This window comes from Agrobacterium sp. NPDC058088 (assembly GCF_042885035.1).
Classification (GTDB): Bacteria; Pseudomonadota; Alphaproteobacteria; order Rhizobiales; family Rhizobiaceae; genus Agrobacterium.
Window position 1 is genome coordinate 572,813 of the sequence record NZ_JBHVSU010000003.1, and the last position, 56,775, is coordinate 629,587.

The 56,775-nt window shown below is 59.3% G+C and carries 50 protein-coding genes (2 of these 50 only partly in view); 26 read left to right on the forward strand and 24 right to left on the reverse strand.

The features are described from left to right. Both ACFVTJ_RS12600 and ACFVTJ_RS12605 read left to right on the forward strand, forming a co-directional pair. Nucleotides 1-16: the end of an autotransporter domain-containing protein gene (locus ACFVTJ_RS12600; RefSeq protein WP_386907801.1), read on the forward strand. It extends 3,848 nt beyond the left edge of the window; the window shows 16 of its 3,864 coding nt (coding positions 3,849-3,864); its start codon lies beyond the left edge, outside the window; its stop codon occupies nt 14-16. Next, a complete protein-coding gene (locus tag ACFVTJ_RS12605; RefSeq protein ID WP_386907803.1) occupies nt 16-597 on the forward strand; it encodes an invasion associated locus B family protein in 582 nt (193 codons plus the stop codon). The genes ACFVTJ_RS12600 and ACFVTJ_RS12605 overlap by 1 nt, the downstream gene beginning before the upstream one ends. On the opposite strand, the gene ACFVTJ_RS12610 is transcribed toward ACFVTJ_RS12605, so the two are convergent. The 5 genes from ACFVTJ_RS12610 to ACFVTJ_RS12630 form a co-directional block, all read right to left on the reverse strand. Continuing rightward, nucleotides 594-3,734 carry an efflux RND transporter permease subunit gene (locus tag ACFVTJ_RS12610; RefSeq protein WP_386907805.1) on the reverse strand — a complete coding sequence of 1,047 codons (3,141 nt, stop codon included), beginning with the start codon at nt 3,732-3,734 and terminating at the stop codon, nt 594-596. The genes ACFVTJ_RS12605 and ACFVTJ_RS12610 overlap by 4 nt on opposite strands. Then, the gene (locus tag ACFVTJ_RS12615) at nt 3,731-5,008 is read right to left on the reverse strand and encodes an efflux RND transporter periplasmic adaptor subunit (protein ID WP_386907807.1); all 1,278 of its coding nucleotides are present in this window, start codon (nt 5,006-5,008) and stop codon (nt 3,731-3,733) included. The genes ACFVTJ_RS12610 and ACFVTJ_RS12615 overlap by 4 nt, the downstream gene beginning before the upstream one ends. A 295-nt stretch (nt 5,009-5,303) precedes the next feature. Beyond that, entirely contained in the window at nt 5,304-6,500 is a 1,197-nt protein-coding gene (locus tag ACFVTJ_RS12620; RefSeq protein ID WP_386907809.1) for a polysaccharide biosynthesis/export family protein, read from the reverse strand. 496 nt (nt 6,501-6,996) lie between these two features. Continuing rightward, the gene (locus tag ACFVTJ_RS12625; protein WP_386907811.1) at nt 6,997-8,028 is read right to left on the reverse strand and encodes an acyltransferase family protein; all 1,032 of its coding nucleotides are present in this window, start codon (nt 8,026-8,028) and stop codon (nt 6,997-6,999) included. A gap of 54 nt (nt 8,029-8,082) precedes the next feature. After that, nucleotides 8,083-9,207 (reverse strand): glycosyltransferase family 4 protein, encoded by a 1,125-nt coding sequence (locus ACFVTJ_RS12630; protein WP_386907813.1) that lies wholly within the window; start codon nt 9,205-9,207, stop codon nt 8,083-8,085. 388 nt (nt 9,208-9,595) lie between these two features. On the opposite strand from ACFVTJ_RS12630, the gene ACFVTJ_RS12635 reads away from it, so the two are divergent. From ACFVTJ_RS12635 to ACFVTJ_RS12655, 5 genes are all read left to right on the forward strand, one after another. Beyond that, nucleotides 9,596-11,122, forward strand: a complete 1,527-nt coding sequence (locus ACFVTJ_RS12635; protein ID WP_386907815.1) for an ABC transporter substrate-binding protein — start codon at nt 9,596-9,598, stop codon at nt 11,120-11,122. 326 nt (nt 11,123-11,448) lie between these two features. Continuing rightward, entirely contained in the window at nt 11,449-12,390 is a 942-nt protein-coding gene (locus tag ACFVTJ_RS12640) for an ABC transporter permease (protein ID WP_386907817.1), read from the forward strand. Continuing rightward, nucleotides 12,390-13,265, forward strand: coding sequence for an ABC transporter permease (locus ACFVTJ_RS12645; protein WP_386907819.1), 876 nt, complete (start codon nt 12,390-12,392; stop codon nt 13,263-13,265). Before ACFVTJ_RS12640 ends, ACFVTJ_RS12645 begins: the two co-directional genes overlap by 1 nt. 1 nt (nt 13,266) lies before the next feature. Continuing rightward, nucleotides 13,267-14,490, forward strand: coding sequence for an amidohydrolase/deacetylase family metallohydrolase (locus ACFVTJ_RS12650; protein ID WP_386907821.1), 1,224 nt, complete (start codon nt 13,267-13,269; stop codon nt 14,488-14,490). A gap of 82 nt (nt 14,491-14,572) precedes the next feature. Beyond that, complete coding sequence (locus ACFVTJ_RS12655) at nt 14,573-15,067, forward strand: RidA family protein (RefSeq protein ID WP_386907823.1); 495 nt, start codon at nt 14,573-14,575, stop codon at nt 15,065-15,067. A 6-nt stretch (nt 15,068-15,073) separates the two neighbouring features. Here the strand turns inward: ACFVTJ_RS12655 and ACFVTJ_RS12660 are convergent, their stop codons facing one another. Then, the gene (locus ACFVTJ_RS12660) at nt 15,074-15,910 is read right to left on the reverse strand and encodes an IclR family transcriptional regulator (RefSeq protein ID WP_386907825.1); all 837 of its coding nucleotides are present in this window, start codon (nt 15,908-15,910) and stop codon (nt 15,074-15,076) included. Between the two features lie 88 nt (nt 15,911-15,998). Here ACFVTJ_RS12660 and ACFVTJ_RS12665 point away from each other — a divergent pair, with 88 nt between their 5' ends. Both ACFVTJ_RS12665 and ACFVTJ_RS12670 read left to right on the forward strand, forming a co-directional pair. Continuing rightward, the gene (locus ACFVTJ_RS12665; RefSeq protein ID WP_386907827.1) at nt 15,999-17,195 is read left to right on the forward strand and encodes an aminotransferase class V-fold PLP-dependent enzyme; all 1,197 of its coding nucleotides are present in this window, start codon (nt 15,999-16,001) and stop codon (nt 17,193-17,195) included. 203 nt (nt 17,196-17,398) lie between these two features. Further along, the gene (locus ACFVTJ_RS12670; protein ID WP_386907829.1) at nt 17,399-19,234 is read left to right on the forward strand and encodes a dipeptide ABC transporter ATP-binding protein; all 1,836 of its coding nucleotides are present in this window, start codon (nt 17,399-17,401) and stop codon (nt 19,232-19,234) included. A 6-nt stretch (nt 19,235-19,240) separates the two neighbouring features. Here the strand turns inward: ACFVTJ_RS12670 and ACFVTJ_RS12675 are convergent, their stop codons facing one another. Both ACFVTJ_RS12675 and ACFVTJ_RS12680 read right to left on the reverse strand, forming a co-directional pair. Next, entirely contained in the window at nt 19,241-19,870 is a 630-nt protein-coding gene (locus tag ACFVTJ_RS12675; RefSeq protein WP_386907830.1) for a glutathione S-transferase family protein, read from the reverse strand. A gap of 1 nt (nt 19,871) precedes the next feature. Continuing rightward, the gene (locus ACFVTJ_RS12680) at nt 19,872-20,237 is read right to left on the reverse strand and encodes an ArsR/SmtB family transcription factor (protein ID WP_386907832.1); all 366 of its coding nucleotides are present in this window, start codon (nt 20,235-20,237) and stop codon (nt 19,872-19,874) included. 210 nt (nt 20,238-20,447) lie between these two features. Between ACFVTJ_RS12680 and ACFVTJ_RS12685 the strand changes: the two genes are divergently transcribed. The 4 genes from ACFVTJ_RS12685 to ACFVTJ_RS12700 are packed head-to-tail and all read left to right on the forward strand — an operon-like array spanning nt 20,448 to nt 25,314. Next, on the forward strand, nt 20,448-21,314 hold the full coding sequence (locus tag ACFVTJ_RS12685; RefSeq protein WP_386907834.1) for an ABC transporter substrate-binding protein: 867 nt from the start codon (nt 20,448-20,450) through the stop codon (nt 21,312-21,314). Continuing rightward, nucleotides 21,311-22,438: an LLM class flavin-dependent oxidoreductase gene (locus tag ACFVTJ_RS12690; RefSeq protein ID WP_386907836.1), complete on the forward strand. Its 1,128-nt coding sequence runs from the start codon at nt 21,311-21,313 to the stop codon at nt 22,436-22,438. The genes ACFVTJ_RS12685 and ACFVTJ_RS12690 overlap by 4 nt, the downstream gene beginning before the upstream one ends. Before the next feature lie 28 nt (nt 22,439-22,466). Then, entirely contained in the window at nt 22,467-24,299 is a 1,833-nt protein-coding gene (locus ACFVTJ_RS12695; RefSeq protein ID WP_386907837.1) for a TRAP transporter large permease subunit, read from the forward strand. A 16-nt stretch (nt 24,300-24,315) separates the two neighbouring features. Continuing rightward, nucleotides 24,316-25,314 carry a TRAP transporter substrate-binding protein gene (locus ACFVTJ_RS12700; RefSeq protein WP_386907839.1) on the forward strand — a complete coding sequence of 333 codons (999 nt, stop codon included), beginning with the start codon at nt 24,316-24,318 and terminating at the stop codon, nt 25,312-25,314. A 55-nt stretch (nt 25,315-25,369) separates the two neighbouring features. Here ACFVTJ_RS12700 and ACFVTJ_RS12705 read toward each other — a convergent pair whose 3' ends face one another. Beyond that, nucleotides 25,370-26,881 carry an aldehyde dehydrogenase (NADP(+)) gene (locus tag ACFVTJ_RS12705; RefSeq protein WP_386907841.1) on the reverse strand — a complete coding sequence of 504 codons (1,512 nt, stop codon included), beginning with the start codon at nt 26,879-26,881 and terminating at the stop codon, nt 25,370-25,372. Between the two features lie 243 nt (nt 26,882-27,124). On the opposite strand from ACFVTJ_RS12705, the gene ACFVTJ_RS12710 reads away from it, so the two are divergent. Next, on the forward strand, nt 27,125-27,478 hold the full coding sequence (locus tag ACFVTJ_RS12710; protein ID WP_386907843.1) for an antibiotic resistance protein VanZ: 354 nt from the start codon (nt 27,125-27,127) through the stop codon (nt 27,476-27,478). Nucleotides 27,479-27,504: 26 nt separating this feature from the next. Here ACFVTJ_RS12710 and uxuA read toward each other — a convergent pair whose 3' ends face one another. The 7 genes from uxuA to ACFVTJ_RS12745 all read right to left on the reverse strand — a co-directional run bounded on the left by uxuA (nt 27,505) and on the right by ACFVTJ_RS12745 (nt 34,749). Then, a complete protein-coding gene (gene uxuA, locus ACFVTJ_RS12715; protein WP_386907845.1) occupies nt 27,505-28,713 on the reverse strand; it encodes a mannonate dehydratase in 1,209 nt (402 codons plus the stop codon). A gap of 16 nt (nt 28,714-28,729) precedes the next feature. After that, the gene (locus tag ACFVTJ_RS12720; protein ID WP_386907847.1) at nt 28,730-29,776 is read right to left on the reverse strand and encodes an L-idonate 5-dehydrogenase; all 1,047 of its coding nucleotides are present in this window, start codon (nt 29,774-29,776) and stop codon (nt 28,730-28,732) included. 322 nt (nt 29,777-30,098) lie between these two features. Next, nucleotides 30,099-31,505: a TRAP transporter large permease gene (locus ACFVTJ_RS12725; RefSeq protein ID WP_386907849.1), complete on the reverse strand. Its 1,407-nt coding sequence runs from the start codon at nt 31,503-31,505 to the stop codon at nt 30,099-30,101. Nucleotides 31,506-31,509: 4 nt separating this feature from the next. Next, nucleotides 31,510-32,082, reverse strand: coding sequence for a TRAP transporter small permease (locus tag ACFVTJ_RS12730; RefSeq protein WP_386907851.1), 573 nt, complete (start codon nt 32,080-32,082; stop codon nt 31,510-31,512). 60 nt (nt 32,083-32,142) lie between these two features. After that, on the reverse strand, nt 32,143-33,117 hold the full coding sequence (locus tag ACFVTJ_RS12735; protein ID WP_386907853.1) for a sialic acid TRAP transporter substrate-binding protein SiaP: 975 nt from the start codon (nt 33,115-33,117) through the stop codon (nt 32,143-32,145). A 61-nt stretch (nt 33,118-33,178) separates the two neighbouring features. Further along, the gene (locus tag ACFVTJ_RS12740; RefSeq protein ID WP_386907855.1) at nt 33,179-33,895 is read right to left on the reverse strand and encodes a FadR/GntR family transcriptional regulator; all 717 of its coding nucleotides are present in this window, start codon (nt 33,893-33,895) and stop codon (nt 33,179-33,181) included. A 167-nt stretch (nt 33,896-34,062) separates the two neighbouring features. Continuing rightward, on the reverse strand, nt 34,063-34,749 hold the full coding sequence (locus tag ACFVTJ_RS12745; RefSeq protein WP_386907857.1) for an HAD family hydrolase: 687 nt from the start codon (nt 34,747-34,749) through the stop codon (nt 34,063-34,065). A gap of 410 nt (nt 34,750-35,159) precedes the next feature. On the opposite strand from ACFVTJ_RS12745, the gene minC reads away from it, so the two are divergent. Genes minC through minE form a run of 3 tightly spaced genes read left to right on the forward strand, consistent with a single transcriptional unit; the run spans nt 35,160 to nt 36,996 of the window. Continuing rightward, entirely contained in the window at nt 35,160-35,888 is a 729-nt protein-coding gene (minC, locus tag ACFVTJ_RS12750) for a septum site-determining protein MinC (protein WP_386907859.1), read from the forward strand. A gap of 35 nt (nt 35,889-35,923) precedes the next feature. Then, nucleotides 35,924-36,739 (forward strand): septum site-determining protein MinD, encoded by an 816-nt coding sequence (gene minD / locus ACFVTJ_RS12755; RefSeq protein ID WP_386907861.1) that lies wholly within the window; start codon nt 35,924-35,926, stop codon nt 36,737-36,739. Continuing rightward, on the forward strand, nt 36,736-36,996 hold the full coding sequence (gene minE, locus ACFVTJ_RS12760) for a cell division topological specificity factor MinE (protein WP_386907863.1): 261 nt from the start codon (nt 36,736-36,738) through the stop codon (nt 36,994-36,996). The genes minD and minE overlap by 4 nt, the downstream gene beginning before the upstream one ends. A 47-nt stretch (nt 36,997-37,043) precedes the next feature. Here the strand turns inward: minE and ACFVTJ_RS12765 are convergent, their stop codons facing one another. The 3 genes from ACFVTJ_RS12765 to ACFVTJ_RS12775 form a co-directional block, all read right to left on the reverse strand. Beyond that, nucleotides 37,044-37,946 (reverse strand): amino acid ABC transporter substrate-binding protein, encoded by a 903-nt coding sequence (locus ACFVTJ_RS12765; protein WP_386907865.1) that lies wholly within the window; start codon nt 37,944-37,946, stop codon nt 37,044-37,046. 72 nt (nt 37,947-38,018) lie between these two features. After that, a complete protein-coding gene (locus tag ACFVTJ_RS12770) occupies nt 38,019-38,912 on the reverse strand; it encodes an amino acid ABC transporter substrate-binding protein (RefSeq protein WP_386907867.1) in 894 nt (297 codons plus the stop codon). 29 nt (nt 38,913-38,941) lie between these two features. Then, on the reverse strand, nt 38,942-41,260 hold the full coding sequence (locus tag ACFVTJ_RS12775) for an EAL domain-containing protein (protein ID WP_386907869.1): 2,319 nt from the start codon (nt 41,258-41,260) through the stop codon (nt 38,942-38,944). A 342-nt stretch (nt 41,261-41,602) separates the two neighbouring features. Here ACFVTJ_RS12775 and ACFVTJ_RS12780 point away from each other — a divergent pair, with 342 nt between their 5' ends. Further along, on the forward strand, nt 41,603-42,961 hold the full coding sequence (locus ACFVTJ_RS12780) for an amidase (protein ID WP_386907871.1): 1,359 nt from the start codon (nt 41,603-41,605) through the stop codon (nt 42,959-42,961). Nucleotides 42,962-43,118: 157 nt separating this feature from the next. On the opposite strand, the gene ACFVTJ_RS12785 is transcribed toward ACFVTJ_RS12780, so the two are convergent. Genes ACFVTJ_RS12785 through ACFVTJ_RS12795 form a run of 3 tightly spaced genes read right to left on the reverse strand, consistent with a single transcriptional unit; the run spans nt 43,119 to nt 46,130 of the window. Next, on the reverse strand, nt 43,119-43,760 hold the full coding sequence (locus ACFVTJ_RS12785; RefSeq protein WP_386907873.1) for a ThuA domain-containing protein: 642 nt from the start codon (nt 43,758-43,760) through the stop codon (nt 43,119-43,121). 17 nt (nt 43,761-43,777) lie between these two features. Continuing rightward, complete coding sequence (locus tag ACFVTJ_RS12790; protein ID WP_386907875.1) at nt 43,778-44,878, reverse strand: Gfo/Idh/MocA family protein; 1,101 nt, start codon at nt 44,876-44,878, stop codon at nt 43,778-43,780. Between the two features lie 52 nt (nt 44,879-44,930). After that, nucleotides 44,931-46,130 carry an ROK family protein gene (locus ACFVTJ_RS12795; RefSeq protein ID WP_386907877.1) on the reverse strand — a complete coding sequence of 400 codons (1,200 nt, stop codon included), beginning with the start codon at nt 46,128-46,130 and terminating at the stop codon, nt 44,931-44,933. Nucleotides 46,131-46,319: 189 nt separating this feature from the next. Here ACFVTJ_RS12795 and ACFVTJ_RS12800 point away from each other — a divergent pair, with 189 nt between their 5' ends. From ACFVTJ_RS12800 to ACFVTJ_RS12825, 6 genes are all read left to right on the forward strand, one after another. Further along, a complete protein-coding gene (locus tag ACFVTJ_RS12800) occupies nt 46,320-47,621 on the forward strand; it encodes an extracellular solute-binding protein (protein WP_386907879.1) in 1,302 nt (433 codons plus the stop codon). A 69-nt stretch (nt 47,622-47,690) separates the two neighbouring features. Continuing rightward, a complete protein-coding gene (locus ACFVTJ_RS12805) occupies nt 47,691-48,629 on the forward strand; it encodes a carbohydrate ABC transporter permease (RefSeq protein ID WP_386907881.1) in 939 nt (312 codons plus the stop codon). Next, nucleotides 48,622-49,470, forward strand: coding sequence for a carbohydrate ABC transporter permease (locus ACFVTJ_RS12810; protein WP_004438848.1), 849 nt, complete (start codon nt 48,622-48,624; stop codon nt 49,468-49,470). Before ACFVTJ_RS12805 ends, ACFVTJ_RS12810 begins: the two co-directional genes overlap by 8 nt. A gap of 17 nt (nt 49,471-49,487) precedes the next feature. Then, nucleotides 49,488-50,561: an ABC transporter ATP-binding protein gene (locus tag ACFVTJ_RS12815; RefSeq protein WP_386907884.1), complete on the forward strand. Its 1,074-nt coding sequence runs from the start codon at nt 49,488-49,490 to the stop codon at nt 50,559-50,561. A 144-nt stretch (nt 50,562-50,705) separates the two neighbouring features. Continuing rightward, nucleotides 50,706-51,758: a sugar phosphate isomerase/epimerase family protein gene (locus ACFVTJ_RS12820; protein WP_386907886.1), complete on the forward strand. Its 1,053-nt coding sequence runs from the start codon at nt 50,706-50,708 to the stop codon at nt 51,756-51,758. 21 nt (nt 51,759-51,779) lie between these two features. Continuing rightward, nucleotides 51,780-52,967 carry a Gfo/Idh/MocA family protein gene (locus ACFVTJ_RS12825; RefSeq protein WP_386907888.1) on the forward strand — a complete coding sequence of 396 codons (1,188 nt, stop codon included), beginning with the start codon at nt 51,780-51,782 and terminating at the stop codon, nt 52,965-52,967. Nucleotides 52,968-53,046: 79 nt separating this feature from the next. On the opposite strand, the gene ACFVTJ_RS12830 is transcribed toward ACFVTJ_RS12825, so the two are convergent. Next, the gene (locus ACFVTJ_RS12830; protein ID WP_386907890.1) at nt 53,047-54,333 is read right to left on the reverse strand and encodes a glycerate kinase; all 1,287 of its coding nucleotides are present in this window, start codon (nt 54,331-54,333) and stop codon (nt 53,047-53,049) included. Nucleotides 54,334-54,337: 4 nt separating this feature from the next. Then, the gene (locus tag ACFVTJ_RS12835) at nt 54,338-54,694 is read right to left on the reverse strand and encodes a DUF1304 domain-containing protein (protein ID WP_386907892.1); all 357 of its coding nucleotides are present in this window, start codon (nt 54,692-54,694) and stop codon (nt 54,338-54,340) included. A 230-nt stretch (nt 54,695-54,924) separates the two neighbouring features. On the opposite strand from ACFVTJ_RS12835, the gene ACFVTJ_RS12840 reads away from it, so the two are divergent. Further along, the gene (locus ACFVTJ_RS12840; RefSeq protein WP_386907894.1) at nt 54,925-55,689 is read left to right on the forward strand and encodes an ImuA family protein; all 765 of its coding nucleotides are present in this window, start codon (nt 54,925-54,927) and stop codon (nt 55,687-55,689) included. Next, on the forward strand, nt 55,604-56,775 hold the 5' portion of the coding sequence (locus ACFVTJ_RS12845) for a Y-family DNA polymerase (RefSeq protein WP_386907896.1). Its footprint extends 346 nt past the window's final position; 1,172 of the gene's 1,518 nt are visible here — the first part of the coding sequence; it begins with the start codon at nt 55,604-55,606; its stop codon lies beyond the right edge, outside the window. Before ACFVTJ_RS12840 ends, ACFVTJ_RS12845 begins: the two co-directional genes overlap by 86 nt.

Consider the following 56,775-nt stretch of genomic DNA (forward strand, 5'->3'; position numbering starts at 1 on the left):
TGGAGTGCGTTTCTGATGAGACTTGGTCAAAGCTGCATCGTGAAAGCGGCTCTCGCGCTTTTCCTTTGCGCCGGCGCCACGGGAGGTGAGGCGTTTGCGCAGGCGACGGGGAAAACCGCACCATCCCTCCATGAGATTCACGGAAGCTGGCAGCTTGCCTGTGCGGCCGTCGCAAAAAAAGACGGCACCGATGCTGCCCCTTCTACAGGAGAAGACGCTAAGCCGGCTTGCGCCATCGCCCAGGTTCAGCTGGAGGAAAAAACCCGCAAGCTTGTCGTTTCCGTCGAGTTCCGGCTGGATAATGCCGCAACGACTGACAGACTTACCGGCACTATGGTGCTGCCTTTCGGCCTGGCCGTTACCAAGCTGTTTTCGGTGAAATCGGGAAACATGCGCTTGCAGGAAGTGCAGGTCAGCACCTGTCTGCCGGTGGGCTGCATCGTGTCCTTCACGCCCTTCATTGAGCTAGTCTCGGCACTGAAGGCGGAACAGACACTGACCATCGAGGCACCTGATCTGCAGGGTCGCATAGTGTCGTTCCAGCTGCAGGGTAAGGGGTTTCCCGAGGCGTTGAAACGCCTCGGGGAAGTACGCTAGGCCGCCACGGAGTCCGGTTCGGTCTTGCCTTGCGGTTTTTGCTGTTCGCCATGAGGCTCGACTTTTTTCCGGCGGGAGAATAGCCCGGTGAGGAACTGGCCGAAGCGGTCCATCTCCACGAAGATCACAGGGGTAATGAACAGCGTCAGCAGTTGCGATACGATGAGCCCACCGACTACGGCGATGCCGAGCGGCTGACGCAGTTCCGAACTCGCGCCGGAGCCGAGCGCGATGGGCAATGCGCCCAGCAATGCGCAAAAGGTCGTCATCATGATCGGCCGGAACCGGCGCACGCAGGCTTCGTGAATGGCGATTGCGGGTGGTTCCGCCTTTTCGCGCATTAACTCCACCGCCACGTCGATCATCATGATCGCGTTTTTCTTCACGATACCGATCAGCATCAACAGGCCGATGAGCGCGATGATCGAGAAATCCATGCCCATCACTTTCAGCGCCACAAGAGCGCCAAAGGCGGCAGCCGGCAGGCCGGACAGGATAGTCAGCGGGTGGATAAAGCTTTCATAGAGCACGCCCAGCACCACATAGATGGTCAGCACCGCCGCCAGAATGAGGATGCCGGTATTGCCCTGGCTCTGCTGGAAGATCGCCGCCGTGCCGCCGTAGCTGGTGAACACATCCTGCGGCAGGCCGATCGTGGTCTTCAGCTGATCAATCCGGCTTGTGGCATCGGAAAGCGCCACCCCGTCCGGCAGGTTGAACGAGATGGTGGTGGAGACGAGCTGGCCCGTCTGGTTGATGGTAACGGGCGCCTGCGTGCGGGTCAGCGAGGCGAAGTTGGAAAGCGGAACCAGAACCCCTGATTTCGCGGACAAAATATTGATATCACTGAGGAAATCATCATTCCAGGGTTTGGAACTGTCGAATTCGACAATGACGTCGTAGCTATCGCCGGTCGACTGGATCTGTGCTGCGGTATAGCCACCGAAGGACATTTCCAGTGTCTTGCGCAGCTGGTCATTGGTGATGCCGAAGGCAGCCGCTTTTTCCGGATCAACGGATATCGTGGCGGCGATCGCGCCATTCTGGGCGTCGGAGGTGACGGAGGTGAATGCATGGTCGCGACGCATCGCGTCCATCAGCTTGTTCGACCATTCAGTGGTCGTATCGGCATTCAGGCCCTGAACGACAAGTTGGTATTGGCTGGCGGAACTGCGTCCGCCGAAACGCAGGCTCTGCTGCGGGTTGATATAGGTGCGGATGCCCGCCACTTTCGAGGTGGCCTGACCCAACTCCGCCAGCACCTGGCTGAGCGGCGCGCGCTCTTCCTTGGGTTTGAGTTCCACGAACATCGAACCGTTGTTCAGCGGATTGCGTGAATTGCCGCCGACGGTGGAGGTGACATGCACGACGGCGGGGTTCTTGCGGATCTGGTCGGAAACCTGTGCCTGGAGATCGCGCATCGCCGTGTAGGAAATATCCTCACGCGCCTGTGTCGAAACCGAAAGACGGCCGATATCTTCCTGTGGGAAGAAGCTCGATGGCAGGGTTTCGAAAAGGTAGACCGAGGCGGCGACCGAGGCGAGAAACGAGGCAAGCACAATGCGACGATGGGAAAGACACCAGCCGACGGCATTGCCGTAAAGGCGAAGCGTGCGCTCGAAGCCAGCATCGAACCAGCGGATGATGGCCGGCGGTCGGGAGGAATGGCCCGACAGGCGCGAAGCGAGCATGGGCGTAACCGTCAGTGAAACCAGCGCCGAGGCCATGATTGCCAGCGTGACGACCATGCCGAACTCGTTGAAGAGCCTGCCGATAACACCACCCATCAACAGAATGGGAATGAAGACGGCCACCAGTGAGATGGACATGGACAGGATGGTGCCGCTGACTTCCGCCGCGCCTTGCAAGGCCGCCTCGCGCATGGGCAGGCCTTTTTCATGCAGGCGCAGGATGTTTTCGAGCATGACGATGGCGTCATCCACCACCAGACCCACCGATAGCGTCAGTCCGAGCAGCGAGATGTTGTCGATGCTGTAGCCCAGAACATACATCATGCCGAAAGCGGTGATGAGCGACAAAGGCACGGCAAGGCCCGGAATGATGGTCGCCGTCAGGTGCCCGGTGAAAAGATAGATGACCGCAACCACCAGCCCGATGGTGAGAAACAGGGTGAACTGGACGTCTGAGATCGCATCCTTGATTGCGGTCGACGCGTCATTCATGACGTTGATATTGACCGAGGGCGGCAATTGCTGGTGAAGCGCCGGCAGCTTGGCCTTGATGGCGTCCACGACGTCGACGGTATTGGCGTCCGGCTGGCGCTGCACGGCGAGAACGATGGCTTGCTCACCGTCGAACCAGCTGCCGGCATTGGTATTGTCGATGCTGTCAGTGACATTGGCGATGTCGCCGAGATGGATCGGTGCGCCATTATTCGTTGAGACGACCAGCGAGCGGAAGGCGGCTGCATTGGTGCGCTGGGTATCGGCCTCGATCGTCAGGCGCTGATCGTCGGTCTGTAAGGCGCCAACGGGCACCTGATTATTCGCCTGAGCGATGGCTGTTGTGACGGTATCGACGCCAAGTCCTCTTGCCTGAAGCTGCGTCGGATCGAGGCCGATACGCACGGCATAGGTTTGCGCACCATAGATGCTCACCTGCGCGACGCCTGAAATGGTGGAGAGAAGCGGCGAGATGATGTTCTCCGCGATCTCATCGACCTTGCTTGTCGGCATTTCCTTGCTGTTGACCGCAAGCAGCAGCACCGGCGCATCGGCCGGATTGGTCTTGCGATAGCTCGGCGTCGTTGTCATGTTGCTCGGCAATTGCCGCTGCGCGCGCGAAATGGCGGCCTGAACATCGGCCGCCGCGGCGTCGATATCGCGGTTGAGATCAAACTGCAGCACGATCGAGCTGTTGCCGAGCGTGTTGGTGGCGCTGATTTCGCTGACGCCGGGAATGGTTTCGAACTGCTTGACCAGCGGTGTCGTGACCGATGTCGCCATGGTTTGCGGCGAGGCGCCTGATAGCGACGAGGAGACGTTGATCGTCGGAAAATCCACCTTCGGCAGGGCGGCGACGGGCAGCAGGCGAAAACCGGCAAGCCCCGCGAGCACAAGACCGATGGCAAGAAGGGTGGTGGCGACGGGCCGGTTGATACAGAAATTTGGGATCATTGGCCGCCAACCTGTTCCTGCGGAATATTGGCGGCCAGATTGGCAGCCGCACCGCCCTTGTCGGAAAATTGCTCGACCACGAACTGTCCGTCGGCAAGTCCGGATTGCCCCTCGACTATGACGTGTTCGCCGCCATTGAGGCCGCTTGCAATGGCGGTGAGATCGCCATTCGAGCGGGCGACCTCCACCGGCGTCATGTGTGCATGGCGGTCGTTATCGACGGTATAGACGAAGTTGCCCTTCGGTCCTGGTCGCACGGCGACCGTGGGCACCACGATCATCTCATCATCCGAGACGAAATGGGCCGTCACGTTGACCGATTGGCCGGGCCACAAAAGACCCCGGTCGTTCTTGAATTCCGCTTTTGCCAAGACGGTGCCCGAGGTCTGGTCCACCGTATTGTCGTAAAAACGCAGAAGGCCAGACATGGCCTCTCCTCCGGTCGCCGCCGGATCGACATCAACGGCGGTGTCCTTTGCCACGCCTTCACGCAGTTGCGGCAGATAGCGCTGGGAAAGCCGGAAACTAACCGAGATCGGATCATATTTGGTGATCGTCACAATATTGACGCCTGCGCTGAGATAAGCACCGGGGCTGACCGTGATGTCGCCGAGCCGTCCGTCGAACGGGGCACGGATTTCCATATGTTCCAGCGCCACCTGATCTGAGGCAAGTGTGGCCTTGTCGGCGTCGACCTTGGCGCTGGCGCTGTCGCGCGCTGCCCGGGCCTGATCCAGCACCTGTTGCGATTCCGCGCTTTGCTTGACCAGATTGGCGGCGCGCTGGAAGGCGACTTCCGTCTGCTCGAGCGTTGCCTGGTCGGCGGCGATGTTGGCTTTGTCCTTGTCTACGGCGGCGCGGGCGATGCGGTCGTCCAGCTTGAGGATCAGATCCCCCGCCTTGATGTGCTGACCGTCCTTTGCGCTGATTTCCGTGACAAGGCCGGCCTGAAGCGGTGCGATGTTGGTGATATCGGCTGCAACCGCCCATCCCGTCGCCTTTGCATCCATCGGCAGCGTCGCCTTGGAGACGGCGATGGTGCTCACCGTGGGGGGCCCGCCATTGCGTCGTCCGCCGCCCTGTCTTTGTCCGGGCTGCCGGGCAGGCTGGCCGTTCTGGGAGGACTGCGTTGCAGTTTCGGTGCCGGGCTGGGGAGACGTGCTGGCAAATTGTTTGAGATAGGGGATCTGATCAAGCGGCAGGTGATCCCTGTAATACCAGGTACCGGCGGCTGCAATGGCAAGAACGCTAATAGCGGTCCAGAAACGTTTCATCGGACGATTCCGCGTAATGAGAGTACATGTTTCCCGAACATGTGCGGCAAGCCTTGGGAGCAGCTTTCTCCCACAAGACACCCAATGCGCTGCAAAATCACCTTAAACTTTTGTAATGGCGGCGACAACGCCAGCACCCGCATTGCCTTGCCACGCAGGGGCTGAAGCATTTTCCGAAAAGGCTGTCGCGTCTGAAGCCCCGTACCGGGTCATCGCCACTTTTGCCGCGGAGACCACCAATAAAAAAGCCGCCTCGTTTCCGGGCGGCTTTGATGGGTCGGTGGGATGCCGAGCCTCAGAAGGCGCGGATGGCGTTGCGTGTCCTAAGCACGTCCTCTCCAACGTTGCCCGTCGTTGCCGGAACGGACCCGACGAGATCCAGGAACTTGTAAAGCTCCGTCGCCTGCGAATTGGTGACATAGATGATGTCGCGATCCTGCATCGGGAACTTCGTGGTGGCGAAGAATGTCGACGGATCGCGCAGATTGGCGCGGAAAATGACCGGAATATCCTGTCCAGGGAATTTCGATGTATCGATACCGAGCTTTACGAGAAGATCGCGTCTCACGGTACGATAGATATAGACCTGGGCAGGGTCTGCACGGGAATCGAGCAGGCCGCCGGCTTTGCCGAGCGCATCCGAAAGCTTGAGATTGGCATCCTCGAACTCGAACCGTCCGTTCAGGCCGGAAGCGCCGAAGGCGAGATAGGTGCGGCGCTCGCGCTCGACCATGATCGTATCACCCGGAACCACATAAATGTTTTCCGAGGGCGTGCTCACGAGGTGGTTGTAGTTGACGCGGGCGGTCTTGCCGCGGCGGATCAATGTGACGTAGGATTCGATATTAGGCGCGCTCAGGCCCTTGGCGTAGGAGATGACGTCGAGAACGCGATCGCCCGCTTCCGAAAGCTGAACCTTTGTCGGCTCCTTCACGTCGCCAAGCACGGAAGCCTGTGCGGAACGGCTGGAAATCTTGGTGATGAGGACCTGCGGTTCGATGGCGCGGTTGGCGAGCCGTTCCTCGATTTCGGTCTGCACATCCTCGACATTGCGTCCGGTGGCGCGGATCTTGCCGGCATAGGGCACGCTGATGTTGCCCTCGCGGTCCACCGTCTGGTTTGGCAGGCTGATGAAGTTGCCGGGACGGCTGCCGGCATCATTGGGAATGAAAAGGCCACCCGCCTGGCTTTCAAAGATGGCTACCTGCACAACGTCGCCGACACCCATCGGCAATGCCGGCACGCCACCCTTGCCGCCGCCGAAGCTACCGAGCAGGGTGGTATTGGTGGTGTCCCCGACGTAATTGAGAACGGCGCTGTTGACATCGATCAGGGCGTAATCGACGCCTGCGGTCTTGTGTTTGTCCTTGGACGCAAATTTTACGGAAGCGTTGGATTCGATCGTCGCCGCATCCGGCCCGGAAGCCGCAGTAACCGTGCAACCCGACAGTGCTGCAAACGCGAGCAAAATCGAAACATTCAATAAACGCATTTGGTCCTCAAAATGAATTCCGTCCGAAAAAGTGGAAATGATCCGGACACCGTATAAGTTTATAAAAATAAGCACTTCATATATGATACCGGTAAAGGAAACCCCAACCGGCGTTACATCCCTTCAGCGGAATCGCTTTCCGAGATGTTTACATTCCCCAATCAGGCATATGCCTAACTTAAGGTGATGCTTCAAGTTCCTCATCGCTCAGCCGCACCGGAAAAATCCAGATCAGACGCGATATTCGAATTGCCTGACGGTGTCAGTATTGTCGTTCGCTAATATTCACTTGTCGTCATAATCTCTTTGATTGCCGCATTGCGCTAGTGCAGTTTTGTCACGCTTGCACGGTTTCTTTTGCGGTTGACTTTAGTGGTATCTAATTAATTGTTATATAAAATTATTTTTCCCTTTGTCCGGGGTAGACGCTTCTGAAAGAAGTTGCTTCAGGAAGCTGTCCGATTATCTTTTAATTCCGGAATCAAAAGTGTCGCGTCTATGCTAAGCGGTTCTCCCGCTGCTCTGAAGGGCCAACTTTGTATCGCCGATATGCCGAGGCAGGAAGGGCCACCCATTCGTATATCCCGACACGTATAGCGGCAATCTGAACTATGGCGGGCAGGGCAATGCCAATAATGGTCGTGGTCGCCAACAGGCTAGCCATGTCTGTAACGTGAAACAACTTCACTGCGACAGCCCGTCCAAAGCCGATTGCAATGATATGCATCACATAAATGCCGACGGATAACTGCCCCAGTGTCTTGAGCATCAATGAAATCGCGTTTTCGCGAATAACCAATCCCTGTGAAATTGCGATAATCAGTAATATGCCGAGGATTGCCGATAAGAACGGAAGACGTTCCGGGATTTCAATTTGCCACGAGAGACCTGTCGAAATCGCAAAGACGGCCATAAGCGTGAGAGACGTGCCCATTGTGTATCGCTGTTGCTGAAAGCCATATTGTTTGGCGACAATACCGAGCGTGAAATAGACGAATCCATAGGCGACGTCCCATGGAACTGGCTGGCTGTATAGATAAAAGAAGACGAAGAGGGTAAGCGCGAATGCCATGCGGACAAGGGCGGGTATCCAAACGAACATATAGGTTGCGATTTGGCAAAAAAAGAGTGCGTAGAGAAACCAGAAGGGGCTGATCGGGCTCCATAGAATTCCCAGCACTCTAGTAAAGTCAATGGTCGTGTTTGTGAGACCCAAATGCCCCATCATCACCATCAGGCTGCCATGCAGGACCGACCAAAACAGATAGGGATAAGCGATATTTTTTCCGAGCTTGGCGAAAAAATCGGTGGGGGCGGCATTTTGTCCGGAGAAGAACAGTCCCGAAACGAAGAAAAAGAACGGCATATGGAACGTGTAAATTGCATAGTCGGCAAAGCCCATGAGGCTGAAGTGCGGGGGCGCCCCAGAACCGTTCAGGCCTCTTTCCGCATGACCGAAAACAACGAGGACAATACATAGGCCTTTGGCAACATCATAACTGTCGTCGCGCTGTTTTTTAGGTTCCATGAAAGCCCTCAGTCGGAGTTTTATGGACGAATCTAGAGTGAAGGCGTTGTGTCATCACGCCCGTTCAGCCAGCGCGAAATTCACCGTGTCTGCGAATTCCCGGAGGAAACGCTCGCGCGAGAAGCGGGCGGCATTGTCGATGCAGGCGGTTTTGTCGAAACGGTCGGAATTGTCGACGAATTCCTGGACCGCAGCGCAGATCGCCTCCGGTGTCTGTTCGCCGAAATATAGGCCGGTAGGCTGGTTTGAGGCGCCGAGCGGAACGACGGTTTCCAGCACGCCGCCCTTGCCATAGGCGATCACCGGGGTGCCGAGCGCCTGGGACTCGACGGGAACGATGCCGAAATCATCTTCCGCGGCAAAGACGAAAGCCTTGGCTTCCGCCATGTATTTGTGAAGCTCTTCATTGCCGACAAAACCGAGGATTTCGACATTCGGTGCGGCGATTTCGCGGATGCGCTTCATGTCCGGCCCGTCGCCTATGACGACAAGCCGCTTGTCAGGCATCTTCGCAAAGGCTTCCACGATCAGGTGCACTTTTTTATAGGGCACCAGCCGCGAGGCCGTGACGAAATAGTCGCCTTTTCTGTCGGAAGGGGAAAGATGCGCGGTATCGACAGGCGGGTAGATCACCGTGGAGTCACGCCCATAACATTTGCGCACGCGGTTGCGGATGAATTTGGAGTTTACCGTCATGAGATCGACACCATGGGTGGTGCGGATATCCCACATGCGGATGTAGTGGAGAATGGCGCGCGCGATCCACGACGCGAAGCCGCGATTGAGCCGGGTTTCCTTGAGATATTGATGCTGGAGATCCCAGGCATAACGAATGGGGCTGTGAATATAGGAGACGTGAAACTGGCCGGGACCGGTGATGACGCCCTTGGCGACCGCATAGCTGGATGAGATGACGAGATCATAGCTGCTGAGGTCAAACTGCTCTATGGCGAGCGGCATCAGCGGCAGATAGGAGCGATATTTTTTTCGGGCGAAAGGCAGTTTCTGGATGAAGGAGGTGTTGACGAGACGCCCGCCGAGGAACCCCCGGTCCCGCTCGCTCATGAAGTCGACGAGGCAATAGAGGTCCGCGTGAGGATAAATTTCGAGAAGGTTGTGAAGCACTTTTTCGGCCCCACCTCGGTCGGTGAGCCAGTCATGCACGATTGCCGTCTTCATAATTTCCTCAATAATATCAGCGTAATAAAAATTTGTTGTCCGCTTTCGAATAAGCGCGGCGGTATCGAATATCAGGTCTGTCTACAGCCTTGAAAACACGGCTGCTTGAAGGCGAATAAGGTAACGATAAATAAGGGTGGGCGATTATGTCTATCTTAGTTTCATCTTCAATAGCACTTTGTTCGCAAATGCGAAACATCCAACCTACGTAATTCTCTGCGCTCTTTCCGCCTCCTTAAAAAATCGGTTTCCAGTTCGCCGATCCCGAAAATCCGTCATCGGACCGCATTGTCATTGACAAGGCGTCTTATCGAGATATTCTCTTATAAAGATGCATATAACATAATAATGGAACATCAGGTTGGAACAATGAGCTGGGAGCATAACCATGAGACGTAAACTTGCATTTCTCGCCACCGCCGCACTGCTGCTCGCGCCCGATATGATGATGGCCGCGGAGAAGGGTGGCGTCATCAACGTCGCGACGATCGGCGAGCCGCCGACACTCGATCCCATGGCCTCGACCGCCGATCTGGTCGGCATCGTCACGCAGCATATTTTCGAAACGCTTTACACCTTCGACAAGGGCTGGAAGGTGACGCCGCTTCTGGCCGAAAGCCTGCCTGAGATCAGTGCGGACGGCAAAACCTACACGATCAAGCTGCGCCAGGGCATCAAGTTCCATGATGGCAGCGACATGACCTCGGAGGATGTCGTCGCCTCGCTCGGCCGCTGGATGAAGATCGCCTCGCGCGGCAAGCAGGCTGCCGGTTTCATCGAGAATATTTCCGCGCCGGATGCCGGAACGGTGACGATCACCCTCAAGCAGCCTTATGCGCCGCTGACCTCGCTGCTTGCGTTCAATAATTCGGCGGCGATCATCCTGCCGGCTGAAAAGCAGGCGGAGCCAATGGCCGAATTTGTCGGCACCGGCCCCTATATGCTGAAGGAACGCAAGGCGGACCAATATATCCAGCTCGTGCGATTTGATGGCTACAAATCCCGTGATGGCGAAAGCGACGGTTATGGCGGCGCTCGCCACCAGTACCTCGATGAAATCCGCTTCGTTCCGGTGCCCGATCCGAATACCCGCGTCGAGGCCGCCGTTTCCGGACAATATGACTATGTCGATTCCATTCCGGTGGAGTCTTTCCAAAAGGTGAAGTCTTCGTCGGCCTCGCAGCCGATGATGCTGAAGCCGTTCGGTTTCCCGGTCTTCGTTTTCAACACCAAAGAGGGGCTGTCTTCCAAGCTTGAGGTCCGCAAGGCCGTGGTCGAAGCGCTGAACATGGAAGACATGCTGGCCGCCGCTTTCGGCAGCACGGATTTCTACGCGCTGGACGGTGCCTATTACCCCGACAATTTCTCCTGGCACACGCAAGAGGGTGTCGAGGGCAATTATAATGTCGGCAACCCGGAAGCCGCTGCCGAAAAACTCAAAGCCGCCGGTTATAATGGCGAGCCGTTGCGCATCCTCACCAGCCGCCAATATGAGTTCCATTACAAGATGGCGCAGGTGGCGGCGGAATATCTGAAGCTTGCCGGTTTCAAGGTGGATATGCAGGTGGTGGACTGGGCAACGCTGACGCAGCGCCGCGCAGACCCGAAGCTCTGGGACATTTACATCAGCCACAGCCCATTCCTGCCGGAACCGGCGCTGATGGGAGCGCTGTCCACCAGCTCGCCGGGCTGGTGGGATACGCCGGCACGCAAGGCGGCCGTTGACGCCTTCACGTCGGAAGCCGATCCGGAAAAACGCCTCGCGCTTTGGGCCAATGTTCAAAAGACGATCTATGCCGAGCTGCCGCTCATCAAGATCGGTGACTTCAATGCGGCAGCGGCCAAGTCCAACAAGCTTGATGGTGTCGACCCGGCTCCATGGCCGTATTTCTGGAATGCTTCGGTTACGAAATAAGACCGGGCTGGCAATCGGGCGCCGGGCTTTGCTTCCGGCGCTCCGACGACACGGCCTCTTTTCCTCGTCGCATCTCCACCCTCATCCCTGTGCTTGTCACAGGGACCCAGTCAGCCCAAGTCCTTGGGCTGAGAGGAGTCTTTCCGCCGCGCAGACGCGCGTCGGCTGGATTCCTGTGACAAGCACAGGAATGAGGGGAAGTATAAAGCAGACGCGGAAGGTCCGATTTTTTACGACTGCGAGTGCCGGAATTGCCGGCACCCATCTTTAACTCAGTTCAACCGTCGCCTGGTCGCGGCCTATCACCCGCTTCGGAGCCTTGATACGTGATACGGTATATTTTCCAAAGACTTGCAGGAATGATCGTGGTGATGTTCCTCGTCGTCACCATCGTTTTCGTCATCCTGCGCGTCACCCCCGGAGACCCGGCCGCCGTGATGCTGGGGCCGGATGCCTCGGCGCAGGATATTGCGGACCTGCGCACAAGGCTCGGCCTCGATCAGTCGCTTGGCGTACAATATGTCTATTATATCGGCCAATTGCTGAAGGGTGATCTCGGCCAGTCGATCTTTCTCAACATGCCTGTAGGATCAGCCCTGCTGGACCGGGCGGAACCGACATTCTTCCTAACGATCTTTTCGCTGCTGATTGCCAGCGTCATCGCGCTGCCCATCGGCATCTACGCCGCTTACCGGCGTGGTTCCTTCGTGGATCAGGCCGCGACCACCATTGCGATGCTGGCGGCGAGCATTCCGAGCTTCTGGCTCGGCCTCATCCTCATGCAGGTCTTTGCCGTGCGGCTCGATTTGTTTCCGGTCTCGGGGTATGGCGGGCCGGGTGCTAGCTTCCTTGAGCGCATGTATCACCTGACCTTGCCGGCGATTGCGCTCGGCCTCGTTTCCTCCGCGCTCATTCTGCGCTTCACCCGCGCCTCGATGCTGGATGTTCTCGGTGACGATTATGTCCGCACCGCCAGAGCCAAGGGCGTGAAGGAGCGCCGGGTGGTGATGAAACATGCGCTGAAGAATGCGCTCATTCCCATCCTCACCGTGCTTGGCCTCACCGCCGCCGTGCTGATTTCCGGTGCAGTCGTAACGGAAACCGTCTTCGGCCTGCCGGGCGTCGGCAATCTTGTCGTCTCGGCCGTGCTCCGGCGGGATTATCCGGTCATTCAGGGCGCGCTTCTCATCATCGCCGGGCTTTACGTGCTCATCAATTTTGCAATCGACATGCTTTATCTGCTGGTCGATCCGAGGGTTCGCTACTGATGGCCGATATTGTTTCCACCGCCCCGCCGGCCCGCAGCCCGACCATATTGTTCATTCGGCGTCTCCTGAAGCGCAAGACGGTCGCTGCCGGTCTCATCGTGCTGCTCGTCTTTGTGCTGCTCGCGGTTTTCGCACCGATGATTGCGCCCTATTCGCCATCGAAACTGTCGATCGTTAACCGCCTGAAGCCGCCAAGCGAGCTTTACTGGTTCGGCACCGACGAGTTCGGTCGTGACGTCTTCTCGCGCACCATTTATGCCGGAAGGCTGTCGCTTCTGGTCGGTGCCGCTGTGGTGGCGCTTTCGGCGCTGATAGGTATCACGCTCGGCCTGCTCGCTGGTTTCTTCCAGAAGCTGGATACGCCGATTGCGCGGCTGATTGATGCGATGATGGCCTTTCCGGATATTCTGCTGGCCATCGCGCTAGTGGCGGCCCTCGGCCCGTCGCTGACGACTGTCATCATCGCACTTGCTGTCGTTTATTCGCCGCGCCTTGCCCGCATCGTGCGCGCCTCGACGCTGGTGATCCGCGAATTGCCCTATGTGGAGGCGGCGAAGGCGCTCGGCATTTCCACCTTCCACATCATGACGCGGCATGTGCTGCGCAATCTGGTCTCGCCCATCCTCGTGCAATGCACCTTCCTTTTCGCCAGCGCCATGCTGGCAGAGGCGGGCCTTTCCTTTCTGGGTCTCGGTGTCAGCCCCGAGATACCTACCTGGGGAACCATGATCTCCGCTGGCCGCCAATATATCGGTCAGGCCGACTGGATGACCTATTTCCCCGGCTTTGCCATCATTCTTTCCGTGCTGTCGCTGCAAATGGTCGGCGACGGGCTGCGGGACATGCTCGACCCAAGACTGCGAAGGGATTTGTAATATGACATCCGGTGAACAGGCCAAAACGCCTCTTCAATCACCCATTCTTCTTTCCAATGTCAAACCGGTCGGTTTCGGCAAAGGCGCATCACAGGCCTCGACCGATATTCTGATCGGCGGCGACGGCAAGATCGCCGCGGTAGGCTCTGCCCTGCAGGCGCCCGCGGATGCGCAGCGAATTGATGCCAAAGGTGCCTTCATTTCGCCCGGCTGGGTCGATCTGCACGTGCATATCTGGCACGGCGGCACCGATATCTCCATCCGCCCCTCCGAATGCGGGGCCGAGCGCGGCGTAACCACACTGGTGGATGCCGGTTCGGCGGGCGAGGCGAATTTCCACGGCTTCCGGGAATATATCATCGAGCCCTCGAGAGAGCGCATCAAGGCCTTTCTCAATCTCGGTTCCATCGGCCTTGTTGCCTGCAACCGGGTGCCGGAACTGCGCGACATCAAGGATATCGACCTTGATCGTATCCTCGAATGTTATGCCGAAAACAGCGAGCATATTGTCGGCCTGAAGGTGCGGGCGAGCCATGTCATCACCGGTTCCTGGGGTGTGACGCCGGTGAAACTCGGCAAAAAGATCGCCAAGATCCTGAAAGTGCCGATGATGGTCCATGTGGGCGAACCGCCCGCACTTTATGATGAGGTGCTGGAAATTCTCGGCCCCGGCGATGTCGTGACCCATTGCTTCAACGGCAAATCGGGCTCCAGCATCATGGAAGACGAGGACCTGTTCAACCTTGCCGAACGCTGCGCGGGCGAAGGCATCCGGCTGGATATCGGCCATGGCGGCGCATCCTTCTCCTTCAAGGTGGCGGAAGCGGCGATTGCACGCGGCCTGCTGCCCTTCTCGATTTCCACGGATTTGCATGGCCATTCGATGAATTTCCCGGTGTGGGATTTGGCGACGACCATGTCGAAGCTGCTGTCGGTCGATATGCCCTTCGAAAATGTCGTCGAGGCCGTTACCCGCAATCCGGCCTCCGTCATTCAGCTCGATATGGAAAACCGTCTCGATGTCGGCCAGCGCGCCGATTTCACGGTTTTCGATCTCGTGGATTCCGATCTGGAAGCGACCGATTCCAATGGGGATGTGGCGCGTCTGACGCGCTTATTCGAGCCGCGTTACGCTGTGATCGGCGCGGAAGCGATTGCTGCCAGCCGTTATATTCCAAGGGCGCGCAAGCTGGTGCGCCACAGCCATGGTTATTCCTGGCGCTGAACCCGACTGGAATGGCGGGGGTATGCCCTCCGCCTTTCGCAGACATTTCGGGATAGACGTCCCGGCATTATGAGGAATTCGCGTGAAACAGTCTACGCTAGAAGCAGAAGGGCACCTTTCGCCCTATGACCGGCTCGCCGCGCTTGGCATCTCCCTGCCGCCGCCGCCGCCGCCGATTGCCAATTTCGTCACCCATGTGGTGGAAGGCAATATGCTTTATCTTTCGGGCCAGGGGCCTAGGGAAGAGAACGGCCATCTCTATGCCGGCAAGGTGGGCGCGGAAATCGGGCTGGAAGAGGCCTATAACCATGCGCGGCTCACTGGCATCAACCTGCTTGCCGTCATGCACGAGGCGCTGGGTGATCTATCGCGGGTAAAAAAGGTGGTTAAGCTGCTCGGTATGGTCAATGCGGTCAGTGATTTCCGCGATCACCCGAGCGTCATCAACGGCTGCTCCGATCTCTTCATCGATGTGTTCGGCGATGCGGGACAACATGCCCGCTCCGCCGTCGGTTTCGGCTCGCTGCCGGGCAACATCACCGTTGAGATAGAAGCCATCGTCGCGCTCAAGGATTGAGGCCGTTCAATGGTTGCGCCAGCCCATCAGCTTTTCGATCCGCTCTGCCGACACCCTGACCTGTTCGGTGTAATGATTTTCGTCCGCCAGCACCTTCTGTTCCGGCAGCACGATGGAAATCGTCGCAACGCATTCGCCCCTGTTGTCGCAGATCGGCGAGGCGATGCAGGCGACAGCGTAATCGGATTCGGCGACCTGTATCGACAGCCGGTCATGGAAAGCGGCCGCCGCCGATTGCGACAGGGTCTCGGGATTGATTTCCGCACGGCCAGTAGGGGAGGAGCGGGCGCAGCGTCGGAAAAGTTCGAGGCGCTCTACCTCCGGCAGATGCCCGACCAGCAGGCGGCCGGATGCCGTCCAGTTCAGGGGAACACGGGTGCCGACACGCGACGCGACCTGAAAATGGCTGGGACCATCGGCCATTGCCAAGACCAGCATGTGATCGCCATCGCGGCCGCAAAGCTGCACGGTTTCACCCGCATGGCGGCACAGATCGTGCATTTCGTGGGTGGCGACACCCATGAAATCCAGCGAGCGGGCATAGGCAAGGCCATAATGGTAAAGCCGGGCGCCGAGCCAGATATTGCCATCGGCATTGCGCGCCAGCATGTTCTTTTCGACGAGATCGTCGATGATCACATAGACGGTGGAAAGCGGCGCCTTGATCGCCTTGGCGATGGCGTAAGCGCCGGCCGGCGATCCGGTTTCGTAAAGATAATCAATAACCTGAAGCGCACGATCGATGCCGCTGACGCGCGAGCGCTTGGCCGCCTTCGCGTCTGCGTTTTCGGCGGCCTCGGACAGGGCGGTTGAAGACGTTTCGTCCAGTTTATGGGCGTCCAATTTTGGCTCCTCACGGGTTTTGAGAAGCTATTACATTATTATGGCATATATGTCGATGCCTATTGCATCGCAAAGACAGGAGAAAGACATGACCGAGGATATCAGAAGCAGGATCGGCCTTCGCCCGGTCATCAACGTCTCGGGCACCATGACCTCGCTCGGCGCGTCGATTGTCGTTCCCGAGGCCGTTCAGGCCATGGCGTCCATCCTGCCGCAATTCGTCGAGATCAATGATCTGCAACGCAAGGCGAGCGCGATCATTGCAAGATTGACGGGTGGCGAGGCCGGTTTCGTCACGGCGTCCTGCTCCTCCGGCATCAGCCTTGCGGTGGCGGGCGCCATTACCGGCAATAATCTGCTGGCCATCGAAAAGCTGCCCGATGTTGCGCCCGAGAAAAACGAAGTGCTGGTGCAGATGGGTCATGTGGTGAGCTATGGTGCGCCGGTGGATCAGGCAATCCGCCTCGGCGGCGGCAAGGTGGTGCTGATCGGGCAGGCAACATCGACCCATCGTTTCCACATGGAAAACGCCATCACCGAAAAGACGGCGGCGGCGGTTTATGTCGTCTCGCACCATGTGGTGAATTACGGTCTGCTGCACCTTTCCGAATTCGTCGAGATTGCCCACGCCAAGGGCGTGCCTGTTATCGTCGATGCGGCGTCCGAATATGATCTGGAGCTGTTTCTGGCGACGGGCGCGGACGTTGTCCTCTATTCCGGTCACAAGTTCCTCGGCGGCCCGACCTCCGGCATCGTCGCCGGCAAGAAGGAACTGGTGCGCAACGCCTTCCTGCAGAACATGGGCATCGGCCGCGGCATGAAGGTCGGCAAGGAAAGCATCTATGGCGTCATGGCGGCGCTGGAAGCCTGGGAAAAGCGTGACCATGACGGCATTCGCGAGCGCGAAACCGGCTATCTTAATCTCTGGAAAAAGACGCTAGACGGACGCCCCGGCGTGACGGCGCTGATCGAGCCCGACCCGACCAACAACCCGCTCGACCGGCTGCGTGTCATCATCGATGCCGAAGAAGCCCATATCACGGCATGGGACCTGACGACGGCGCTGGCCAGAGGCAATCCGCCGATCATTGCCCGCGATCACGAGGTTGAACACCGTTATTTCTATCTCGACCCCTGCAACCTGCATCCCGGCCAGGAAACCATCGTGGCTTCCCGTCTGGCGGAAGAGCTGGATAAGGCGCGCGCCTCCAACGAGGTGATCGCCACACCGTTCGAGGACCGCAGCCGCCACCGCTTCGACGGCATGCTGCGCTGGCCGGACTGAGTGGAACGAGCGGGTGCGGCAGTTTTCTTCTCCCCGAGGGGGAGAAGTCCGCGGCAGCGGGATGAGGGGGCAGGGGTGCGGTCTATCGCTGGCGTTGCCCCCTCATCCGACCCTTCGGGCCACCTTCTCCCCCTCGGGGAGAAGAAACTCGCGGTAACTGCCGGCCCAAGCATTGCAACCAGAATAAAGAAAAGGGAACGATCATGACCATGCCACAGGCAGCACCGCTTGGTGCCGAAGATGCCGTGCTTTCCGTCCGCAATCTCACCACGTCCTTTCACGTGGATGGCGGCTGGAAACCCGTGGTGCGTGATATTTCCTTCGATGTCGGGCCGGGAGAGACGGTCGCGATCGTCGGCGAAAGCGGCTCGGGCAAGAGCGTTACCTCGCTCTCCATCATGCGGCTGCTGGATCGGGAAAGCAGCAGGGTTCAGGGTGAAATCCTGCTGGGCGGCCGTAATCTGCTGTCGCTTTCCGAAGACGCCATGCGGCGGGTACGGGGCAATGAAGTGGCGATGATCTTTCAGGAGCCGATGACCAGCCTCAATCCGCTCTTCACCATCGGCGACCAGATTTCCGAGGCTCTGCTGTGCCATCAACCGATGTCGAAAGCGGATGCGCGGGCCGAGACGATCCGGTTGCTGGAAAAGGTCCGCATACCCTCCGCCGCCTCGCGTTTCGATGAATATCCGCACCGCTTTTCCGGCGGCATGCGCCAGCGCGTGATGATCGCCATGGCGCTCGCGTCGCGGCCAAGGCTCCTGATCGCCGACGAGCCGACGACGGCGCTCGATGTGACCATTCAGGGCCAGATTCTCGACCTCATCAAGACGCTTCAGGAAGAGGAGGGTACCTCCGTCCTGTTCATCACCCATGACATGGGCGTGGTGGCTGAGATTGCCGACCGTACCGTCGTCATGTATCGCGGCGAACAGGTGGAAGTCGGCGCGACGGCGGATATCTTCCACCGCGGCAAACATCCCTATACGCGCGCGCTTTTGTCCGCCGTTCCGGTTCTTGGGTCGATGACAGGTGAGGAAAGACCGCTCCGGTTTCCCATCATCAACACCACCACGGGGGAAACGCAGGAGCCGGCGCGTCCGGCCGATACCGTTGACGCCAGCGCCCAGCCGGTGCTGAAGGTGCAGGGGCTGACCAAGCGTTTCGACATCCACTCCGGCCTGCTGGGACGCCTCAGCGGCCGCGTCCACGCGGTGGAAAACGTGTCCTTCGATCTGAGGGCCGGGGAGACTCTATCGCTGGTGGGCGAAAGCGGCTGCGGCAAGTCGACCACCGGTCGCGCCATCATGCGGCTGATCGAGCCGGATGCCGGTTCGGTCGTGGTCAACGGCGAAAACATTCTCGCGCTCGACAAGACGGGCATGCGGGACATGCGTAAGACGGTTCAGATGATCTTTCAGGACCCCTTCGCCTCGCTCAATCCGCGTATGACGGTGGGTGCGGCGATTGCCGAACCTTTTCTGGAGCACCGCATGGGAAGCGCCCGCGAGGCGAAGGATGTGGTGGCCGACATGCTGGTGAAGGTCGGTCTCTCGCCCGATATGGCGGCGCGTTACCCGCATGAATTTTCCGGCGGCCAGCGGCAGCGCATCTGCATCGCCCGCGCGCTGGCATTGCAGCCGAAGGTGATCGTTACTGATGAGAGCGTGTCGGCGCTGGATGTTTCCATCAAGGCGCAGGTCATCAACCTCATGTTGGACTTGCAGCACAGCCTTGATCTCGCCTTCCTGTTCATTTCCCACGACATGGCAGTGGTGGAACGCGTCAGCCATCGTGTGGCGGTGATGTATCTCGGCGAGATCGTCGAAATCGGCCCACGCGCCGCTGTCTTCGATAATCCGCAGCATGACTATACCCGCAAGTTGATGGCGGCGGTGCCGGTGCCGGATCCGGACCGCCGCGATACGCGGCGGGGTGCGACGAATGACGAACTGAAAAGCCCGATCCGCGCCGTTGATTATGTCGTCAAGCCACGTGAATATCGCGAGGTTTCACCCGGCCATCTCGTTGCCTGCTGAAGCTGGTTACAGGCCCGGTACGTCCGATGTCACGAAAGGTATACGGTAACCGCGCCGAAAGCTTTCCCGCTGTCCGAGATGGCGATACCATGTCTGCACGGCTGGAAAGTCGTCGAGGTTAATCTTGTGGCGCGCGAAACGGGAGACCCATGGCCAGATGGCAATATCGGCTATTGAAAAATCGCCGGCCACAAACTCCCGCTCGCTCAAACGGTCGTTCAATGTCCGGTAAAGCCGCTCCACATCCGCGGCGAAACGCGTCTCGGCAAAGGGGGCCTCTCCTGCATTATAAGTCAGGAAATAATGGGCATAACCGAGTGTCGGGCCGAAATTGGCGGCCTGCCACATCAGCCATTCCGTGACGGTCAGTCGCTCGGTGGCGGAGGCGGGCAGAAGCCGCCCGGCCTTTTCGGCGAGATAGAGGAGGATCGCGTTCGATTCCGTCAGGACGGTGCCGTTGTCCGTATCCACGATTGCCGGAATTTTTGAGGCGGGGTTGATGCTGATATAGTCAGCCGCGAACTGCTCGCCCTTTTCGATGTCGATGGCGTGGCTGCGATAGGGCAGGCCAAGTTCTTCCAGCGCAATCGAGATTTTAAGGCCGTTGGGCGTGATCCAGGTGTAAAGGTCGATCATGCTAGTCGAACATTGCCTCATCAAGCGGCAAACCCCGTCTGCCTTTCTTGCCGGTCACATCGGAAAGGTCCGTATAAAGACCGCGTAATGTGAGAACCAGCTGAACGATGCGCGGATCGGTGACACGATAGATCACCGCCTTGCCTTCCCGTGAGCCTTCGATCACACCGGCATCGCGCAATTCGGCGAGCTGCTGCGAAAGCGTTGGCTGCTGGATACCAAGTTCATATTCCAGTGCGGAAACGGAGGCCTCCGTTTCCATAAGGTAACAGACGATGGCCAGTCGGTTGGCGTTGGCGACAAGCTTCAAAAGCTCGCTCGCTTCCACCACGCTGCGGCAGATGAGATTGGAAACCGGTTTCGTCACAACTACTGGTCCCTGTTTCAGACTATAAAAAAGTAAATTGTATAGCGATAAATTTCAATGGCTTGATGTCGGTCGATTTTAGTCGTCTGCAGAATTTTTAAAATCTACAGGATTAGTAGATTTCTCTTTCGCTTTCCGGCTGAGGATCGCCAAAACGTTTCTCGAAAACATTCTATAAAAAAGTAGATTGACTGCGAAATGAGGTGTCACATGAAAATCGGGGTCCATCCCAACAATCTGCATTTACGGCTCGCCCGGCTCTGGCCCGGCGCCTTTGAAGAGTTCGATCCGGAATTCGTGGCCTATCGTGAAGGCCGCGATACGGCGGCGCTTCTGGAAAAGGGCGAAATCCATTTCGGTGGCACCGGTTCGACACCGCCGATCGAGGCGGATGCGCGCGGGCTTTCCGCAGCATATATCGCAGCCTCGGCCCCGAGGCCGGCGAATGGCGCGATCCTCGTGCGGCGCGACAGCCCGATCCGCTCTGCCGGGGATCTCCAGGGAAAGCGCATCTCGCTGATCGACGGGTCTTTTCACACCTATCTACTGGCGCGCAGCCTGGAAGGGGCGGGTCTTGGTCTTTCGGACGTGACGCGGATTGAAAGCGGTGACAGCGACAGCCTGCTCGATCTCGTGGAAGGCCGTGTCGATGCCTGGGTAACGATGTCGCCACGGCTGGAAAAGGCTCTGACCCATGAGGAGATCAGCCTTCTGGTCCGTTGTGGCTCCACCATTCCCAACCGCTCGCTGTTCTGGACGCTGGCGCGTCACAATATGGCGCAGGAGACACGGCAGGCAATTGCGGCCGAACTGGACCGCGTCGGCCGCGCCGTCATGGCGGATATCGACAAGGCTGCAGCGCTGCTCGCCGCCGAGCCAGGCAGCGAGGGCGATGCGGCATCCTGGGCGAAGGTGCTGCGCTCGCGCGATCTTTCCGTGGTGCCCGCCACTGAAAATATCCTTGCCGAACAGCAGGAGGAAGCCGATACGCTTTACAGGCACGGCCATTTCTCTTTATCGGTTCAGACCGGGCAAAGCCCGGCCCCACAATCAGCCAGCGTCGGAGGCGACAGATGAATGTTTTCTGGTACATGTGCGCGCCCGACGGCGCCTATCCCTGGCAGCCGGAAGGCTCCCGTAAGGTCGATCTCGGTTATTACAGGCAGCTGGCACTGGCTTACGATCAGCTGGGTTATACCGGCGCGCTGTTTGCCACCGGCGCGCATGACGTCTGGGTTCTGGCGGGCGCACTGCTCTCCCATACGGAGCGGCTGAAGCTGTTGGTGGCCATCCATCCCGGGCTGATCGCCCCAACCCTGCTTGCCAAGATGGCGGCGACACTTCAGGAGTTTTCGCGTGGACGCCTGCTGATCAATGTCGTCTCCGGCGATGCCAAGATGCTGGGCGCTTACGGCATGACCATGCCGCATGACGAGCGTTACGATATGGCGGATGAATATCTGCAGATCTGGCACCGGCTTTTCGCCGGCGAGACGGTGGATTTCAAGGGGCGGCATTTCCAGACGGAGGGTGCGAAGCTCGCGCTGCCGGTGGGGCAGGGCATCGAGCCGCCGCCGTTGTGGTTCGGCGGTTCTTCCGACAAGGCCATCGATGTTGCGGCGAAACATGTCGAGACCTACCTCTCCTGGGGTGAAACGCCCGATCAGATCGGCGCGAAGGTCGATCTCGTCAAGGCGCGGGCGGAACAGCTTGGCCGCGAACTGGAATATGGCATTCGGCTCTATGTCATCGTGCGTGATACCGATGAAGAGGCCTGGGCCGCCGCTGCCGACCTTTACGGGCGCATGGATGAGCGTGCGATTGCCGCCAACCAGCGTTTTGTCGGCAAGACCGATTCCATCGGCCAGCAGCGCATGACGGCGATGCACGGCGGGCAGAAACCGGAAAACCTGCGCGATCTGGAAATCGCACCAAATCTCTGGGCCGGCATCGGGCTTGTCCGTCCGGGCCCGGGAACCGCGATTGTTGGTTCGCCGGATACGGTGATCCGCACGCTGGAGGCCTACAAGAAAGCGGGCGTGAACACCTTTATCCTCTCGGGCATGCCATTGCTGGAAGAAGCCTTCCGCTTCGGCGAAAAGGTCCTGCCACGTCTCGATGTATCGCGGGAAGTGTCATCTGCGAAACAATTCACCTGGTCGACCCTGTTCGACCGCGACCTTTCGGCCAAGGCTTCCTGAGCATGGTGCGGGAGTGGAGAAGAACAATATGACGGCAAGTCCGGCAACAACAATCGCGCAACGGCGCTTGGGTCCACAACGCGTGGCCGAACGGGCGCTTGGCGTTTTGGACAAGGCGCTCGGCGCAGTCGCCGCCGCCATCCTTGCGACGCTTCTGGTGGTGGTGTTAGTCAATGTCGCCCTGCGATACCTGTTCCATACCGGTTTCATCGGCGCGGAAGATCTGGGCATCTGGCTCAATGTGGCGATGATTGCGGTCGGCGCGCCGCTCAGCCTCAAGAGCGCGCTGGCCATGCGGCTGGATGTATTCGTGCGCTTCCTGCCGGAACGCTTTCATGCGGCAACCGAAGTTCTGGCCGATGCCTTTTCCTTTGTCGCAGCTCTCATCCTCGCTTTCGGCGGGGTGGAGATTGCGGCCATGCTGGGCGGCACGTCGCCAACGCTCGGTCTGCCGGAATGGGTGCGCTTCGGTTTTCTCGGAGCGGGCGGCGCGCTGATCTTTGTCTATCTGGCGCTTCAGCGGGTCGGTGAAGGCAAGGCGCTTGCCGTTCTGCTCTCCGTCGCCATCGCGGTCGTTTCTTATGTCGGCCTGCCGGAACTGTTTATCGATACGAGCCTGCCGCCGAGCCTGTTTCTGGCGCTGACGGCGGCCGTGGGGCTGGTTCTGGCCGCACCGCTCGCCCATGCCTTCCTTGCCGCCGCCTATGTGGCGATCGCCTTCGGCAGCACCCTGCCGGAACCGGCCATCGTGTCCTCGACGGTGACGGGCATGTCGAAATTCCTGCTGCTGGCCATTCCCTTCTTCCTGCTGGCCGGAAGCCTGCTGACGGAATCAGGCGTCGCCAACCAACTCGTCCGTTTTGCCGCCTCCATGGTCGGCCACCGGCGAGCAGGGCTGGCGCAGACGACGCTTCTAACCAGCGTGCTGTTTTCCGGCGCATCCGGCTCCTCGGTCGCCAATGCCGCCTTCGGTGCCTCCACCTTTCAGCCGGAACTGGTGAAACACGGTTATCCACCGGCACAGGCAGGCGCGATCATTGCCGCTACCTCGGTGCTGGACAACGTCATTCCGCCCTCCATCGCCTTTCTCATCCTGGCAACGGCCACCAACCTGTCGGTCGGCTCGTTGCTGGTTGGTGGTTTCTTCGCCGGTGGGCTGATGGCGGTCTGCCTTGCGGTGGCAATCCATCTCAGCGTGCGCAGCGTCGATACCCTGCCGCGCGCGACAGGCAGCGAACGCTGGCGTTCGGCCGTGGCCGCCATACCTGCCTTCGGGCTTGGCGTCATCGTGGTGGTCGGCATCCGCATCGGCGTTGTCACCACCACGGAGGCGGCGGCTCTTGCGGCGCTCTACACGCTGTTTCTCGGCTTCGGTTATCGGCTGGGCGCGGGCCGCATTTTCGCAACTTTCCGCCAGTCGGCGGGTGAGGCTGCGGCGATTGGCCTCCTGATCGGCACGGCGGGGCCTTTCGCCTTCCTGTTGGCGGTGGACAATGTCTCCGGCCTCGTCACGGATTTCGTGACGTTGCTGGGCGGCAGCAAGATTGCGGTGCTTCTGCTTTCAAACCTCATTCTGCTCGCGGTCGGGCTGGTGCTGGATATCGGTGCCGCGATCCTGTTGTTCGGGCCGATCTTGTTGCCCGCTGCCGTGGCAGCCGGCATCGATCCGATCCATTTCGGCGTGATCCTCGTGGTCAATCTGATGATCCACGGCCTGACACCGCCGCTCGGCATGCTGATCTTCGTGGTCAGCGGCGTGACCCGCATTCCGGCGACAGCGCTTTTCCGGGCCGTCGTTCCCTATCTCATCTCGCTTCTCGTCTCCCTCGCCATTCTCTGCGCCTGGGCCATTATTTTCTAAAACCGGGGTTTTATTCATGACTATTATCGATCGCCGCAATCTCCTGAAACTTTCCGCTATCGGTGCCGCCACGCTGGCCGCACCCGCCTTCGTGCACAGGGCAAATGCCAGAACCCGCAATATTACCGTTGCCTCGCTGTTTGCCGAAGATAAGCCGGAGACGAAAATCTGGGTGAAGATCAGCGAGCTGGTGGAGGCAAAGCTTCCGGGTCGTTTCCGCTTCAACATCGTCAAGAGCGGTGCTCTGGGCGGAGAAAAGGAAGTGGCGGAAAACATTCGTCTTGGCTCGGTGCAGGCCAGCCTTTCCACCGTTTCGTCGCTTTCCGGCTGGGTGCCGGAGTTGCAGATCCTCGATCTGCCGTTCCTGTTTCGTGATGCCGACCATGTGCGCAAGGTGGTGACGGGCGAGACCGGCACTGATCTGAAGACAAAGCTCGCCGCCCAGCAATTCATCGCCGCCGATTTCATCAATTACGGCGCACGCCATCTTCTCACCAAGGAGCCGGTAACCCGGCCGGAGCAGCTGGAAGGCAAGAAGATCCGCGTCATCCAGAGCCCGCTGCACACCAAGCTGTGGAGCGCCTTCGGCACGACGCCGGTCGGTATCCCGATCACAGAGACCTATAATGCGCTGGCGACCGGCGTGGCCGACGCCATGGACCTCACCAAATCCGCCTATGCTGGCTTCAAGCTTTACGAGGTCGTGCCCTATCTGACCGAAACCGGCCACATCTGGGCCTCAGGCGTCGTTTATTACGGTGCGACTTTCTGGAACCAGCTGGACGACGAAGAAAAGAAGGTGCTGTCGGAGGCCTCTAGCGAAGGCGCGAAGTACTTTAACCAGCTGATCGTTGAAGATGAAACGAAGTCCGTTGAGCTTGCGCTGTCCAAGGGTGGCAAGGTGCTGCAGCCGGAAGCGCTGGATGAATGGCGCAAGGGCGCTCAGGGCGTCTGGCAGGATTTCGCCAGCATCGTTGGGGGTATCGAGAGGATACAGGCCGTGCAGTCTGCCTGAGACTACGGGTTAGACGAAGAACAGGGGAGGCGTGTAAGCGCCTCCCCCTTTTTTTTTAGCGAATGTCTTCCGGCAGAACGTCCGAAGGAATGTTCTGATAGGAAACCGGACGCATGAAGCGGCGGATCGACATGGTGCCGACAGAGGTCGCACCGAAGTTCGTGGAGGCCGGGTAGGGGCCACCGTGAACCATGGCTTCGGAAACTTCCACGCCGGTTGGGAAACCGTTGGCAAGAACGCGGCCCGCCTTGCGCTCCAGGATCGGCAGCAGCTTGCGGCCAAGTTCGGCGTCGCCTGCATCGAGATGCATGGTCGCCGTCAGCTGGCCTTCGAAGCTCTTGGCAACCTCAAGCATTTCTTCGGTGCTATCAACAGTCACGATCAGGCCGAGCGGTCCGAAGACTTCTTCGGCAAGCGCATGGTTGGCAACCCAGTCTTTGCCCGAGACGCGGAACAGGTAAGGCGTGGCATTGCGCAGGTTGCAGGTGGTGGTCAGAACGTCGCGCACGCCGTTTCCGGCAGCGATGCGGTCGCGGCCATCACGATAGGCAGCGGCGATACCGTCTGTCAGCATGACCTGCGGGCCAACTTCGGAAAGTGCGGCGCGTGCGGTTTCAGCAACCGCATCCGCCTGCTCGGAGAGGATGACGGCGATGCCGGGGTTGGTGCAGAACTGGCCGGCACCCATGGTCAGCGAACCCGCCCAGCCCTTGGCGATGGCTTCACCACGAGCGGCAACGGCTTCCGGCAGCAGGAACATCGGGTTGACCGAACCCAGTTCGCCGAAGAAGGGGATCGGCTCGGGGCGCTGGGCGCAGAGATCGAACAGCGCGCGGCCGCCGGCGAGCGAGCCGGTGAAACCGACCGCCTTGATGCGCGGATGCTGGACCAGCGCGGAACCGACATCGCGGCGGCCGCCCTGGATCAGCGAGAAGACGCCGGGATGGAGATTATGCTTCTTGACGGCGGCGAGAACGGCTTCTGCAACGATTTCGCCGGTGCCGGGATGGGCGGAATGGCCCTTGACGACAACGGGGCAACCGGCTGCGAGAGCGGCGGCCGTATCACCGCCGGCCGTCGAGAAGGCGAGCGGGAAGTTGGATGCGCCGAAGACTGCAACGGGCCCGATCGGGCGCTGCATCAGACGGATATCCGGGCGTGGCAGCGGCTGGCGGTCCGGCAGTGCTTCGTCATGGCGGCGGTCGAGATAATCGCCCTTGCGGATATGCGATGCGAACAGGCGAAGCTGGCCAACGGTGCGGCCGCGCTCGCCCTGCAGGCGTCCAGCCGGCAGACCGGTCTCGGACGAGCCGATTTCGGTGATGGCGTCGGCGCGTGCTTCGATCTCATCGGCAATGGTGTCGAGGAATGCGGCGCGCTCTTCGCGGGTGGTGTAACCGTAGCTCCAGAAGGCTTCTTCGGCTGCTTCCGCAGCCTTGTTCACCAGATCGACGGTGCCGACCGAAAAATCGAAAGCCTCGCCATGTGCAGGCTCGCTGCGGAATTTTGCTTCCGTTTCGACCCATTCTCCTGCAACCAGATGTTTGCCGTGCGGCTTGAAACTCATTGTGCTCTTCCCTGAAAATCTGATCCTGTGTGGAAAACCCACCCGACACCGTGACATGAACCGAAGGGCGACAGCATAAGCGCCATCAGCCGCGATCCTCGCCCGGTTGCCTTCTGCCTTAGCCCGTGCGAGGCCATTGCGAAAGCCGGTTTTTAAACTATCTGACCGAAAAGTGTGATTAATTGGGCGGGGCGTGAAAAAGACGCGCTTCCGTTTCCTCGGTCGGCACTCTATTGTGACGCCATGATGACAAACAGATTTCCGAAATATGTTGCCTGGTCGCTTCTTCTGCTGATCGTAATCGTGACTGTCAGCCCCATTGGGCTGAGGCCCCACACATTGACGACGGTCGGCATTGATCGTGCAGGTGCCTTCGCCCTCTGCTCGGCCGCCTTCGTGCTCGCCTATCCGCGCTATTGGCTAGCCATCATCGTAGCGGGCATCGTCGCGGCTTTTGGCATCGAGGCGCTGCAATTCCTGTCTCCCACACGCCACCCGCTTCTGACCGACGCAGCCGTGAAGGCCGCTGGGGCTGTTGCTGGCGGATTGGCCACCCATTCCTACCTCATGTTTCGGGCGAAGATGGCCGCAGGCTGACACATCCCCTGCGGTCGGAGTTCCGATTAGCCATTCCCATTCGCAAGACCGAAGCGGCTGTGTGACAGCGTCCGCTCGATGCCGCGCAGTTCCGCCAGCCCCTTCAGCCTGCCGATCGCGGGGTAACCGGGCTGCGCGCCGCGCGTCAGGTCGTCGAGAATTTCCTGACCGTGGTCGGGCCGCATCGGAATGGTGTGGTCTTCACGGCCTTCAGCACGACGGCGGGTTTCTTCTGACAGAAGTGCGGCAATGACGGCGACCATGTCGGTCCCACCTTCCAGATGCTCGTCCTCGAAGAAGGAGCAGGGTGCGGTATCGGTGTCGCGCGTCACATTGCGCAGATGCACGAAATGGATGCGATCGGCAAAACGTTTGGTGATAAGAGGCAGGTCGTTATCTGCCCGCGCGCCAAGCGAACCGGTGCACAGCGTCACGCCATTGGCGCGGCTGTCGACTTGGGACAGCATATGGGCGTAGTCATCCTCCGTTGAGAGAATACGCGGCAGGCCGAGCAGGGGCCATGGCGGATCATCCCCATGGGCGCAGATATTGATGCCGACGTCCTCAGCAACCGGGGTCACCTCAGAGAGAAAATCGATCAGGTTCTGCTGCAGCCTTTCACGGTTGACGCCGTGATAGGAGCGCAGTTTTTCGAGGAGCTGGGCCAGCGTATAACCATCCGCCGAGCCGGGCAGGCCAGCGCCGATATTGCGCCCGAGCGCGGTGATTTTTGTATCCGGCATGTCGGCGAAGCGTTTCGCCGCTTCCTCCAGCAGCCAATCCGGGTAGTCTGCGCTGGCATCTGGACGTTTCAGAATATGAATGTCGAAGGCGGCGAAATCGGGAAGATCGAAGCGCATCGCCTTTGCGCCGTGTCTGGTTTCCCACCGCAGGTCGGTACGGGTCCAGTCCAGCACCGGCATGAAATTATAGCAGACGGTGCGGATGCCGGAGGCGGAGAGGCGGCGCAGGGTTTCCTGCCAGTTGGCGATGTGGGTTTTCCAGTCGCCGGTCTGGGTCTTGATATCTTCGGAGACGGGCACGCTTTCCACGACATCCCAATAAAGCCCGCCGGCCTTGATCGCCTTATGCCGTTTGGTGATTTCGTCCGCCGGCCAGACATCGCCGGTGGCGATGTGGTGCAACGCGCTGACGATGCCTTCCGCACCCGCCTGAGCCGCATCCTGAACCGTGACCTTATCGACCGGGCCGAACCAGCGCCATGTGTGTCTCATCTTAAACCCTCAAATATCAGTCTTCGGAAAATGTCAGTTGCACCTTGCAGGCGGCGGAGCGGTCTCCGGCCTGCTCGAATGCGGCCTTCGCCTCATGAAGCGGGAAGCTGTGGGAAATGATCGGCTGCACGTCGATTTTCCGCGACGAGATGAGGGCGGCGGCGATTGCGAACTCCTCATGGAAACGCTGCGAACCGCGCCAGACGATTTCCTTGCTGACAAGCGCATTGAGCGGAATGGTGATGTCACCGGTAACGCCCACCTGTACGATAGTGCCGCGCGGGCGCACGCAGGCAAAGGCAGTGCGGAGCGCGGGGCCAGCGGCGGAGCAATCGAAAATGACGTCGAAATAACCCTTGTTATCCTGATAGGGCAAAAGCGCCTCGGCGTCCTTCGCGACATTGATCGTGCGGTCCGCGCCCATGGCTGGTGCGCGTTCCAGCGCCGCATCGGTCAGATCGGTTGCTACGATGATACTTGCGCCCGCATGGCGGGCGGCGGCGATGGTCAAGAGGCCGATCGGGCCGGCTCCCGTTACCAGCACCTTCGCGCCGGTGAGATCGCAAGCCTGGGCGACGGCATGCAGACAGACTGCAAGCGGCTCGGTGCAAGCCGCTTCAGCAGCTGAGGTATCGGCTGGAAATGGCGCGCATTGTTTTGCAGGAACCACCAGCCGGTCACGGAACATGCCCTGCTCGTGCGGCAGGCGCATGGCGCTGCCCATGAAGCGCATCTCAAGGCAGTGGATAGGCTGGCCCTTCAGGCAGAACTGGCAATGGCCGCAGGGTTGCGAGGGATTGACGGCGACGAGCTGACCGATGGCGAGCCCGCTGACGCCTTCCCCCAGCGCCCGCACATGGCCGGAGGCCTCATGCCCGGAGATGATCGGTTCGCGCACCCTGACCGGGCCGAAACCGCCATCCTGATAATAATGAAGATCGGAGCCGCAGATGCCGCCCGCCGCCATGGCAAGCAGCACTTCGCCGGGGCCGGGGGCCTCTATGTCCTGCGTTTCGACGCGGATATCTTCACGGCCGTATAGACGTGCCACGCGTGTCTGCATGACGATGCCCTTTCTTTAGGTGGTTGCACGGGACACGACGTTTGAAAATCATTTGACAATCCTGCGTGTGGCTCACCCCCCTCTGTCCTGCCGGACATCTCCCCCTCAAGGGGGGAGATCGTTCCTCGGCGAGGTCTCGCGCCCCTCGACGGTCGAGAATGAAGTGGCGAGAAAGCGTCCTGCCGATCTCCCCCCTTGAGGGGGAGATGTCCGGCAGGACAGAGGGGGGTGAGCCACACGCGGAAAAGTCGATGATTTTCAATCATCGTGTATTTTGTTGAAATCCGCGCGGTGGCGAACCGCGCGGGCAATGATGTTTACGTCAGCGGATCAGGCCCATCTCGGTCGGCAGCCAAAGGGTGATTGCCGGAATGAAGGTGATCAGCAGCAGCGCCACGAACAGAGGCACCAGCCATGGCAGGATAGCGATGGTCGTGCGTTCGACGGAGAGTTTCGCCACGCGCGAGAGCACGAACAGCACCATGCCGAGCGGCGGGTGTAGCAGACCGATCATCAGGTTGAGGGTGATGATAAGGCCGAAATGCACCGGATCGATATGGAACTGCAGCACTAGCGGCAGAAGGATCGGCACGAGGATGGTGATGGCCGCAATCGTATCGAGGAAGCAGCCCACGAACAGCATGAGCAGATTGACCAGCACTAGGAAAATCCACTTGCTGTCCGTGATCGTCAGGATCGCCGCCGACAGAAGCTGCGCTGCCTGACTGACGGTCAGCAGCCATGCGAAAACCGAGGCAGCCGCAACGATGAAGAGCACGGACGCGGTGGTTTCGATCGTGTCGAAGGTCGATTTCGCCAGCGTCTTGAAGGTCATCGTCCGGTAACGGACGAGGCCGAGGAACAGTGACCAGAGAACGGCCGCGACGGCTGCCTCCGTCGGTGTGAACCAGCCCATGGTCATGCCGCCGATCAGGATCACGGGCGTCATCAGCGCCATCACGGCGGAGAAGTCGAAATACCAGTCGCAGGCGAGCAGGATGACCAGCACGATCAGGATCGACAGGTTTAGGGAAAGGCCGAATGCGGTGAGGATATAGATGCCGAGCGGCACCATCATCACCACGAAGACTTCAATCGATGCGCCGAAGATGGTTCTGAGGCTGAACGGCGTATCGGAGCCCCAGCCCTTGATATAGGCGAAGACCGCGACCGTGATCATCATCAAAAGCGTCATGACGACGCCGGGAATGATGCCTGCCATGAACAATGCCCCGATGGAGACATTGGCCATCATGCCGTAGATGACGAAGGGCAGCGATGGCGGGAAGATCGGGCCGAGCGTTGCGGAAGCGGCAGTGACGCCGACGGCCGCTTCGACCGGATAACCGTGGTCCTTCATGGCCTTGATTTCGATGGTGCCGATGCCGGCGGCATCGGCAAGTGCCGTGCCAGACATGCCGGAAAAGATCACCGAACCGATGATGTTGACCTGGGCTAGACCACCCTTCATCCAGCCGACGAGTGCCACCGCGAAGGAATAGATACGTCCTGTCACGCCTGCCGTATTCATCAAGTTGCCGGCTAGGATGAAGAATGGAACGGCCAGAAGCGGGAAGCTTTCCACACCAGCGATCAGGCGCTGCGCCGCGATGATATCGGGCGCGACATTGTAAAACACGATGTAGAGCAGCGACGCCGAAGCCATGGAGATGGCGACAGGCAGGCCGATCAGCATCAATAGAAGAAATGAGCCGATGAGAAGCAGCATGTGATCAATCCTCCGCGCTCTGGAATTCTTCGGGCCGTTCCAGAACGGAATAACCGCGCTGCATATTGGCGATGAAGACCTGTACGGACCGGAAGAACATCAAAACGAAAGCGGCCAGAACCGTGTAGAAAACGATATTGCGCGGCAGCGCCACGGTGACCATCTCCTCATCCGCGACGATTTCCAGATAACGCCACATCAGCCACGAGGTGTAGGCGAAGAACAGGATGCGCAGCACGTCGACGAGGATCGACATCGCGCGGGCCACCTGGGGTGGCACATAGTGATAAAGCACATCCACCTGAATGTGGCGCGACATGCGCACGCACATGACGGACCCCAAAAACACCACGCCGATCAGGCAGTTGACGGCGATTTCTTCCGTCCAGGCGTAACTGTTGTTGAGCACGTATCGAGTGAAGAACTGAAGGAACACGCAGCCCGTCATCAGCCAGAAAAGGCCCAGCGTGACCCAGTCTTCGAATGAATAGACCTTGAGATCGACCTGCGGCGGCGCCTCGTCGAACGTATGGGCGAGTTCCTCAGGCGTGACCTGAGTATGAATTTCCTGCGACATTGAGATATCCCGTCTGGAGAGAAAGGGCGGTGCGGCAATGGGGCCGCACCGGATCTTGGCTCACTTGACGGCGCGAATGGCTTCCCAGTCGGCCTTGTCGTAACCGAAGTCCTCAAACTTCACTTTTGCGATAACGTTCTTCTCGAAGTCGGCCTTGTCGACTTCAGCGACCGTCAGGCCGCGTTTCTTGAAGTCTTCCACAAGGCCTTTCTCGCGTTCATCGATGGTCTTAGTGGTCCGCACGGCGGCTTCCTGCATGACATCTGTGAAGATTTTTTTGTCTTCATCTGACAGCTTGGACCACAGGTTCTTAGAGACCACCGTGTTGAGGTGATCGACGATATGGCCCGTGAGCACGATGTTCTTCTGCACTTCGAAGAACTTCTTCGCCTCGATGGTTGTCAGCGGGTTTTCCTGCGCATCGACGGTGCCGTTCTGGAGCGCCAGATAGACTTCCGCGAAGGCAATCGGCGTGGTGTTCGCGCCGCAGGCGCGCGGCATGGCGAGATAGGCAGGGACGTCGGGAACGCGCATCTTCAGCCCGGCCATATCTGCGCAGGTGGCGATCGGTTTGTTCGAGGTGGTGTGGCGCGTGCCGTAATAGCTGACGGCGGCGATGTGGTTGCCGGTTTTGTCCTCATAACCTTTGGCGAGCCGCTTGAAGATATCGCTTTTGGTATAGGCGATCAGATGGCTCGGGTCGCGAAAGATATAGGGGAAGTAGGTGACGCCGATCGGCTTGAAGTCTCGCGCAGCAAAGCTTGAGCCGGAAATGATGATATCAACCGTACCGATCTTCAGGCCTTGATTGATATCAGCTTCCTTGCCGAGCTGCGAGGCCGGAAAGACATCGATCTTGTAGCGGCCCTCGGTACGCTTGGCGATCTCTTCCGCCGCCCAGACCGAATCGGTGTGGAACGGTTCGGAGGTCTCGTAGACATGCGCCCATTTCAGCGTGGTCTGCGCCTGTGCCGCCAAGGCGGAAAGCAGGATGGCGGCTGTTGCGCCCATCAAAGTCGACAATCTGATTTTCATTCTTAACTCCTCCCGAATTAAAGCCAGATTTCTGTTTTTCCCGTCGCCGGTTGTGGCGCGGTTACTCTTCTCCGATCGTTTCCTCCCCGAAACTTTCGGAAAATCTCTTTTGCGACAGCGTCAGATGCTGTCGCATCGCCTCACGCGCACCTTCCGGGTCGTTGGCGGCAATGGCGTCACGGATCACCCGGTGCTCCTGGACCGCGAGGATCCATGTATGCGGACCCTCGAAATAGCTGGCGAGCTTCTGGAAATAGGGCGAAAGGCTGCGTTCGTCATAGATCAGGCCGGTAAAGCGGTTCAGTGCCGAATTTCCGATTATATCGGCAATTGCCGTGTGGAAGGCCCGGTCGAGATTGAGCGCCTGTGGCGAATTGTCGAGGGAGCCGGCCATGCGCTCGATAATGTCGTCCAGCTTGACGATGCATTGCGGCGTGGCGAGCCGCGCGGCTTCTTCCGCAATTGCGCTTTCTATGATGCAGCGCGCTTGCAGGATTTCGAACGGCCCATGGGCATCCGGCACCGGCGGCTTTTCCCTGGCCTGTTTGCCGGCTGCACTGACATAGACGCCCGAACCCATGCGAATATGGATGTGGCCTTCCACTTCCAGAACGATAAGCGCTTCACGAACCGTCGGGCGCGATACGCCGAAGCGTTCGGCAAGGTCCCGTTCCGCCGGCAGGCGCTGACCTTCGGTCAGTTCTCCGCTTTCGATGAGTAAGCGAATTTGTTCCGCGACCAGCCGGTAAAGGCGGCGCGGCTCCAGAGCCACAAACATGATGTCCCTCCCAGCGCGAAGGTCTCCCCCCATTCGCGCAAGCGGTAAGATGGTCTTACCAATTTTATTAGGACGCATTTATTCGGGGCTGTCAATTAGCCGTTTTGGAAAAGCTCATAGGTTATGTTTGAGGGCGGGTCACCCGGTCGGCGGTCGGCGGCAGATCGTCAGACTTTGCCGCTGATCAGCTTCAGGCCACCATTCTCGTTCTTCACGACACCCAGCTCACCGTAACCGCCGATGGAAAGATACGGCGTTTCGATCGGGTGGGAATGGGTCACGTTGATGACCACCACCGCGGCGCCCATGCGTTCTCCCGCCTCAATGCCTGCGGGCGCGTCCTCAAAGACCACGCAGCTTTCCGGCGTAACGCCAAGCTTCTCGGCGGCTTTTCGGTAACCTTCGGGATCTGGCTTGCCGTTGACCACATCGTCTGCGCAGATCATGACGGGCGGAGGGGTGATGCCGGCCGCGGCGAGCCGCCGCTCCGCCAGTTCACGCACGGCTGAGGTGACGATTGCCCATTTTCCCGCCGGCAAAGACGCAAGGAAGGCCGCGGCGCCGGGTATCTGGATAATGCCGTCCACATCATCCATCTCGGCGCGCAATATCGCGTCGGCCTCTGCATCTACATCAAGTCCGGGAACCGCCTCGCGACGGATCACCTCCGATGCCCGCATGCCGTGAATGCGCTGCAGGAAAGCATTCGGCTCGATGCCGTTTGCAACGGCCCATTCCCGCCATACACGCTCGACGACGGCGATCGAATTGACCAGCGTTCCATCCATGTCGAACAGGAAGGCCGCAAACTCTTGCGAAAAAATCTGGGTCTGCGGCGGGACTTTGCTGTGCATCTCATTCTTCCGTTGGAACTCTTGATATGGCTCGTATCTACAGCATCGGGAGACATAACGGAATCGCTTTTCAGCCGCCGGAAGCAGATGGTTGGCTCCCGAGTGCTGGAAGGACGGTGTTCCAGAATCGGACGCTGGGCGAAGCTCGCGAGTCGAGCCGGAAGAGTAGGGGGAGGTGGCGGCGGCTTGCCGCAAGAAGGCGTCAGCTTGCAGCAAGGATGCGCTGCTATCATTTGTCTTCGTTCGCGAGGCAATGACATGAATTCAAGATGTAACAGCTGTTTTTGAATGTTTTGCCTGAAGACCTCTGGGGGCGGAATTTTATTAACGAATTCGCTGCTTCGGGGATGGCGTTAACTATTTGTTAACCATATTCGAGGTACCTAATTGTCAACGATTTGTTTACCAAGATGACCAAAGTGCTAACAGACCAGCGTTCGATCCGTATCAAAGGCCGCTCCTTCCTCGCGGTCGTCCTGTCCCCCGAATCTCCGGTCGATCAGTGGCTGGAAAGGCTTGATGATCTGGCCGCCCGTTCGGCCGGCTTCTTCCTGTCGCGGCCGGTCGTTCTCGACGTCTCGGAGCTGTCGCTCGACAAAGCGGGTCTGAAGGAACTACTGGCGGCGCTGACGGAGCGCAATGTCGGCATCATGGGCATCGAGGGTGTTCGCCCGTCGATGATTGAGCCGGGCATGCCGCCGTCGCTGAAGGGTGGCAAGCCAGCTTCCGATGTCGAGGTGGAGCCGGTCGCAGCCGCTGCGGAATTGCCGGAAGACAAACCACGTGCTGCGGGCGAAGTCCGCGCCGTCGTGCAGTCGCTGGTCATTAATGAGCCGGTGCGCTCCGGTCAGTCGATCATGTTTCCCGAGGGTGACGTGACCGTCATCGGTTCGGTTGCTTCTGGGGCGGAAATCATCGCCGGTGGTTCGGTGCATATTTACGGCGCGCTGCGCGGGCGGGCCATGGCCGGTTCGCTCGGCAATACGTCGGCACGCATCTTTTGCCGCAAGCTCGAAGCGGAGCTCCTGGCCATCGACGGGGTCTACAAGGTGGCCGAGGACATTGATGACAAGCTGCGGGGCCAGCCCGTTCAGCTCTGGCTGGAAAACGATACGATCAAGGCCGCGAAACTCGGCTGATAACAGATAAACACACAGGAACAGGAGAGAGCCATATGGGGAAGGTAGTCGTTGTAACTTCCGGCAAGGGCGGGGTCGGCAAGACCACCTCGACCGCAGCGCTTGGCGCCGCATTGGCGCAGAACAAGGAAAAGGTCGTGGTTGTCGATTTTGATGTCGGCCTGCGTAACCTCGATCTCGTCATGGGTGCTGAACGCCGCGTGGTTTACGATCTCGTCAACGTCATCCAGGGCGATGCCAAGCTGACGCAGGCGCTGATCCGCGACAAGCGCCTTGAGACGCTGTTCCTCCTGCCCGCCTCGCAGACGCGCGATAAGGACAATCTGACGCCGGAAGGCGTCGAATGGGTCATCAACGAGTTAAAGAAGCACTTCGACTGGGTGATCTGCGACAGCCCGGCCGGTATCGAACGCGGCGCGACGCTGGCCATGCGCCATGCGGATGTGGCCGTCGTCGTCACCAATCCGGAGGTCTCTTCGGTACGCGATAGCGACCGTATCATCGGCCTGCTCGATTCCAAGACGTTGAAGGCAGAACGCGGCGAGCGGATGGAGAAGCACCTGCTCCTGACGCGTTACGATTCGGCCCGCGCCGAACGCGGCGACATGCTGAAGGTCGACGACGTTCTCGAAATCCTCTCCATTCCGCTGCTCGGCATCATTCCGGAAAGCACGGATGTGCTGCGCGCTTCCAACGTGGGTGCACCTGTCACGCTGGCGGATGCCGCCTGCCCGCCTGCCAAGGCCTATTTCGACGCTGCCCGCCGCCTCTCCGGCGAGGAAATTCCGGTCGTTATACCGGGCGAGAAGCGTGGCATCTTCTCCAAGATCTTCGCAAGGAGGGCTGCATGAGCATCTTCGCTATCTTCCGCAAACAGAAGTCGGCGCCGCTTGCGCGTGAACGTCTGCAAGTGCTGCTCGCCCACGAAAGGGCGTCGTCGGGAACAGATCTTGTCGCCATTCTGCGGGAAGAGATTCTAGCCGTCATCGCCAAGCATGTGCAGATAGACGGCGACCGTGTGCATGTGAAGATGGACCGGGATGAGCATTTCTCCATCCTCGAGATCGATGTAGAAATTCCGCTCGGTGCTGATCTGCGCGCTGCCTGAAGGCATTTCGAGATAAAAGCCGCCCTTTATCGGGCGGCTTTTTGTTTCTATTCTGCCGTCGTATCGACCGGCCGTTTAAATACCTCCGCCAGATCGCTGGGCAATGGGCGCTTGAGGTTGACGCCGTTGGGTGGGATCGGCGCATTGAACCATTTGTTGTAGATCGTCTCGATCTCGCCGCTGGCATAGATTTGCCCCAGCGCTTCGTTGACGGCATCCCGGAAACCGGTATCGCCGTGCCGCAGCATCAGGCCATAGGGCTGTGGCGGGGCGAGATATTCGTCTGATATGACATAGTCTTCCGGCTTGCCTGTTCCGGCGACGAAGGACCGCAGAAGAATGTCGTCCATCACGAAGGCCGAGGCGCGATTTTCCGTCACCATCTCGAAACTGCCTTCGGTGCTGTCATTTTGCAGGACAGCAACATTCAGCCCCAGCCTGCGGTTGAGTACGTTCAGCTGGCTGATATTGATGGTTCCGGTCGTCACGACCACCGTTCGGCCGGCGAGATCTGCGACTGTGTTCAGGCCGCTCGATTTCAGCGCCACATAGCGCGTGCCGGTAATGAAGTGGCTGTAGGAAAACCACACGGCCTTGCGTCTTTCTTCCGTGTTCGTGCTCGCCACGCATTCCATGTCCATCGTGCCGTCGTTGAGAAGGGTAATACGATTGCTGGGAGTGCGCTTGACGAACTCGACCTTCAGTTCCGGCAGGTCCAGCTTTTTCTTGATGGAATCCGCCACTCTCATGCAGAGCTCGATACTGTATCCGATCGGCTCCGGGCCTGTTCCGAGATAGGAAAAGGGTACGTTGTGGTCCGCGTAACCGAGCCTGATGGTACCGGTTCTGGCAATCGTTTCAAGCGTCGGCGGTTGAGCACTGTCGCTGGCCGCCTGGGCGGGCAGAAGACTGACGAAAAAAAACAAAAGCCATAATGTCGATCTCTGCATCGCTCATCTCCAGCCAAAATAATCTGTCAAAACATCGTCATGAAAATCATTGCAGATAGACGCTTTAAGCTCTCAATCCTGGTATTCGCTCGGGTTCTCATAGGCCTGCTTGAGTGATGCGGCCATCGGCAGGTTCAGGTTCATCCCGTTTGGAGGAATGGGTTTGGTGAACCATTTTTCATAGAGACCGTGAATATCCGGCCCGGTGAAGATGTGTCTCAGGCTTTCATTGACCGCCGCCTTAAAAGCCGGGTCGTTGCGCCGGAACACGAGGCCGTAGGGTTCAGGCGCGCTCAACGTTTCTTCCGACAGCGCATAAAGGTCAGGCTTCTCCGATGTCGCCGCCAGTGCCGCCAGCAATATGCCGTCCATCACAAAGGCGGAGGCCTTTCCTGCGACCACCAGTTCGAAGGCTTCCTCGTTGGTCTTTGTCGGCATGACAGAGATATTGAGGTTCTTCGCCCTGTTCACGGCGTTGAGTTGTTCGATATTGACGGTGCCAGAGGCGGATGTGACAGACCTTCCGGCGAGATCTGCAAGGCTTTTCAGATTGTCCTGCTTGCGCGAGAGAAACTGCGTTGCGGTCATGAAATTGGGATAGGAGAAATCGACGATCTTGCGCCGTTCGCTATTATTGGTCGTGGCGGCGCATTCAATGTCGATCTGCCCGCTGCGGACAAGGATGAAGCGGGTCGCAGGCGTTGCCTTGACATATTCAAGCTCGATCTTGTCGAGTTTAAGCTTGCTGCGGATATCCTCGCTGATCGCCCGACAGAGGTCCGTCGAGAAACCGGTGACCTCACCATCAGGCAGTTGATAGGAGAAGGGCGGCTCCGCCTCCCGATAGCCGATGCGGATTTTTGCGGTTTTGGCAATCCGCTGCAGCGTGTCGACGTCGCCGGCGGCTTCAACGGGTGTAACGGGAACAAAGCATGTGAGTAAAAGGCAAAATACTGGAAGGCGCATTTTATATCCTTTGGCCTGCGGCCGGTTTCTCAAATCGCTTTCTGCTTCGGGCAATAGGCATTTGGTGTCGATCGGCCAACGATGTCCGGACCGTTTTTCGGAGATGGAGCAAGGACGGCGCGGCTCTTGAGAATGTGGGCAAGCGGTGCGGGCTCGGCAAAATAATAGCCCTGTGCCTCGTCGCATCCGGCAAGCTTGAGCGCTTCAACCTGCTCGTCGTTTTCGACCCCCTCGGCGGTCACCTTCAGGCCGATCTGCTCGGCCATGTCGATGATGGTGTTGACGATGGCCGAACACATGGGATTGGCGGGCAGGCCGGAGACGAATTCGCGGTCGATCTTGATCTTGTCGAAGGCAACATGCGTCAGCGTGCTGAGCCCGGCATAACCGGTGCCGAAATCGTCAAGCGCGAGGCGGACGCCTCTTTCCTTCAGTAGTTTCAACGCTCTCGCGCTGCTGTCGCGCTCCAGTATCGCGGTTTCCGTCACTTCCAGTTCCAGCCGCTCGGCCGGGAAGCCGGATGTTTCCAGCGCCCGGTCGACAACAGGGACGATATCGTCGTTGGAGAGCTGGACGGCGGACAGATTGACGGCAAGCCGGATATCTTTCGGCCAGTTCATCGCATCCGCACAGGCCTGCGCCAGCACCCATTCACCCAACGGCTTGATGAAGTTGTTTTCTTCAGCAAGGGTGATGAAGCGGTCCGGCGTGATGAGGCCGAGTTTGCTATGCCGCCAGCGGGCCAGTGCCTCATAAGCGACGATCCGGCCGCTCTGCAGGTTGACCACGGGCTGGTAATGCAGCTCGAATTCCTGGTTTTCGAGTGCGGATTTCATGTCTATTTCCAGCGCATGCTTGTGCTGCGCTGCCATGTCCATACCCGGTTCGTAAAACACGAAATAACCGCAACCCATGGATTTCGCCCGGTAAAGGCCGAGATCGGCATGTTGCAGAAGCTGCGTGGCGGATGTGCCGTGGCGCGGTGCGCAGGCGATGCCGATGCTGGTATCGATGCCGATGGCGCTGCCTTCCAGGCTGAAACTGCGCGAGACCGCATGCACCACCCGGGCGGCCAGCATCGCCGCATCGCTCTCGCAGTCACCGTTTGTCGGTTGTATGATCGCGAATTCGTCGCCGCCGAGGCGGCACACCGTGTCGTTTTCAGCGAGCACGGAAGAAATACGCGAAGCCACTGCCACCAGCAAGGCGTCACCGGCGGCATGTCCCAGCGTGTCATTGACGGCCTTGAAGCGGTCGAGATCGAGCAGCATGACATTGAAGGGCTGGCCGGACACCGACAATTGCTCCAGGCGGTTTTCCAGCGTCTTCATCAGCAGCACGCGGTTGGGCAACCCGGTCAGCGCATCGTGATGGGCCATATGTTCGAGCTGCTGCGCCATATCGCGTATCTGCCGCAGACGTCCGCGTTCCAGAACCGCCTCACGCAGCGTTTCGATGGCGGTTGCCATATCGCCGATTTCGTCCCGCCTTTCCTGAAAAGGTGTGACGACATCGGTTTCCTCACGGGCAATTCGAAGTGTTGCCTGCACCAGCGCCGGGACCGGTTTGAGGAAATGCCGGGCAATGACGGTCACAAGCACGCCCGTAACGGTCAGGACCACGATCAGCGCAGCGAGCGAATTATAGATCAGCTTGCGTTGAGCGCCGTAAAGCGCGTCCGAACGGCCGATGCTGACGGCGACCGCGCCGATGGGTTTTTTCGTTTCCGTACTGATGATCGGCAGCAGGCCGATATAATGGCTGGAGTCACCGATGGTGGCAAAACCGGTGGAAAAACGTGCGGCGACTGCGTCTCTGGAAAAGATCGGATCGGTGGCGAGCGGTTTCTCATCGTCGTCGGTGGCGTTGTCGAAGGCCGCGGCGATCTGCCTGAAACCGGAATCGCCTTCGTCATAACGGAAAAGCCAGACGGCATTTTTCGTCTGCGCGCCGATGAGAGCGAGAACGTCGCTCGGATTGAAGCCGGTAACGAGAATGGATCCGTCGTCGCCGATCGGTTTATCGGTCAATATGCCGGTGACCTGTCCGTCCGTATCGGCGGTGACACTGACATAGGTATAGATGCTGCGCAGCGTGGCGCTGGCGATCTGCGAATTGACGCGAGCCTGGTTGAGCCATTGTTCGCTGGCGGCAGCGACGAACATGTACCAGCCGACGAGCGCGCCAATGCTGTAGGAAAAGATCACGCCGCCCAGGAATATCAGGGTTATCTTGCTGGCGAGCGACCGCCGCCACGAAAACCGGCCTGTTTCCGGCTGCGTTGGCGAGCGAAGCGTGTGGCCCGGTTCAACCTGTCTATCTGTCCCGCGATAGGCAGTCTCTTCCATTCGCGATAGTCCCCCGCGATGTCGCGTTATAATTGTTTTATGGAGTTTTATAGGGCATGCGTTTCAATGCTGTCTGCTAAATAATTCAACAAAGTTTAGAGGCGATTAAGAATTAATCCGTCTTTTTATAGTCGTAGCTTATATATGAATTGGTTTTGGATCACCTCAGGTTGAAAAAATCGGAGGTTAGAGACGAACCATCAGGGATAAACTCCAAAACCTGTGGTTTCCGCCACGCTGTCCAAGCGGGCGTATGGGCCGTCAATAGCGCGACGATTGACCTTGCCAACCGGTCAAGAAACGGCATCTTGTCCGCAATATGCCGCGTTCAGGGAAGATATCATGGCTCACAAAGGCAAGAATATTGCGCAGCTCTCCGTTCTCATCCAGAGCGGCCATCTCGATCCGCGCGCTTTGGCGGAGGAGACGCTGGATGCGATCGGTAATAACGGCGATCCGACCATTTTTGTCGAGTTGACGGCCGCGCGGGCCATGGCGGAGGCGGAAGCCGCGTCCAGACGCATTGACGAGGGCCGCTCCTGTGGGATGCTTGATGGCATTCCTGTGGCCTGGAAGGATCTCTTTGATCTCGAAGGCATGGCGACCAGCGCCGGATCGACGGTGCTTGCAGATGATGCACCTGCGCTTCGCGATGCGGATGTGGTGACGGCCTTGAAACAGGCGGGTATGGTCTGCATTGGCCGCACCAATATGAGCGAGTTCGCATTTTCCGGTCTCGGCATCAATCCGCATTATGGCACGCCCGGCAATCCTGCTTCCAAGGATGGTCACCGTCTACCGGGCGGCTCTTCGTCCGGTGCCGGCGTCAGTGTCGCCGCCGGTCTGGTGCCGGTGGCGATCGGCACCGATACCGGCGGATCGGTGCGTATCCCGGCCGCCTTCAACGGCGTGGTGGGCTACAAGGCAAGCCGCGGCCGTTATTCGATGCGTGGCGTTTATCCCTTGGCGAAAAGCCTCGATTCGCTCGGGCCGATCACGCACACCGTGCAGGATGCCGTCTGGGTGGATGCCGCCATGCGCGGCAAGGCGGCGGCAGACCTCCAGCGCGCGCCTCTTTCCGGCCTTTCACTGGTGGTGCCGGAAACGGTATTTTTCGATGGCATAGAGGATGGCGTGGCCACCGCCTTCGAGCAGGCGGTGGAACGTCTTGTCCGCGCCGGTGCTTCGGTGCGGCGGCAGGCACTTCCCATTTTTTCGGAGTTGTTCGATCTTATCAAAGAAAAGGGCGCGTTGGTAACGGCGGAAGCCTTTGCTCTGCACAAGATACGGCTGGAAGGTGCGGATGCCGCGCGCATGGACCCACGCGTGGTTGCGCGAACGAAGCTCGGGGCCAATATTTCCATGCCTGATTATATCGCCATCATCGAGGCGCGCGAACGCATGACGGCGGCGTTTGCCGGCATGATCGGCGGGCAAGAACTGCTGGTGTCGCCGACACTGCCGCATGTTGCGGCCAAGGTCGCGCCGCTTCTCGATGACGATGAAGCCTTTTTCGTCATGAATGCGAAAACTCTGCGCAACACCCAGATCGGCAATTTTTTCGATCTCTGCGGCGTTTCGATCCCTTGCGGAACCGGGGATGCGGGCATGCCAGTCGGCCTGCTACTTTCCGGTCTCCATGGCACAGATGACCACGTGCTGGGCGCGGCGATGGCGGCGGAAGACATCGTTCGGGGTTGAGGGAGCGTCCCCTCGGCTCGTCGGCAACATAAAAACCGACTCTCCGTCATGTTCGGGCCTTCCCGAGCATCTGCTGCCGATTAATTTTCAATACGTGGTTAGATCCTCGGCACAAGGCCGAGGATCAGGTCGCGTGGAGAGAGGACTCCCGAGAACCTCACCGCGCCGCCCAGTTGGCACCGCGGCGGAACATGGTTTTCATCTGCGGCACGGAAAATTCCTTGGCCTGATGGCCGAGTGCCGAATAGAAGACGCGGCCCTTGCCGTATTTGCGTTTCCAGACCACCGGCATCACCACGCCGTCGATCCACCACGCGTGATCGCCGGTGAATTTCGTTGTTGCCAGAACCTCGTTCGATGGGTCGACATGCATGTAATATTGCTCCGACGTATAGGGGAAATCGGAAACTCCCTCCATCAGCGGGTCGTCGGGGCGCGTGATGTTGACGGTGTAATCGATGATATTGCCGGGATGGGCGACCCATTGCCCGCCAATCATGAACTGGTATTCCACGCATTCGCGGAAACTGTCACCCGCACCACCATGAAAACCGGCAATGCCGACACCGTTTTCGACGGCAGCCGTCAGGTTCTTGATCTCCTCCTTCTCGATCTTCGACATGGTGACAATAGGCACAACAAGGCTCAGATCATGCACCGAAGGATCTGCAAAAGCCTCCGTTGAGTGCTCCACATAGACCTTGAAGCCATCCTCTTCCAGAATATCCTTGACGATGGTGGCGCATTCCTGCGGTTCGTGGCCGCTCCAGCCGCCCCAGACGATGAGTGCTTCGCGCATTTATTTCCTCCTCGGGATTATTTGCCGAGCTGGCCGTCGACCAGCGATGTTTCGAGCGGGGCAGGGCGCTCCGCCTTGGTGGTGATGGAAACGGCGGTGCCGCTGTCTGACGCCGTCTGGAAGGCTTCCATGACTTCCAGCACATGCAGGGCAAGATCGCCATTGGCGCGGTGCGGGCGGTTTTCGCGGATCGCATGGGCCATGTCCGCCACACCGATGGACCGGTAATTGCCGTCGGCATACGGAGATGATAGCGCCTGCGTCTCGAACTGGCCGCCCTTTTTCAGCAATTGCACCTCGCCGCCGAAATGGTTGGGATCGGGCACGATCAGCGTACCCTCGGTGCCGTAGAGTTCCAGCGGCACATGCTTGTGACCCGCCACATCGAAGCTCATGCCCACCTGCACCACAGCGCCGTTCTCGAAGGCGAGAACCCCGGAGACATGGGTGGCAACATGAACGGGAATTTTTTCGCCGTTCTTCGGCTCGCTGGTGATGAGGCGCTCGTTGCGCGGCGCGATGGCGAAACCTGCCACCTTGGCGACGGGGCCGAGCAGGTTGACGAGATCGGTGATGTAATAGGGACCCATATCCAGCATCGGTCCGCCGCCGACCTCATAATAAAAGGCGGGGTTGGGGTGCCAGCGCTCGTGGCCGGGGCACATGAAGGTGGCGGTGCCGCCCACAGGCTGGCCAAGCACACCTTCGTCGATCAACCGGCGCGCTGTCTGGTGGCCGCCGCCGAGGAAGGTATCCGGCGCCGAACCGATGCGCAGGCCTTTGGCCTTTGCCGCATCCGCAAGGCGTTTGCCTTCGGCGAAATTAATGCCGAGTGGTTTTTCGGAATAGGCGTGCTTACCCGCCTCGAGCGCGCGCAGCCCCACTTCCACATGCGCCTTGGGGATCGTCAGATTGACGATGATCTCCACCGAGGGATCGGCGAGAAGTGCGTCGATGCTTTTTGCCTGGAGGCCAAATTCATCCGCCCGCGCCCTTGCGGCCTCCTCGTTCATATCCGCAAGACCACGAATGTCGAGAATGGGAAACGACGCCATGGCCTTGAGATAGGCGCTGGAGATGTTTCCGCAGCCGATGATGCCGATACCGACCTTGTTCATGTAATTCCTCCCGTAAATCAGAAATGCCTGGGCCTGTGCTCACCCCTGCGGGTTAGAGCGCCGGCCCGGTTGTGTTCCATGGCGATTCGTAAAGTTCGTAAAGCGCAACGGCCGCGGCCCCCTGCGCCCACAATTCGTCGCTCGCAACATCGAAAACCAGTTCCGCCACACCGGCCAGAGATGGCGGCACGGCGGCGTTGTAGTTGTTGCGAATGCTGGTGATGAAAGGCTCGCCAAGTTCGAGGCTGGAGCCGGTGATTATGACCCGTGGCGGCGCAAACAGCGTGACGATATTGGCTAGTGTCAGGCCGAGGGCGGCACCGGCGCGCAAGGCGGCCGTGATGAGATCGTGGTCTTCAGCCGCAATCAGTGCATGGGCATGCTGCATGCCGCGGCCGAGCCGGATCGCTTCGGAGAAGCGTCCGTCGGCCGGGCGCGAGCCTAAAATGGCGTTTTCGCCCGCCTGGCTCGCCAGCCGCACCGTGCCTTCATTGGCAAGTCCGATGACGAGGTCACCGAGATTGTGGCTGAGGCCGCCCGCGCCGCGAAACAGCTGGTTTTGATGCAGCACGCCAAGCCCGAGGGTTTGTTCCAGTGAAATCAATACCATGTCTTCGAGATCACGTGCGTGACCGAACCAGTGGTGAGCCAGCGTGATGGCGTGGGCATCGCTTTCGATAATCGTCGGCGAATTCAGTCTTGCCGTCATTTCCTCGGCGAAATTGACGTTCACCTCCCGCAGGATCGGGCTGCTGCGGATTTTCCCCGTGCGATGCTCGATGACGCCGGGCAGGCCGAGACAGACCATGTCCACATCCTCAAGCGAAAAGCCCGCGTCGACCACGCAACGGCGAACGCCGTCCTCGACAAGATCGGCGATGACACCGATCGGCTGGCGATCGACACGGATTGGCAAAGCGAGGGTAGAAAGGACATTTCCGCAGAAATCGGTAACGACGAACACCATGCGGTTGGCGGCGATCTTTGCCCCCACGACGCGGGCGGCATCCGGGTTCAGTTCCAGCATCACGCGCGGTCTGCCACGTCCACCTTCCGTCCTGATGTCGCCGAGATGGCGGGTGAGGATCAGCCCGTCATCCAGCAGTGAGGCGGTGATGGCCGAAACGGTCGTGGTGGAGAGCTGGGTGCGTTCGCTGATCTCTACTCGGGAGATAGGTCCGTGCCGGCGAATACTGTCGAGCACGCTCAGCCTGTTGATCGCGCGCATCAATTCTGGGTCTGCGGTCTTCATGGGGTCCTGCTGCGATCAATGTCGTCTCCGATTTATATCGGAATACGGATTAAATAACGGTGCAAGGGAGGGGTGTGTCAAGCGCAAAGCGCAAAAAATCGGCATCGTGCCTTGACAATGAGCGAACCCTGATATGAATTAATCCGCATCGGGGAATAAATGAGGATATCCCCAGGGAGGATCACCATCATGACGATTTGGCACGCAGGCGCAAGCCTGAGCGGCAGGCTGGTAAGCTTTGCCACAACGACAAGTATTGCTCTCATGCTCGGCGCAGCGAGCGCTTCGGCTGCGACGGTCGTAAAATGGATGCATGTGGAATTGGATCCCAAATCCGTGGCTGTCTGGGAGGAGATTGCCAAGGAGTATGAGGCCAAACACCCTGATGTCGACGTTCAACTGCAGTTCCTCGAAAACGAGGCCTTCAAGGCAAAATTGCCGACGCTGCTGCAGTCAAACGACGTGCCCGACTTTTTCTACAGCTGGGGTGGCGGGGTTCTTGAGGAACAGTCCAAGACTGGCGCATTGAAGGATCTGACCGAGGTTTTCGATGCCGATGGCGGCAAGCTGCGTCAGGCCTATAATGCCTCCGCAATTGATGGTCTTTCTTTTGATGGCAAGATCTGGGCCGTGCCGTATCGCGTCAGCCTCGTCAGCTTCTTTTATAACAAGGAGTTGTTCGCCAAGGCGGGTGTGAAGGCTGAAGACATCAAGACCTGGGCTGATTTCAACGCCACGGTCAAGAAGATCAAGGATGCGGGCATCGTGCCGATCGCCGGTGGCGGTGGCGAGAAATGGCCGATTCATTTCTACTGGAGCTATCTCGTGATGCGAAATGGCGGCCAAGCCGTCTTTGACGCAGCCCGCAAGGGCGAAGGCGAAGGCTTTATGGACCCGACAATCATCAAGGCTGGTGAGCAACTGGCCGAATTTGGCAAGCTCGAACCCTTCCAGCCGGGTTATCTCGGCGCGACATGGCCGCAGGCTCTTGGCGTATTTGGTGACGGCAAGGCTGCGATCATTCTCGGCTTTGACAATACCGAAGCGAACCAGCGCAAGAACGCCGGTGACGGCAAGGGGCTGGCCCCTGAAAATATCGGTCGCTTCGCTTTCCCGGTTGTCGAAGGCGGTGCCGGCAAGGCCACCGATACGCTGGGCGGGCTGAACGGCTGGGCGCTTACCAAGAACGCCTCGAAGGAAGCGATCGATTTCGCCGCCTTCCTGACCAGCAAGGAAAGCGAAGAGAAAATGGCCGCCGCCGGTATGATCCTGCCGGTTGCCACGGGTGCCGCCGGCGCGGTCAAGAACCCGCTGCTGGCAGATTCCGCCAAGCAGTTGGCCTCCTCCACCTGGCACCAGAACTTCTTTGACCAGACGCTCGGCGCCGCCGTCGGCCGTGTCGTCAACGATATCTCAGTCGAGATCGTTTCCGGCCAGATGACGCCTGAAGAGGGCGCCCAGCAGATTCAGGACGCTTTCGAACTGCGTTGATCTGACGGTTTCCATGGCAGCGCCGACAGGTGCGGCGCTGCCACTCTGCCTCCATGAAAGCGGATAGAGATGACGGATATTTCCATGACTTCTGCGTCCATACCGGCGCGCAGCGCTTCAAGGGCCAAGCGCAAGCAAAGTTCAGTCGCGCATGACCGGGCGCTGACCCTGTTGGTCTTCCTGCCGCCGGCGCTGCTGCTCTTTACCCTGTTCGTCATTCTGCCCATGGGCGAGGCGGCGTGGTACAGTCTTTACCGCTGGAACGGTTACGGCACGCCGACCGATTTCGTCGGTTTGAAGAATTTCCAGGTCCTGTTCGGAAATGCCGCCTTTTCGCAGGCTCTGCTCAATAACGGCCTCATCATCCTCATCTCGATCTTGATTCAGATACCGCTTGCGATCTGGCTTGCCATGATGCTGGCGCACCGCATTCCCGGTGTCGTTGCCTTCCGGCTGGTATTCTTTCTGCCTTACGTTCTGGCGGATGTCGCAGCGGGCCTGATCTGGCGCTTCGTTTATGATGGCGACTATGGCCTCTTTGCCGCCATCTCCAATTTCTTCGGTTTTGCCAATCCCTATGTGCTGGCTGACAAGGATGTGGCGATCTATGCCGTGCTTGGCGTCATCGTCTGGAAGTATTTCGGCTTCCACATGATGCTGTTCATCGCCGGTCTTCAGTCTGTCGACAAGAACGTATTGGAAGCGGCTGAAATCGACGGCGCGTCCGGCTGGCAAAAGTTCCGTTACGTCACGCTGCCGATGCTCGGCTCCACGGTTCGCCTTTCTGTCTTCTTTGCGGTCATCGGCTCATTGCAGCTGTTCGACATGATCATGCCGCTCACCGGCGGCGGCCCGTCCAACTCTACGCAGACCATGGTCACGTTCCTTTACACCTATGGCGTCATGCGCATGCAGGTGGGGCTTGGCAGCGCGGTCGGCGTCGTTCTCTTCATTATCTGCGTGACGCTCGCCTTCGGTTACAAAAGGATTTTCATGCGCCATGACTGACACATCCACTTCCGTCCGCATGCCGCTGCAAACCAAGCTTTATCTCTATATATCGCTGAGCCTTATTGCAGCCATCGTGCTAATCCCGCTTCTGACAACGGCCCTTGGCGGCTTCAAGACGCTGGGAGACCTGCGCGTCAACCCGTTTGGCATTCCGGCCGAATGGCAATGGGCCAATTACGGCGATATTCTCTTCGGAAAACGGTACTGGCTGCAAATATTCAATTCGCTCGTCATCGCACTGCTGACGGTATTCTTGACGCTGACCGTCTCGGCCATGGCCGCCTTCACTTTCGCGCATGTGAAGTTTTTTGGCTCGTCCTTCCTGCTCAACTATTTCCTTCTGGGTCTGATGTTTCCGGCGGCCACCGCCATCCTGCCGCTTTTCATCCGCATTCGCGATCTTGGCCTGCTCGATACCTATTGGGGCGTGGTGCTGCCGCAGGTGGCCTTCGGGCTGGGCATGAGCATTCTCTTGTTCCGCAATTATTTCCGTAACCTGCCGGACGAGTTGTTTCAGGCAGCCTTTGTGGATGGCTGCGGGTATCTGCGCTTCTTCTGGCACATTTCCGTGCCGCTTTCGCGGCCGATCGTGGCGACTGTTGGCATCGTCTCTTTCGTCGGCAGCTGGAACAGCTACATCCTGCCGCTGATCATGCTGAATTCGGAATCGAAATATCCCTGGCCGCTGGGCATCATGGTTTATCGCGGTGAGTTCGGCACGGAATGGCAGCTTGTGCTCGCTTTCATCACGCTGACGATCCTGCCGACCGTCATCGTCTTCTTCCTCGCACAGAAACACATCATCGCGGGCCTGACGGCCGGTGCCGTCAAATCGTGACGTGAAAGGAGCAAAACATGGCTTCCGTTGAACTTAAGGGTATCCGCAAGTCCTATGCCGCGCTTGATGTCATTCACGGCATCTCGCTCGATATTGCCGATGGGGAATTCATCGCGCTGGTCGGCCCCTCCGGTTGCGGCAAATCCACCCTGCTGCGCATGATCGCCGGGCTGGAGGAAATCACCGATGGCGATATTCTCATCGGCGACAAGGTGGTCAACGGCATGACGCCGCGCGAGCGCAACATCGCCATGGTGTTTCAGTCCTACGCGCTTTATCCGCATATGACGGTGGCTGAAAACATGGGCTTCAATCTGAAGCTTGCCGGCCAGCCGAAAAACGTCATCGAGGAGCGCGTGGCGGAAGCCGCCCGCATGCTCGATCTCGGCAAGCTGCTGGACCGCAAGCCGTCGCAGCTTTCCGGCGGCCAGCGCCAGCGTGTCGCCATGGGCCGCGCTGTCGTTCGCAACCCCGCTGTCTTCCTGTTCGATGAGCCGCTCTCTAACCTCGATGCCAAGCTGCGCGTGCAGATGCGCAGCGAAATCAAGGCGCTGCACCAGAAGGTCGGCACGACCTCCATCTATGTCACCCATGACCAGATCGAGGCGATGACGCTGGCGGACCGGGTGGTGGTGCTCAATCACGGCCGCATCGAACAGCAAGGCACGCCGCTGGAACTCTACAAGACCCCGGCCAACCTCTTCGTCGCCGCCTTCATCGGTTCACCCGCGATGAACCTCATCGAAGGTGTGGTCGATGGCGAGGGCGACCAGCCCGCCGCCCGGCTGAAGGACGGAACCGCGATCCGCATTGCCGCCTCCCGCAAGGTCAAGCGCGGCCAACCGGTGACGATCGGGCTTCGTCCCGAACATATCGGTTCGGCGATCGGCGGCGATATCTCGCTCTCCGGACGGACGGTGCTGGTGGAGCCGACGGGCGCACAGACCCATGTGGTCTTCGAATTGGCGGGCGATCAGGTCACGGCAGTGGTGGATGGCGAGCAGCCGGTGAAGGTCAACACGCCCTTTGCTGCCAGCGTTCATCATGAGCGGGTGCACGTCTTCGACAGGGCAAGCGGACTGGCGCTTTAAGTGCCAGGATGTTCGGGGTGAAATGCCGAAATTCTCTTGCCCCTTCGCTTTTGGGGCTTGTCTGAAAATCACGAGCGGTTAGCTTGGCGCTTGGGAAGTTGAGCGGGCAACCGCGTAACTGTATCGATGCAGGAGGAGATTTTAATGAGAACGATCAAGGGGCCGGGTCTTTTTCTCGGCCAGTTTGCCGGCGATGTTGCTCCCTTCAACAGCTGGGACAGCATTACCAAATGGGCAGCGGAAAAAGGCTATGCCGGTGTGCAGGTGCCAAGCTGGGCGGGCCAGCTGATCGATCTCAAAAAAGCGGCGGAATCGAAAGATTATTGCGACGAATTTGCCGGTGTTGCGCGCCAGAATGGCGTGGAAGTCACCGAGCTTTCCACGCACCTTCAGGGTCAGCTCGTTGCCGTTCACCCTGCCTACGACGAAGCCTTTGACGGTTTTGCTGCACCGGAAGTGCGTGGCAACCCCAAGGCACGCCAGGAATGGGCGGTGGAGCAGGTAAAGTTTGCGCTGAAAGCCTCAAGAAACCTCGGCATCAAGGCGCATGCGACGTTTTCCGGCGCGCTGGCCTGGCCTTTCGTCTACCCGTGGCCGCAGCGCCCGGCCGGTCTGGTGGAAACCGCCTTTGACGAGCTGGCGAAACGCTGGACGCCGATCCTCGATTATGCCGATGAGCAGGGCGTTGACGTCTGCTACGAAATTCATCCGGGTGAGGATCTGCACGACGGCGTGACGTTTGAAATGTTCCTGGAGCGCGTAAAGAACCACCCCCGCGCCAACATGCTCTACGACCCCTCGCATTACGTGCTGCAATGCCTCGACTATCTCGACAATATCGACATCTACAAAGACCGCATCAAGATGTTCCACGTCAAGGATGCGGAGTTCAATCCGACCGGGCGGCAGGGCGTTTACGGTGGGTACCAGGGCTGGGTGGAGCGGGCTGGCCGCTTCCGTTCGCTGGGTGATGGACAGGTGGATTTCGGCGCGATCTTCTCAAAAATGGCCGCCAATGATTTCGACGGCTGGGCTGTGGTCGAGTGGGAATGCGCGCTGAAACATCCTGAAGATGGTGCCCGCGAAGGAGCTGAATTCGTCAAGGCGCACATCATCCGCGTCACGGAAAAAGCCTTTGATGATTTCGCATCCGGTGGCACCGACGATGCGGCCAACCGCCGTATGCTTGGGCTTTGAAGGCATTGCAGGGGAAATATTATGGCTATTGAAGGAAAGACAACCGACAGGGCGAACAAGCGGATTCGCCTTGGCATGGTAGGTGGTGGTTCTGGCGCATTCATCGGCGGCGTTCACCGCATGGCGGCGCGGCTCGACAACCGCTTCGATCTCGTGGCAGGGGCCCTGTCATCGACACCGGAAAAATCTCTCGCTTCCGGCCGTGAATTGGGACTGGACGCCGAGCGTTGCTACGGCTCGTTCGAGGAAATGGCCGAGAAGGAAGCGCTGCGCGAGGATGGTATCGAGGCGGTTGCGATCGTCACGCCCAATCATGTGCATTATCCGGCGGCGAAAGCGTTTCTGGAACGCGGCATCCATGTCATCTGCGACAAGCCGCTGACTTCCAATCTGGAAGACGCGAAGAAGCTGAAAGACGTGGCCGACAAGGCCGATGCGCTGTTCATCCTGACGCATAACTACACCGGTTATCCGATGGTGCGGCATGCGCGCGAACTGGTGGAGTCGGGCGCTCTCGGTACGATCCGTTTGGTGCAGATGGAGTATCCGCAGGACTGGTTGGCGGAACCCATTGAGCAGACGGGCGCGAAACAGGCCGTCTGGCGCACGGACCCGGCCCAATCGGGTGCAGGCGGTTCCACCGGCGATATCGGAACACACGCCTATAATCTCGGCTGCTTCATTTCCGGTCTGGAAGTCGACGAGCTGGCGGCAGATGTGCACACCTTCGTCGAAGGCCGCCGGCTGGATGACAACGCGCATGTGATGCTTCGCTTCAAGCCGAAGGACGGCAAGCAGGCGGCCAAGGGGTTGCTCTGGTGCAGCCAGGTTGCGGTCGGTCATGAAAACGGGCTGAAAGTTCGTGTGTATGGTGACAAGGCTGGCATCGAATGGACCCAGGCCGATCCGAACTATCTCTGGTTCACGAAACTCGGCGAGCCGAAACAGTTGATCACCCGCGGCGGTGCAGGCGCAGGGGCTGCCGCAGCACGCGTCACCCGCATTCCATCGGGCCACCCGGAAGGCTACCTCGAAGCATTTGCCACCATCTATACGGAAGCGGCCCACGCCATCGAGGCGCGCCGCGACGGCTCGTCGCTGGACAAGGCCGTGGTTTATCCGACCGTGGATGACGGGGTCAAAGGCGTCGCTTTCGTCACGGCCTGCATTGAGTCCGGCAAAAACAATGGCGGCTGGGTAAAGCTCTAATACTCAAGACTTTTTGCGGCCTGTATCCTATCGACAGGCCGCATTAAAAAACACCGTTACACGGTGGTCGCTATCAAGCCTACCCGATCAAAATCGCCCTGATATCATTCACATTGGTCAGCGTTGGACCGGTCACGACAAGATCGCCGACCGCTTTGAAGGCGGTGTAACTGTCGTGGTTTACGAGCGACTGACGCGGATCGATACTGGCTGCGCGCATGCGGGCAAGCGTATCCGGTGTCACCACGGCACCTGCCGCATCCTCCACGCCATCTATGCCGTCGCTATCGCCGGCAATGGCCCAGATGCCGTCCGCACCCTTCAGCGTCAACGCAAGGCTCAGCAGAAACTCCGTGTTGCGGCCACCCTTGCCGGCCGGTCCCTTGCCGCCAACTCCCCTGTTCAGCGTGACCGTGGTTTCGCCGCCGGAAAGCAGCACGGCCGGGCCTTTGACCGGCAAGCCCTTGCGGCTGGCGGAAAGGGCGATGCCGGCCATGACGGCGCCGACATCTTTGGACTCGCCTTCCAGTGAATCACCGAGGATGAGTGGCGTAAGACCAAGCTTCTCAGCCTCTTCCGCCGCTGCCTGCAGGGCAAGCGAGGGGGCCGCGATCATCCTGACATCCTCGTCGATATCGCCGGCCTTCGGTGTTTCCTCGCCTTTTTCCAGAACCCTGCGTACGGTTTCGGGAAGGTCGAGCGCATAACGCGAGACGATTTCCCGTACGGTTTCAATGTCGCTCGGATCGGCAACCGTCGGGCCGGAGGCGATCTCGGAGGGGTCGTCACCCGGTACGTCGGAAATCAGCAGCGAAACTACCTTGGCCGGTTTGGCGGCCAAAGCCAGCCGCCCGCCCTTGATGCGGGAGAGGTGCTTGCGCACGGCGTTCATTTCCGAAATCGTCGCACCGCTGGCAAGCAAAGCACGATTGACGGCCATCTTGTCGGCAAGCGTCATGCCTTGGGCTGGCGCCACCATCAGCGCCGAACCGCCACCGGAAATCAGCGCGATCACCATATCGTCGGCTGTCAGCCCCTCGACGGCGGCGAGAATGCGTTTCGCGGCTTCCGCACTTTTATCATCGGGTACGGGATGGGAGGCCTCGATAATCTCGATGCGTGAGGTTGGGACGGCATGGCCGTAACGGGTGACCACCACACCGGAAAGATCAACATGCGGCCATGCCGTTTCCAGCGCGGCGGCCATGGCGGCTGAGGCTTTGCCTGCGCCGACGACTACACAGCGACCCTTGGGCGGCGAGGGGAGATGCCGTTGCAACACTTTCGCCGGATCGGCGCTTGCGACTGCCACCATGAATATCCGGTTGAGGGCGTCTTTGGCGCGGCTGTCATTCCATGCGGTCATCGGTTCATACTCCAATCCAGAGCGCGCCAAGCGCCAAAACGGCGGGCAGCGCCTGAATGAACAGGATTTTCACTGTATTGGCGGTAACGGCGCCGAAAATACCGGCCACCAGAACGCAGATAAGGAAAAACACCTTGAAGCTCAGCCCGGCATCGCCCTGCATGAGCCCATAGATCAGCCCGGCTGCCAGAAACCCGTTATAAAGCCCCTGATTGGCGGCAAGAACCTTGGTCTGCCGGGCAAAGTCCGCCGAAAGACCGAAGGCCTTGCGGCCAGCGGGCTTTTCCCACAGCAGCATTTCCAGAATGACGATGTAGATATGGATGGCCGCAACCACGGCAATCAGAATGCTGGCGATCATCGGCGGTTTCCTCCAAAACCCTGATGTCCGTGGCTCATCGGTTCTCGTGAGAAGAACGGCAGCGAGCGGACAATTCCGTTTTAACGGCGAGATGAAACGCTGCAAGGGCAGAATCCTGTCTTCCCGTGCAAACTGTTGATGAGCGGCAGTCTGTTGCTTGACTCTTTGCTGAAATAGGAACAAAACAAGAACAATAAGATTGAAAACCCGGAATTGAAACCCCTCATGCCATGCAAAAGCGCGCGGACCAGTTACTCGTTGTCGAAGAGCTGCGTGAAAGGCTTGAAAGGATCGGTAACGGCCCTGAGCGGCTGCACGAGACCCTGCCTTTCGGCGTGGATGCCATCGACCATCACCTGCCGGGAGGCGGGCTGAAGCTCGGTTGCCTGCATGAGCTGAGCGGTGGTGGCAACGGCGCTGCCGATGGCGCGGCGGCAGCCTTGTTTGCTGCCGGTGTGGCGGCGCGGCTTTCCGGCAAGGTTTTATGGTGTGTCACCCGCAGGGATCTGTTCATGCCGGGGCTGACGCAGGCCGGCCTGTCACAGAACCGGCTCATCATCGTTGAATGCCGCGATGAGAAAGGCGTGCTCGACTGTTTCGAGGAGGGTTTGCGCTGCAATGGTTTCGGCGCGGTGATGGGCGAAGTGGCTAAACTGCCGATGACCGCCTCGCGACGGCTGCAGCTGGCGGCGGAAACCTCTGGGGTTACCGGCATCGCCATCCGCCGATTTCGGCGTGCGGCAGATGCGGCGCTGTTCGGTGAGCCGACTGCGGCGGTGACCCGCTGGCGTATCTCCGTGCGGCCCTCGTCGCCCCTGCCGGTGCCGGGGGTGGGCAGGCCGCGCTGGTTGCTGGAGCTTTTGCGATGTCGCGGCGGTGAAAGCGCTGAATTTGAAGTGGAAGCCTGTGATGCAAAGGGTCGTCTCGCTCTACCTGCCGACATGGCCGACGGATCGTTTCCGGCGTCTTTTGGGAGAGAACGCGCCGCCGGCTGAAAAGCCGTTGGTCATGATTGGCCGCCAGGGTAGCCGCCGACTGGTGCTGGCGCTCGACAAGGCGGCAAAGGCGGCGGGCATCCGCCCCGGCACGCCGGTCAGCAAGGCGCAGGCGCTGGTGCCGGGCCTCCTCGTTGAAGATCTGGATGCGGCTGGTGATGCCCGTGCCCTGCAGCAGCTGGCCTTTCATTTCCTGCGCATCTATGCACCCATCGTGGCCGCTGATTCACCGGACGGGCTGGTTCTGGACACGGCGGGTTCGGACCATCTGCACGGCAATGAGACGCTGATGCTGAGCGGCATGGTCAACCGCCTGCATGCCGCAGGCTTTGCCGCCCGCGCCGCCATTGCCGATAGCTGGGGAGCGGCCCATGCGCTGGCGCGTTTTGGCCGTGAGGCGATGAGCATCGTGCCGCCGGGCGGGCAGCGTGTGGCGATCAGCGGTCTGCCGCTTGCTGCGTTAAGGCTGGAGGAGCGTATCGTTTCCGGGCTGAAGGTGCTCGGTTTCCGCAGCATCGGCGAGCTTGCAGAAGCCCCGCGCGCGCCGCTGACCCTGCGTTTCGGCCCCGAACTCGTTCGCCGTCTTTCCCAGGCTCTCGGCGAGATCGGCGAACCCATAGAGCCGGTGCGTGTGGCCGAACTGGTGGAGGTACGGCGCGCCTTTCCCGAGCCGATCGCGGCGGCGGAGACGATTGCCCGTTATAGCCAAAAGCTGGTTGCCGAACTTTGCGTCGCGCTGGAAAAGCGCGGCCTCGGCGCGCGCCGGGTCGATCTGGTGCTGCACCGGGTGGATAGCGGCCTGCAGGCCATACGAGCCGGCACGTCCAGACCGGTGCGCGATGTCAAACAGCTTGTCCGGCTTTTGACCGACCGTATCGACACCATCGATCCCGGCTTCGGCATCGAGATGATGGTGCTGACTGCCACCCATGCCGAGCCGCTTGTCGCCGCGCAGGCCCGTTCCTCGCTTCTGGAGGAAGGCCGTGCGGATATCGCCGATACGGTCGATGTCATCCTCAATCGCGGCCACCGGGTCTATCGTCATGCGGCGGTGGCGAGCGATGTGCCGGAACGTTCTCTGACCCA

What these genes read in the sequence shown, in the direction of transcription:
- ACFVTJ_RS12785 (WP_386907873.1), bottom strand. Translation starts at nt 43,760, where the DNA reads ATGCGCGAAGCACTCATCGTCTGGGGCGGCTGGAGCGGCCACGAACCG.
- ACFVTJ_RS12775 (WP_386907869.1), bottom strand. Translation starts at nt 41,260, where the DNA reads ATGGAAGAGACTGCCTATCGCGGGACAGATAGACAGGTTGAACCGGGC.
- ACFVTJ_RS12630 (WP_386907813.1), bottom strand. Translation starts at nt 9,207, where the DNA reads ATGAAGACGGCAATCGTGCATGACTGGCTCACCGACCGAGGTGGGGCC.
- ACFVTJ_RS12770 (WP_386907867.1), bottom strand. Translation starts at nt 38,912, where the DNA reads ATGCGCCTTCCAGTATTTTGCCTTTTACTCACATGCTTTGTTCCCGTT.
- ACFVTJ_RS12610 (WP_386907805.1), bottom strand. Translation starts at nt 3,734, where the DNA reads ATGATCCCAAATTTCTGTATCAACCGGCCCGTCGCCACCACCCTTCTT.
- minE (WP_386907863.1), top strand. Translation starts at nt 36,736, where the DNA reads ATGAGCATCTTCGCTATCTTCCGCAAACAGAAGTCGGCGCCGCTTGCG.
- minD (WP_386907861.1), top strand. Translation starts at nt 35,924, where the DNA reads ATGGGGAAGGTAGTCGTTGTAACTTCCGGCAAGGGCGGGGTCGGCAAG.
- ACFVTJ_RS12830 (WP_386907890.1), bottom strand. Translation starts at nt 54,333, where the DNA reads ATGACCGCATGGAATGACAGCCGCGCCAAAGACGCCCTCAACCGGATA.
- ACFVTJ_RS12720 (WP_386907847.1), bottom strand. Translation starts at nt 29,776, where the DNA reads ATGCAGACACGCGTGGCACGTCTATACGGCCGTGAAGATATCCGCGTC.
- ACFVTJ_RS12635 (WP_386907815.1), top strand. Translation starts at nt 9,596, where the DNA reads ATGAGACGTAAACTTGCATTTCTCGCCACCGCCGCACTGCTGCTCGCG.
- ACFVTJ_RS12795 (WP_386907877.1), bottom strand. Translation starts at nt 46,130, where the DNA reads ATGAAGACCGCAGACCCAGAATTGATGCGCGCGATCAACAGGCTGAGC.
- uxuA (WP_386907845.1), bottom strand. Translation starts at nt 28,713, where the DNA reads ATGAGACACACATGGCGCTGGTTCGGCCCGGTCGATAAGGTCACGGTT.
- ACFVTJ_RS12710 (WP_386907843.1), top strand. Translation starts at nt 27,125, where the DNA reads ATGATGACAAACAGATTTCCGAAATATGTTGCCTGGTCGCTTCTTCTG.
- ACFVTJ_RS12670 (WP_386907829.1), top strand. Translation starts at nt 17,399, where the DNA reads ATGACCATGCCACAGGCAGCACCGCTTGGTGCCGAAGATGCCGTGCTT.
- ACFVTJ_RS12725 (WP_386907849.1), bottom strand. Translation starts at nt 31,505, where the DNA reads ATGCTGCTTCTCATCGGCTCATTTCTTCTATTGATGCTGATCGGCCTG.
- ACFVTJ_RS12665 (WP_386907827.1), top strand. Translation starts at nt 15,999, where the DNA reads ATGACCGAGGATATCAGAAGCAGGATCGGCCTTCGCCCGGTCATCAAC.
- ACFVTJ_RS12705 (WP_386907841.1), bottom strand. Translation starts at nt 26,881, where the DNA reads ATGAGTTTCAAGCCGCACGGCAAACATCTGGTTGCAGGAGAATGGGTC.
- ACFVTJ_RS12820 (WP_386907886.1), top strand. Translation starts at nt 50,706, where the DNA reads ATGAGAACGATCAAGGGGCCGGGTCTTTTTCTCGGCCAGTTTGCCGGC.
- ACFVTJ_RS12690 (WP_386907836.1), top strand. Translation starts at nt 21,311, where the DNA reads ATGAATGTTTTCTGGTACATGTGCGCGCCCGACGGCGCCTATCCCTGG.
- ACFVTJ_RS12780 (WP_386907871.1), top strand. Translation starts at nt 41,603, where the DNA reads ATGGCTCACAAAGGCAAGAATATTGCGCAGCTCTCCGTTCTCATCCAG.
- ACFVTJ_RS12685 (WP_386907834.1), top strand. Translation starts at nt 20,448, where the DNA reads ATGAAAATCGGGGTCCATCCCAACAATCTGCATTTACGGCTCGCCCGG.
- ACFVTJ_RS12815 (WP_386907884.1), top strand. Translation starts at nt 49,488, where the DNA reads ATGGCTTCCGTTGAACTTAAGGGTATCCGCAAGTCCTATGCCGCGCTT.
- ACFVTJ_RS12825 (WP_386907888.1), top strand. Translation starts at nt 51,780, where the DNA reads ATGGCTATTGAAGGAAAGACAACCGACAGGGCGAACAAGCGGATTCGC.
- ACFVTJ_RS12735 (WP_386907853.1), bottom strand. Translation starts at nt 33,117, where the DNA reads ATGAAAATCAGATTGTCGACTTTGATGGGCGCAACAGCCGCCATCCTG.
- ACFVTJ_RS12765 (WP_386907865.1), bottom strand. Translation starts at nt 37,946, where the DNA reads ATGCAGAGATCGACATTATGGCTTTTGTTTTTTTTCGTCAGTCTTCTG.
- ACFVTJ_RS12605 (WP_386907803.1), top strand. Translation starts at nt 16, where the DNA reads ATGAGACTTGGTCAAAGCTGCATCGTGAAAGCGGCTCTCGCGCTTTTC.
- ACFVTJ_RS12700 (WP_386907839.1), top strand. Translation starts at nt 24,316, where the DNA reads ATGACTATTATCGATCGCCGCAATCTCCTGAAACTTTCCGCTATCGGT.
- ACFVTJ_RS12810 (WP_004438848.1), top strand. Translation starts at nt 48,622, where the DNA reads ATGACTGACACATCCACTTCCGTCCGCATGCCGCTGCAAACCAAGCTT.
- ACFVTJ_RS12650 (WP_386907821.1), top strand. Translation starts at nt 13,267, where the DNA reads ATGACATCCGGTGAACAGGCCAAAACGCCTCTTCAATCACCCATTCTT.
- ACFVTJ_RS12730 (WP_386907851.1), bottom strand. Translation starts at nt 32,082, where the DNA reads ATGTCGCAGGAAATTCATACTCAGGTCACGCCTGAGGAACTCGCCCAT.
- ACFVTJ_RS12625 (WP_386907811.1), bottom strand. Translation starts at nt 8,028, where the DNA reads ATGGAACCTAAAAAACAGCGCGACGACAGTTATGATGTTGCCAAAGGC.
- ACFVTJ_RS12675 (WP_386907830.1), bottom strand. Translation starts at nt 19,870, where the DNA reads ATGATCGACCTTTACACCTGGATCACGCCCAACGGCCTTAAAATCTCG.
- ACFVTJ_RS12645 (WP_386907819.1), top strand. Translation starts at nt 12,390, where the DNA reads ATGGCCGATATTGTTTCCACCGCCCCGCCGGCCCGCAGCCCGACCATA.
- ACFVTJ_RS12805 (WP_386907881.1), top strand. Translation starts at nt 47,691, where the DNA reads ATGACGGATATTTCCATGACTTCTGCGTCCATACCGGCGCGCAGCGCT.
- ACFVTJ_RS12745 (WP_386907857.1), bottom strand. Translation starts at nt 34,749, where the DNA reads ATGCACAGCAAAGTCCCGCCGCAGACCCAGATTTTTTCGCAAGAGTTT.
- ACFVTJ_RS12835 (WP_386907892.1), bottom strand. Translation starts at nt 54,694, where the DNA reads ATGATCGCCAGCATTCTGATTGCCGTGGTTGCGGCCATCCATATCTAC.
- ACFVTJ_RS12790 (WP_386907875.1), bottom strand. Translation starts at nt 44,878, where the DNA reads ATGAACAAGGTCGGTATCGGCATCATCGGCTGCGGAAACATCTCCAGC.
- ACFVTJ_RS12740 (WP_386907855.1), bottom strand. Translation starts at nt 33,895, where the DNA reads ATGTTTGTGGCTCTGGAGCCGCGCCGCCTTTACCGGCTGGTCGCGGAA.
- minC (WP_386907859.1), top strand. Translation starts at nt 35,160, where the DNA reads ATGACCAAAGTGCTAACAGACCAGCGTTCGATCCGTATCAAAGGCCGC.
- ACFVTJ_RS12620 (WP_386907809.1), bottom strand. Translation starts at nt 6,500, where the DNA reads ATGCGTTTATTGAATGTTTCGATTTTGCTCGCGTTTGCAGCACTGTCG.
- ACFVTJ_RS12695 (WP_386907837.1), top strand. Translation starts at nt 22,467, where the DNA reads ATGACGGCAAGTCCGGCAACAACAATCGCGCAACGGCGCTTGGGTCCA.
- ACFVTJ_RS12800 (WP_386907879.1), top strand. Translation starts at nt 46,320, where the DNA reads ATGACGATTTGGCACGCAGGCGCAAGCCTGAGCGGCAGGCTGGTAAGC.
- ACFVTJ_RS12840 (WP_386907894.1), top strand. Translation starts at nt 54,925, where the DNA reads ATGCAAAAGCGCGCGGACCAGTTACTCGTTGTCGAAGAGCTGCGTGAA.
- ACFVTJ_RS12615 (WP_386907807.1), bottom strand. Translation starts at nt 5,008, where the DNA reads ATGAAACGTTTCTGGACCGCTATTAGCGTTCTTGCCATTGCAGCCGCC.